We start from the raw sequence: 57,202 nt of genomic DNA, 5'->3' as shown, positions 1-57,202 counted from the left end.
TAGAGCAGGCGCAGCTTGCCCTTGGGCGCATTGGTACCGGACGGGTAGATATAGATGCCGCCTTTAAGCAGGTTGCGGTGAAAATCGGAAACCAATGATCCGATATAGCGGGCGGTGTAGGGCCTGTGGGTCGGCTCATCGAGCTCCTGGCAATATTTCAGGTACTTCTTCACCCCATCCGGGAACTTGATGTAGTTGCCCTCGTTGATGGAGTAGATCTTGCCCTCCTCAGGGATGCGCAGGCTCTCGTGGGAGAGGCAGAAGCAACCGATAGAGGGATCGTAGGTAAAGCCGTTGACCCCGTTGCCGGTGGTGTAGACCAGCATGGTCGAGGAGCCATAGACCACGTAACCCGCCGCCACCTGACGCCGACCCGGTTGCAGGAAATCTTCCAGCACCACAGGGGTGCCGGGCGGGCTGACACGGCGATAGATGGAGAAGATGGTGCCGACGGAGACGTTCACATCGATGTTGGAGGAGCCATCGAGCGGGTCGATGAGCACCACATATTTGGAGTGCTTGGAGAGGGCCGAATCAAAGACGACGAAATCCTCCTCCTCTTCCGAGGCCATGCCACACACCTCGCCGCGCGCTTCGAGCGCCGCCTTGAAGCGCTCGTTGGCATAGACATCGAGCTTTTGCTGCACCTCCCCTTGTACGTTTTCGGCACCGACCGAGCCGATGATATCGGCCAGCCCCGCCTTGTTGATCTCCCGGTTGACTACCTTGGCCGCCAGCCGGATCGAGCTGAGCAGTGAGCTCAGTTCACCAGTAGCCGTCGGGTACTCGGTCTGTTTCTTGACGATAAATTCACCGAGCGTGACCATGTTTTTCATCGTGTTTCCTTAACGTAAACCGTTGGCGTTGAAAACGTTTGCAAGCTTAAGCAAAAAAATCGCTGTTCTTGGTAGACAGCGGATTGTTACCGAATGTAACTTTTTTTTTTGGTTTTTGCAGCGAATTAACTGAGCTTAAACGTGGCGGACTCTGCCATGAAATACGCCATCGCCCCCCAGGCATCGCCGAGAACAGGCTCGTAAACCGCCACTTTATTTTTACCGCAAGTTTTCACTTTGCTTGTCATGCCCTTAGCGTTACCGCACACTGCCGGATGCTAGGAAGCAAACATAACAAGGATATGACGATGCAAAAAGCGCCGATAGCGGCTATCTGTGCCGCCCTGTTCACCTATTCCATCTGCGCCGCCGAGGTACCTGCCGGCACTGCGTTACTCCCCCCAAAAGAGCAGATCTTTGTGCGTAATATCGGCACCGAGCCTGCCTCTATCGATCCGCAGCGGGTTGAAGAGAGCGCCGGCAACGAGGTGGTCAACGATCTGTTCGAGGGATTGTTCACGCTCGATGCCAACGGCAAGCCGAGGTTGGCCGGCGCGTTGAGCTATGACGTTGACCCCAGCGGCACCGTCTACACCTTCAAACTCAGGCCCGAAGCCAGGTGGTCCAACGGCGATCCGGTCACCGCCGCCGATTATGTGTACGGTTGGCAACGCGCCGCCGATCCCAACACCGCCTCCCAGTACGCCTGGTTTATCGCCTTGATGGGGCTCAACCATGCCAATGCCGTGATACAGGGCAAGCGCCCCCCTTCCGATCTGGGGGTCACGGCATTGGATCAACACACCTTGCAGATCACCCTGGCAGCACCGGTGCCCTTCTTTCTCAAGACCCTCACCCACTACACCACCTTCCCAGCCCATAAGGCGACCATAGAGAAATTCGGCTCAGAGTGGGTCAAACCGGGCAATATCGTCTCCAACGGCGCCTACCGGCTCAAAGAGTGGACGCCAAACGAGCGCCTCATCGCCGAGCGCAATCCCCACTACTGGAACAATACCAAGACGGTGGTCAATAAGGTCATCTATCTGGAGGTGGTCTCCGATACCGCCGCCTACAACCGCTACCGTTCCGGCGAGGTGCACTACACCCCCTACCCCCTCGATCAGTACCGCAAGATCAAGAAGACCATGGCTCAGGAGCTGATCAACCTGCCGATCCTGGCCAGCTACTACTACGTCTTCAACACCCAGCGCAAACCGTTCGACGATAGCCGGGTGCGTCGCGCCCTCTCACTTGCGATTGACCGCGAGGTGATCACCGACAAGATCCTAGGTCAGGGGCAGATCCCGGCCTACAGCTTCACCCCGCCCATTGTCGACGGGTTTGAGCTAAAGCCGCCCCAGAGCCAGCTGATGAGCAAGGAAAAACGCATCGAGCAGGCCAAGGCGCTGCTCGCCGAGGCCGGATATGGCCCCGGCAAGCCGCTCAAGGTCGATATCCTCTATAACACCAACGAGAGCCACAAGGTGATCGCCCTCGCTATCGCCTCCATGTGGAAACGAAACCTAGGGGTGAGCACCGAGATTAACAACATGGAGTGGAAGAGCATGGTGTCGGCCCTGAACGAGGGGAACTTCAACATCAGTCGCTATAGCTGGAGCGGCGACTACAACGATGCCTCCACCTTTCTCGATATCATGAGCAGCTCGAGCAGCGCCAACAGCGGAAAATGGGTCAACGCCGAGTATGACGCCCTGCTGGCCAAGGCCCACGACGCCATGGATCCCGCCGAGCGCAACCGCCTCTATCAGCAAGCCGAGACACTGATCGATAAGGAAGCGCCCATCGCCCCTATCTACTTCGCCGTCAAATCCCGCCTGCTCAAGCCCTTCGTCAAGGGATTCCCACTGCACAATCCACAAGACATCGTCTACAGCCGGGACATTTATCTAATCAAACCGTGAAAGATTGGGGAAGCCAGCATCTTCCCCTGTTTTTATCGCCTATTGGCGTCACGTTTGCCGATATTCATTTTAGGTTCACTCGCCGATGTTAGGGTGCACCCTCCACAAACCAACCAAAGGAGTCCTCTTATGGAAGAGACGATCCGCGAAGAAGTGGTACAGATCCGTCAGGAAGCCGAGCAACTCAGTCTCGAGCGCGCCAGAAGCAAATGGGATGAGCGCGTCAGCAAGCTGGAGCAAGATCTCCCGTCCCGTTACGAAGAGCCGGAGCAGAACTAGTCTCAGGCAAGGGAACAAGCCTTGCCTGAGGCCGTAGTTCCAAACGCTATCCAATAAAAAACCACCCCAACCGGGGTGGTTTTTTTACAGTTCAATCTCTTGCCAGGCTTATTCCACTGCGGCTTCTTGCGCAGCAAAATACTCAATCTTGGCCGCTTTGCGCAGGCTGTCGACAAATGCCTTGTAGTCGGCCTGAGCCTTCGACTGACCCATCTGTCCCTTGATGAGCTCGGCCATCTGGGAGGGCTTCTCAGGCTGACTCACCTTATCGAGCGCGACGATCACTTGATCGCCATTACTCTGAGTGAGCAGTTCGACACTCGGCTGCTTGGCCGGATGCGGCATGCGGAAGATCTGGGCTACCAAGCTCTGATCCAGCTCCTGAGCGAAGCGGGTCAACCCCTTATGCTCCTCCAGCTTGAGGTTCAAAGCCGAGAGCTCCTGATTCACCTCAGCGCCGGACTTGAGCTTGCCAAGCAGCTCCTGCCCCTTGCTGCGAGCGACTTCACTCGCCTTGCTGCGCTTGATATCGGTGACGATGAGCTCACGCACCTCATCGAGCACCTTGACGGCCTTCGGCTTGTGATCCATGACGTGCAGCACCAGCGCCTTGCCATCACCAATCTCAATGACATCGGAGTTGGTGTTCTCCTCACGCAGCATCTCAGAGAAGGCGGCAGAGAGTACCTTGGCATCATTGAGCGGTGCCGGAGCGGTTGCTTGGCTGAAGTAGTCGCTGGAGATCACCTTAAGACCAACGGCCTTAGCCGCGGCATCCAGAGAGTCCGGGTTTTCAAAGCTAGCATCGGCCAGTTTCTGCTGGACGGCGAAATAGTGCTCACGCGCCTTGTCCTTTTGCAGACGCTCGCGCGTATCGGCTTGCACCTCGTCGAACGGGCGCACTGCTGCCGGCTCGACCCCGAGCAGTTTGATGATGTGGTAGCCAAACTGGCTCTTCACCACGCCGGAGAGCTCCCCTTCCTTCGCCAGAGCAAAGGCCGCCTTCTCAAAGGCCGGATCCATGACCCCCTTCTCAAACCAATCAAGCTCACCGCCCTTCTTGGCAGAGAAGGTATCGGAAGAGTCGCGCTTGGCCAGCTCGGCAAAGTCAGCGCCACCGTTAAGGGCCGCCAGATCGTCCTCGGCCTTCTTCTCGGCTGCCTTCTCATCCTTACCCAGTGGGATCAGGATGTGAGCCACACGGCGACGCTCATTACGCTGGAACTGCTCCTGATGCTGATCGTAATAGTCGCGCACATCCTGGTCGGTTACCTGAATATCCTTGGCCAGATCGGCGGCATCCAGCAGCAGATAGTCAACCCGGACCTGCTCGTCATTCATAAAACGTGGCTGGTTGGCTGCGTAGAACTGCTTGATCTCCTCGTCACTGACTTGAACCTGATCGAGGTAAGACTCCGCCGGCAGGCGAACCAGACGCACATCACGGCTCTGCTGATAGAGCTTGTCGAGGCTGGAAGCCTCCCCACTCAGCACAAACTCGGTGCCAAGCAGAGCGCCCATCAACTGTTGGCGGATCATGTCCTGACGGATGCTGTCACGGAACATCTCCGGGGTCATACCAGCGCGGCGAATGAGTTGCAGGTAACGATCATTGTCAAACTTGCCGTTTTGCTGAAATTCCGGCATGGAGGTGATGGCTTGCTTGATCTGCTCGTCGCCGATACGCAGCCCGAGATCGTGAGCCTTGGCATCCAGCAGAGCCTGATCGATCAGACGATCGAGCACGCTACGGCGCAGTTGTTTGATGTACTCAGGATTGTCGGCCAGCTGATTGAAGGCATCCCCCATTTGAGCTTCTAGACGGGCACGCTCGTTACGGTAGGCATTTTCCAGAGTTTGGGGTGAAATTTCGTTATCGTTGACGCTAGCCACGGCGTTCTTGGCTGGGCTGTTTACATAGCTGCCCACCCCGGCCAGTGCGAAGGAGAGGATGATCAAGCCCAAGATGCCCTTGGCCACCTTGCCTTGCGCCCCTTCACGGAGTTTATCCATCATCATGTCGGTACAAATGCTCCGGCGGAATAATAAAAAGGCGCACCGGATACGATGCGCCTTGGTCAAATCAGTATGAGAGAAGCCCTCTCACGTGCCTGATCCTGGATCAGGACAGCCGAGGCGGCTTAGTTTACTGCGTCTTTCAGAGCCTTGCCGGCCTTGAAGGCAGGTACCTTACCGGCAGCGATTTCGATGGTGGCACCGGTCTGCGGGTTGCGGCCAGAACGGGCAGCACGCTCACGCACAGCGAAAGTACCGAAACCGACCAGAGCGACCTGATCACCGGCTTTCAGGGACTCGGTGACCGCATCGATGAAGGCATCCAGCGCACGACCGGCAGCGGCCTTGGAGATATCAGCGCCATCGGCAATCTTGTCAATCAGTTGAGATTTATTCACTCTTATTTTCCCCTATTATCGAACATCGCTACGGCGCTGATTTCCCTGGCCGCAACAAGTGGAGGTTTTATAACAAGCCTCCTGATCAGTTGCAAGTGACAATCTGGCGCTAAACCGCGCCACATCACGCCTTGCGACTCATCACGAGTTTCCCGGTCGGGGAACAAGGCTACTGCCCTTATTTGAGCCTTGCAAGCCTTGCCACCCGCCGTAATGCACCAAATTTGCGGTGCATCATGCTTTCTGGTTGGAAACCACCTCAAAACCCTGCGGATTTTCAGCCAGCGCCAGCTCCAATACCTGATCGATCCAGCGAACCGGATGGATTTCCAGGTCGGCCTTGACGTTTTCCGGGATCTCTTCAAGGTCGCGCTCGTTCTCCTTGGGGATGAGCACCCGCTTGATGCCCCCACGGTGAGCGGCCAGCAGCTTCTCCTTGAGGCCACCGATGGGCAGCACCTCGCCACGCAGGGTGATCTCCCCTGTCATGGCTACGTCAGCGCGCACCGGATTACCGGTCAGGCTGGACACCAGCGCGGTGCACATGGCGATACCGGCACTGGGGCCATCTTTCGGGGTCGCCCCTTCCGGCACGTGAACGTGAATGTCGCGTTTCTCATAGAAATCGCCATTGATGCGCAATTTCTCGGCGCGAGAACGCACCACCGTCATGGCCGCCTGGATGGACTCTTGCATCACGTCACCGAGCGAGCCGGTATAGGTCAACTTGCCCTTGCCCGGCATGCTGGTCGCCTCGATGGTCAGCAGATCGCCGCCCACCTCGGTCCAGGCCAGACCACACACCTGACCGACCTGATTGTGATCTTCGGCCTTGCCGTAATCAAAGCGCTGTACCCCGAGGAACTCTTTGAGATTCTCAAGATTTACAGTGACATGCTTGATATTTTTATCGAGCAGGATCTTCTTGACGGCCTTGCGACAGATTTTGGAAATTTCACGCTCAAGCCCCCGTACGCCCGCCTCACGGGTGTAGTAGCGAATGATGCCCATGATGGCCGAGTCTTCGAGGGTGATCTCGGACGCCTTCAGACCATTTCGCTGGATTTGCTTCGCAACCAGGTGCTGCTTGGCGATGTTGAGCTTCTCATCCTCGGTGTAACCGGAAAGACGGATCACCTCCATCCGGTCGAGCAACGGGCCCGGAATGTTCATGGAGTTGGAGGTGGCCACAAACATCACATCGGAGAGATCGTAATCGACCTCCAGATAGTGATCGTTGAAGCTGTTATTTTGCTCCGGATCGAGTACTTCCAGCAGGGCTGAAGCGGGATCACCGCGCATGTCGGAGCTCATCTTGTCGATTTCATCGAGCAGGAACAGCGGGTTCTTCACCCCGACCTTGGCCATCTTCTGGATCAGCTTGCCCGGCATGGAGCCAATGTAAGTACGGCGGTGACCGCGGATCTCCGCCTCATCGCGTACCCCACCGAGCGCCATACGCACGTACTTGCGACCGGTCGCCTTGGCAATCGACTGACCGAGCGAGGTCTTACCCACGCCAGGAGGGCCAACCAGACAGAGGATCGGCCCCTTGAGCTTGTTCACCCGCGCCTGCACGGCGAGATACTCAAGGATGCGCTCCTTGACCTTGTCCAAGCCGTAGTGATCGGCGTCCAGGATGTCCTGGGCCTTGCCAATGTCCTTCTTGACCTTGGAGCGGGCCTTCCAGGGTACCTGCACCATCCAGTCGATGTAACCACGCACCACGGTCGCCTCGGCCGACATGGGGGACATCATCTTGAGCTTGGAGAGCTCGGAGAGGGCCTTCTCGCGCGCCTCTTCCGGCATGCCGACCTCATCAATCTTGTTGCTGAGGGCCTCGAACTCATCGGGATTGTTCTCATCCAGCTCACCGAGCTCTTTCTGGATGGCCTTCATCTGCTCGTTGAGGTAGTACTCGCGCTGGCTCTTCTCCATCTGCTTCTTGACGCGAGAACGGATGCGTTTTTCAACCTGCAGCAGGTCGATCTCCGACTCCATCATCGCCATCAGAAACTCAATGCGCTCGGCGACGGAGGCAAACTCCAGCACTTTCTGCTTGTCTTCCAGCTTGAGCGGCATGTGGGCGGCCATGGTATCTGCCAGGCGCGCCGCATCATCGATAGCCGCAATGGAGGTGAGCACCTCAGGCGGGATCTTCTTGTTGAGCTTGATGTAACCTTCGAACTGACCAATGGCAGAGCGCACCAGCACTTCGGCCTCGCGCTCAGCCAACCCTTCGGAGGTGAGGTAGCTTGCCTCCCCCACGTAGTAGGATTGATCGTCGATCATCCGCTCAAGACGGGCACGCTGCCCCCCCTCCACCAGCACCTTAACGGTGCCGTCGGGCAACTTGAGCATCTGGAGGATGTTGGCCACGGTTCCGACCGAGAACATTTCCTCGACCGTCGGATCGTCTGTAGAGGCATCCTTCTGGGCGATCAGCAGCACCTTCTTATCGTGCTCCATCGCCGCTTCCAGACACCGAATCGATTTTTCCCGCCCCACGAAGAGTGGAATGACCATATGGGGATAAACCACCACGTCACGAAGAGGCAGGACGGGAATCTCTATGCGTTCTGAACGCTCTAGGTTCATAAATGTCCTCTCGGCTTGTTATACCGTTGGCTAGCGCTTGGCTGAGTATATGGGGGCGACTTGAAGCGATTCAATGCGTACTCGGCCAAAAAGGATGAAAGGGGCAATTTGCCCCTTTCATTTGATTAAAAATCAGTCACTTACTCGGAAGCGGCGGCCTGGGTTTCAGGATGCTCGTAGATCATCAAAGGAGGTGTGTCACCCTTGATGACCCCTTCATCGATCACCACCTTGCTCACCCCTTCCAAGGAAGGCAGGTCATACATGGTGTCGAGCAACACGGCCTCCACGATGGATCGCAGGCCACGGGCACCGGTCTTGCGCTCCATCGCCTTCTGGGCGATAGCGACCAGGGCATCGTCACGGAACTCCAGCTCCACCCCTTCCAGGTCGAACAGGGCACCGTACTGCTTGGTCAGCGCGTTCTTCGGCTCCTTGAGGATCTGGATCAGGGCTGCCTCATCGAGCTCGCTCAGGGTTGCCACAACCGGCAAACGACCGATGAACTCGGGAATGAGACCGTACTTGATCAGATCTTCCGGCTCGACCTTGGCAAAGGTCTCACTCAGGGTTGCCTTGGCATCCTTGGATTTCACCTCGGCACCAAAACCAATCCCGGTTCCCTTGACGGCACGCTGCTCGATCACCTTGTCGAGGCCAGCAAAAGCGCCGCCACAGATAAAGAGGATCTTGGAGGTGTCAACCTGCAAGAACTCCTGCTGCGGATGCTTGCGGCCCCCTTGGGGAGGCACAGACGCAATCGTACCCTCAATCAGCTTGAGCAGCGCCTGCTGCACCCCTTCCCCGGAGACATCACGGGTGATGGAGGGGTTGTCCGACTTGCGGGAGATCTTGTCGATCTCGTCGATATAGACGATACCGCGCTGAGCCTTCTCGACGTCGTAGTCGCACTTTTGCAGCAGCTTCTGGATGATGTTCTCCACGTCCTCGCCCACATAACCGGCTTCGGTCAACGTGGTGGCATCGGCCATGGTAAAAGGAACGTCCAGCAAACGAGCCAGGGTCTCGGCCAGTAGGGTCTTACCACTACCGGTCGGGCCGATCAGCAGGATGTTAGACTTGCCGAGCTCCACCCCGTTGGTATCCACATGGCTTGAGCGCAACCGCTTGTAGTGGTTGTAAACCGCCACGGCCAGCACCTTCTTTGCATGCTCTTGGCCAATCACATAATCGTCCAGATGCGTGCGGATCTTGTGCGGGATCGGCAGCTCTCCCCCTTCCTTCTTCGGAGAGATATCGCGGATCTCTTCGCGAATGATGTCGTTACACAGCTCGACACACTCGTCGCAAATATAGACGGAAGGGCCAGCGATAAGCTTGCGCACCTCATGCTGGCTCTTGCCGCAGAAGGAGCAGTAGAGCAGCTTCTCACCCTCACCCTTGCGTTTGTCTGTCATTCAGAAACCTCTATCGTCAATGCGCGGTTACCCGCTTTCTGTCCCCGTTAGTGTACAACAGCCCGGGGACAAGTACCTTAACCGCGCTGGGACAACACGCCATCCACCAGACCATACGCCACGGCCTGCTCGGCAGACATGAAGTTGTCGCGATCGGTGTCGCGCTCTATGGTAGCGATGTCTTGCCCGGTGTGGAATGCCAGACGCTCGTTCAGGGTGTTCTTGATCTTGAGGATCTCCTGAGCGTGGATCTGGATATCGGACGCCTGCCCTTGGAAGCCACCCAGCGGTTGGTGGATCATCACGCGGGCATTGGGCAGACAGAAACGCTTGCCCTTGGCGCCGCCAGCCAGCAGGAAGGCGCCCATGGAGCAGGCCTGCCCCATGCAGACGGTACTGACATCCGGCTTGATGAACTGCATGGTGTCATAGATGGACATACCGGCGGTCACCGACCCACCCGGCGAGTTGATATAGATGCTGATGTCCTTGTCCGGGTTCTCGGACTCGAGGAACAGCAGCTGGGCCACGATCAGGTTGGCCATTTGATCTTCAACCTGACCGGTTAGGAAGATCACCCGCTCCTTGAGCAAGCGGGAGAAGATGTCGTAGGAGCGCTCCCCCTTGGCGGTCTGCTCGACCACGATCGGCACCAGGGCACTGCTAGGAGAGTCGGTTACGTCGTTATAGTTTTTGAACATAAGGCATTGTCCCTAAAATAAAATGGCCCGGGTGGAGTACACACGGGCCATTATAAGTAACACTCTTGACCTTAAGTCAAATGTTCTTAGGCGGCGACGGACTTGTTGATAACGTCGTCGAAGGCGACCGCTTTCTCGGTCACTTGAGCCTTGCTCAGGATGAGGTCGATAGCCTGATCTTCGATAGCCAGGTTACGAACGCCATTGAGGGCCTGCTCGTTGTTCTTGTAGTACTCGATCACTTCCTTCGGATCTTCGTAGGCAGTGGCCATGGACTCGATGATGGTATCCACGCGAGCATCGTCAGCCTTGATCTCGTTGGTGCGGATCACTTCGCCCAGCAGCAGACCAACACGGACACGGCGCTCGGCTTGATCTTGGAACAGCTCGGCCGGCAGCTCCGGCGCGTTGCCACCCTGGAAGCCACCAAAACGCTGCATGGCCTGCTTGCGCATGGAGTCAATCTCCTGAGCAACGGCAGCCTTCGGCAGATCGATGGTGTTGGCATCAACCAGACCGTTCAGCACCTGCTCCTTGACGGCGTTCTTCAGGGCCTGGGCCAGCTCGCGCTCCATGTTCTTGCGCACTTCAGCCTTCAGCTCTTCGACGTTGCCGCTTTCGATACCAAAGCGCTTGACGAACTCTTCAGACAGCTCCGGCAGGATCTGCTCTTCAACCTTGTGCAGCTTGGAGGCAAACTTGGCCGCCTTGCCCTTGAGGTTCTCGGCGTGGTAGTCCTCCGGGAAGGTCACGTCGATGGTGAACTCGTCACCGGCCTTCTTGCCCATGATGGCGTCTTCAAAGCCCGGGATCATGCGACCGGCACCCAGTACCAGAGCGAACCCTTCGGCCTTGCCGCCTTCGAACTCTTCACCGTCGATGGAGCCGACGAAGTCCAGGGTGACACGCATGCCATCGGCAGCGGCGGCATCCACATCAGCCCAAGTGGCGTGCTGCTTACGCAGGGTGTTCAGCATGTTGTCCAGATCGGCGTCAGTCACGCTGGCCACCGGCTTCTCAACCTTGATGGTCTCCAGGCCGGAAACCTGAACTTCCGGGTAGACTTCGAAGGTGGCGGAGAACACGAAGTCCTGGCCTTCCTTGATCTCTTGCGGGTCCATGGTCGGAGCGCCAGCCGGGCTCAGCTTGTTGTCGATGATGGCCTTGATGAAGTTGGTCTGCATCATTTCATCGGCAACGCGGGCGTGGGCCAGGGCACCAAACATCTTCTTGATGATGGACAGGGGAGCCTTACCCGGGCGGAAACCGTCGATACGACGAGTCTTGGCCAGGCCGCTCAGCTCTTTCTTCACGGCGGCATCAACAGTCGCAGCCGGTACGGTGATAGTCAGGCGGCGTTCCAGACCCTGGGTTGTCTCTACAGAAACTTGCATTCTTTTACCTCGTTCAACTCAGCACTCGGTGCTGACCCTTATCTCCCCAAGGGTCTCCCCGGGGTCTTCCTGGTCATACAAAGACGGTCGTCTTTGCGCAAATGAAAATCAGACGCGGCATTATAGCGGCGTGTCGCAGGTGAGTCGAGCCGACCTACCCGCATAATCTGTGCATCAGCGCGCGATTTTGACGCGCGGACGGCACCGAAAATGGTGGCTATGCCCCCCGATTGCAAGGGCTTTATCCTCTTTTATGCATCAACTGCTGAAAAAGAGAACAATCGGGCCATTACCACCAGTGCAGCAGGTTACGCCCGATCAGCGCGCCCCACACCAGCAGATTCAGCATCAGGCAGAGAAAGACTGCCGCCGAGCCAAGATCCTTGGCCCGGCCCGAGAGTTCATGGCGCTCAGCGCCGATGCGATCGACCACCGCCTCAATGGCGGAGTTGACCAATTCGAGGATCACCACCAGCCAACTGATACAGATCAGCAGCAGCGTCTGCTCAAGAGAAGCGCCGACCCAAAAGGCCAACGGCATGAGAAACAAGATCAGCAACAGCTCCTGACGGAACGCGGCCTCGTTCGCCCAGGCGGACTTGAGCCCCTTGATGCTGTATCCGGTGGCGTGAATAATCCGGCTCAAACCGGTCACGGCAGGTTTGCCCACAAATTACCTCTGAACATGGCGCCTGATAAAAAACCGCCCCATCCTACCAGAGCCTCGTGCGGTTTCAATCAAGCCGCTTTTGCTTTATGTTAGCCACTGCTTTTCACGGCGCCCGCCGCCACACAGAACTTCGAGCCTTCTTATGTCCATTCACACTGACGAACTGAGAACCCGGCGGATCAACGATCTCATCACAGCGCGGGAGCTGGCCCGCGACTATCCCGTAGACGATGCCCTCGCCAACCGGCTGATCGATGCCCGTCGCGACATCGAGGCGATCCTCTCGGGCGAAGATCGTCGTCTGCTGGTCATCATCGGCCCCTGCTCCATCCACGATCCGGACGCCGCCCTCGAATACGCCCGGCGCCTGCAACCGCTACGCGAGCGCTTTGCCGCCAGCCTGTGCATCGTGATGCGCACCTACTTCGAAAAGCCGCGCACCATCGTCGGCTGGAAGGGGCTCATCAATGATCCCCATCTGGATGGCAGCTTCGATGTCAACGAGGGGCTGCGCCTGGCGCGCAAGCTGCTGCTTGAGATCAACCGCCTTGGCATGCCGACCGCCACCGAGTTCCTCGATATGGTGACCGGGCAGTATATTGCCGATCTCATCAGTTGGGGCGCCATCGGCGCGCGCACCACCGAATCCCAGGTACACCGCGAGATGGCCTCGGCCCTCTCCTGCCCGGTGGGCTTTAAAAACGGCACCGACGGCAGCACCCGCGTCGCCATCGATGCGGTGCGCGCCGCACGCCACAGCCACATCTTCTACTCCCCGGATAAAGACGGGAAGATGACCATCTACCGCACCGCCGGCAACCCCCACGGCCACGTCATCCTGCGCGGCGGCCACCGTCCCAACTACGACAGCGCCAGCATTGACGAGGCGTGTGAGGCGCTGGCCGAGGTGGGGCTGCCTGAGCGACTGGTGGTGGATTTCAGCCACGGCAACAGCATGAAAGATCACCGCCGTCAGTTACTGGTGGCCGAGGATATCTGCGATCAGCTGCGCCGCGGACGCCGTGGTATTGCCGGCATCATGGCCGAGAGCTTCCTGGAAGAGGGGCGCCAGGAGGTGGTGGGTGGGCGCGCCGCCACGTTTGGTCAGAGCATTACCGACGCCTGCCTCAACTGGCGTGACAGCGAGCGGCTCATCACCCTGCTGGCCGAGGCGAGTCAGGCGCGCCTGAATCACCCCGGCGCCTGAGCGCCTTAAAGCGGCAAGAACCAGTGCCGACCGGCCGCCTCGACGCGGCCGGTCTTGATCTGAAAGACCCGCTCGATGAGCGAGGCCTCCACCGCCTGCGGCGGGCCGGCATAGGCGCACTCACCCCGCTCGAGACAGACCACCCGCTGTGCCCAGTGCAGGGCAGTATTGAGATCATGGAGCGACACCAGCACCAGTACCCCCTGCCCCACCAGTTGTTTGAGCAACTGTAACAGGGCCTGTTGGTGATGCAGATCGAGGCCCGCCAACGGCTCATCGAGCAGCAGCACCTTCCCTTCCCTATCCGGCCACACCTGTAGCAAGGTGCGCCCAATCAACACCCGCTGTAATTCACCGCCAGAGAGGCGGGTCGAGTCGCGCGAGAGCAGCGCTGAGAGCGCCAGCGCCTCCACCACGGCCGCCACCCCCTCGCGCAGCGCCCTCTCGGGCACGCCCAGGGTCAACAGCTCGCTGACCGCCATGCCAAGCCCGGTCGGGATCTTCTGGGTCAGCATGGCGCGCCGGCGAGCCAGCGCCGGCCAATCGAGGGAAGCCATCGGCTCCCCCATCAGGGTAATGGCCCCTTCATCGGGAGCGAGCAGTCCCGCCAGCAGGGAGAGCAAGGTCGACTTGCCGCTGCCATTGGGGCCGATCAGCGCCACCGCCTGCGCGCACTCAAAGCGCAGGCTAAGCGGCGCCAGCCGCCCGTGCAGCGCCACCTTATCGAGCGTCAGCATGATGTCTCACCAGCAGGAAGATAAACAGCGGCGCCCCCAAGGTTGCGGTCACCACCCCGATGGGGAGCTCCCCCACCGCCGTGGCATGGCGGGCCAGCAAGTCAGCCCCCAGCAGCAGGGCCGCCCCGCCCAGGGCCGAGGCCGGCAGCAAAATACGCGGCGCCCCGGCGCCGCACAGCCGCAGCAGATGCGGCACCAGCAGGCCGACAAAGCCGATGACGCCACTGAGCGACACCGCCAGCGCGGTGAGCAGGCAGACCAGCAGGATGAGGCGGGTGCGCTCGCGCGTCACATCGAGCCCCATCAGGCGGGCCTGCGCCTCCCCCAACTGCATCAGCTCGAGCCGTCCTGCGCGCCGGACAAGTAGCAGCAGGGCCAGCAACATCAGCGGCATGGCGCCGGTCAGGGCACCGCTGCCATAGGCCAGGCTGCCCATCATCCAGAACATAAACTCGCGCAAAGAGGCGTCATCGGAGAAGTAGAGCAGCCACGTCATGGCCGCATTGGCAAGCATGCTCACCGCGATGCCGAGCAGCAGCAAGCGGGCCACATCGAGACGCTGGCGCCGCGCCAGATGGGTCAGCAGCAGGGTCACGGCCAGGGCTCCGCCAAAACTGGCCAGCGCCAGCCCCCAGGCGGGCAGCCCCCAGCCGAGCAGGCGCGCCAGGCTCATCGCCAGCATGGCGCACAGACCGGCGCCGCTCGAAATACCGAGCAGCCCCGGCTCGGCCACCGGATTGTGCAACAGGATCTGCAAGGTGGCGCCGCTCATGGCCAGCGCCGCCCCCACCAGCATGGCCAAGAGGGTGCGCGGCAGGCGCAGTTGCAGCAGCACCTGCTGCTGCATGGGATCGAGCGGCCACCATGAGAACGCCCCCAGCAGTAGCGAGAGCAGGGCCAGTAACAGCAAGGCGGCCAGCAGCGCCAACAGCAACCAGCGCTGCCGGCGGCGGTGAGCGTGAGCCAGTTCGGTCAGGGAAGAGAGAGGCAGCGGACGTTCCTCACGCCGGGGGCGATCTGTATCTGAAAAGAGCCCGATAGTGCCATTTTTCCCGCTTTTCTCCAAGATGAGCCCTCTTTCCCCTAGCGCGGATGCGCAGGGGCGTCTCACCTGATGGAAAAATCGGCGATCTCCGTGCGGTGCTTCTGGCAATGTGCCGTTGGCGCAATAAAATAGGCCCCCCTACTTTATCCCGTCGCGTCTGCACGCTATAAACGTCGCCTCACCTCTTCTCGGAGCCCCAACATGAACCCCATCATGTCCAGCATCGGCCTTTTGTTGTGCAGCAACGTCTTCATGACCTTCGCCTGGTATGCCCACTTAAAGAACATGAGCCACAAGCCATGGATCATCGCGGCACTGGTGAGCTGGGGCATCGCGCTGTTTGAATATCTGCTTCAGGTGCCGGCCAACCGCATCGGCCACCAGGTACTCACGGTGGGCCAGCTCAAAATTTTGCAGGAGGTGATCACCCTGACGGTCTTTGTGCCCTTCTCGGTTTTCTATCTCAAAGAGGAGATCAAGCTCGACTACCTGTGGGCAGCGCTATGCATGCTGGGGGCCGTCTTCTTCGTCTTTCGTGAGAAGCTCTTCGCATGATCCGGGAGTGCCATCGATTTTATACTCTGTTCTAACATCGCCAATTTGAGGACATCACATGGAATTGCAACCCCTGTTGCGCATCCTGGCTCTACAGGATGGTTCGGATCTTTATCTCACCACCGGCGCGCCACCGAGCGCCAAATTCCAAGGCGTGCTCAAGCAGCTCGGCAATGAACCACTGGCCCCCGGCGAGGTCGCCGAGGTTGCCGACAGCATCATGGATGAAGAGCAGAAACTGGCCTTTGCCAAGGAGCTGGAGATGAACCTAGCCCTCTCCATCCCCAAGGTGGGACGCTTTCGGATCAACATCTTCAAGCAGCGCAACGAGGTCTCGCTGGTCGCGCGCAACATCAAGACCGAGATCCCCCGTTTTGCCGATCTCAAGCTGCCCCCCGTGCTGCTCGATGTCATCGTCGAGAAGCGCGGGCTGGTGCTGTTTATCGGCGGCACCGGCTCGGGCAAGTCGACTTCACTGGCGGCCCTTATCGATCATCGCAATGAAAACAGCGGTGGCCACATCATCACCATCGAAGATCCGGTTGAATACGTGCACCAGCACAAGAAGTGCATCATCAACCAGCGCGAAGTCGGGGTCGACACCCGCAGCTTCCACGCTGCGCTGAAAAACACCCTGCGCCAAGCACCGGACGTGATCCTCATCGGCGAGATCCGCGATCGCGAAACCATGGAGCACGCCCTCACCTTCGCCGAGACCGGCCACCTTGCCATCTCCACCCTGCACGCCAACAACGCCAACCAGGCGCTCGATCGCATCATCAACTTCTTCCCCGAAGAGCGCCGCCCACAGCTGCTGCAAGACCTTGGCAACAACCTCAAGGGCTTCATCTCCCAGCGCCTGGTCAAGACCAAGGAGGGGGGACGGCGCGCCGCCGTCGAGGTGATGCTCGGCACCCACACCATCCGCGACATGATCAAGCGCGGCGAATTTGGCAGCCTCAAGGAAGTGATGGAGAAATCCCGCGCCCTTGGCATGATCACCTTCGACGAGGCGCTGTTTGAGTTGGTGGTCGAGGGGGCCATCGAAGAGGAAGAGGCCATCAAGAACGCCGACTCGGCCAACAACCTGCGCCTCAAGGTCAAGTTGTGGCGCGAGAAGGGGCAGATAGGCAACGCCCTCGACTCCACCTCCTGGTCGCTCGACATCGGCGACCACTGACCACAAGGCCCGCAGTTGCGGGCCTTGTTCGTTTCAGGGCCGTTGCACCAGCCCTATCTGTCCGTGTGGCAGCCACTCGAACTGCACCTCTTCGCGCATGCCGCAGCAACGGCCGCTGCAACCGCCGCTGTGGCACTTGCGTACCCGCCCTTTGCGCATCCACACCCCGAGCATCGCCTCGATGGCATCTTCCGAGGTGTTGAAATGGCGGGCCAGATCGCGGCGGCTAGCGCGCCCCTGGCTTGCCAGGTAATCCCCCAGCTCACGCAGGATCACAGCAGCACCGCCTTGCGCGCCACGATATCGCCGTGACGGCGCATCGCCGCCCACAGCAGCACGCTGATAAAGAGGTAGAAGAGGAACCAAAGCAGGCTCTGCTGCGGGTGCCGGACAAAGGTCATTCCCTGATAGAAGAGGGTCGAGCACATGAAGGCGGTGTAGTTACACCACAGGGCGGTGAAGATGGCCCAGCCACGGCCAGTCTCACGCACCAAGGCCCCCATGGCGGCGGCGCAGGGCATGTAGAGCAGCACGAAGATGAGGTAGGCCAGGGCGCCGGCGGCGCCGTCGAAGTGAGCCTGCATGTTGCGGTAGGTGGAGACATCCACGGCCTGGGCCTCGGCGGCGGCCGCCTGATCTTCCACCTCCCCGACGGCAATCCCCATCGGATCGCGCGGATCGATGGCGGCCAGATTGGCCGGAATGGTGGCCAGCGCCTCCTTGGCGCTCTCCCACAGGTTGTATTCGCCCGCCGCCTCCTCTTCGCCCTTGCCGGCATAGAGGCTGTTGAGGGTGCCCACCACCGCCTCCTTGGCGAAGATGCCGGTGACGATGCCGACCGTGGCCTGCCAGTTGTCATCGCGGATGCCGAGCGGGTGCAACACCGGGGTCACCGCCTTGCTCACGGTAGCGAGGATCGAGCGCTCGCCACCGGCATGGTCGAAGCGACCATCTGTGCCGAGGTTGTTAAAGATGCTGAGCACCGCCACCACCAGCACTATGGTCTTGCCGGCCCCAAACACGAAGCTCTTGAGCTTCTGCCAGGTCTTGAGCAGCACGTTAGAAAGTTGCGGCAGCTCATAATCCGGCATCTCCATCAACAGGCTCTCGCTCTTGCCCGGCAGCAGGGTGCTGCGCAGCCAGAGGCCGGTGAGCACTGCCACTACGACCCCGAGCAGGTAGAGGGCAAACACCAGATCCTGGCCGCTGTGGGGGAAGAAGGCGACGGCAAACAGGGCATAGACCGGCAGGCGAGCCCCGCACGACATGAAGGGGGCCATGGCCGAGGTCATCAGGCGCTCCCGTTCGGCCCCCAGAGTGCGGGCGGCCATCACCGCCGGCACCGAACAGCCAAAGCCCATCAGCATGGGTACGAAGGCCTTGCCGGGGAGCCCGAGACGGCGCATCAGCGCATCCACCACGAAGGCGGCGCGGGCCAAGTAACCCGAGCTTTCAAGCACCGCCAGAAACAGGTAGAGACAGGCGATGACCGGGATGAAGGTGGCCACCGTCTGCAAGCCGGCGCCAAAGCCGTCGGCCAAGATAGCCCCCATCCAGTCGGGGGCGGCCACCCTCTCCAGCAGATGACGGGTTCCCTCGACAAACAGGGCGCCCCCCAGCACGTCGAAAAAGTCGATGAAGGCGCTGCCCACCTTGATGGCGAACATGAACATCAAGTACATCACCAGCAAGAAGAAGGGGATGCCGACCCAGCGGTTGAGCAGCACCCGGTCGATGCGCTCGCTGCCGGCCGCCGAGAGTTTGCCTCTCTGGTGGCGATGCTGCTGGCACCAGGCGTGGATGTGGCCGTAGCGCACGTCCGCCAGTTGCAGATCGATGTCATGGCCGCGCTGCATCCGCTCGGCGAGCGCCAGCGCCAGCCCCTGTCCCTCCGGGGTCAATGCCCCCAGCAGCGAGCTGTCCCCTTCCAGCAGGCGCAGGGCTCGGCCACGGCGGGTGGCGTGGTGATCGTCTGGCAACAGGGCGGCCAGCTCGGCGATGGCGGCCTCCAGCTCAGGGCCGTAGTCAAGGGCCAGCGGCGCCTGCTCGGGGGTGAAGGTGAGCAAGGCATCCTTAAGCGCCGTCACTTGGCGGCGGCTGCGGGTCGAGAGCGCCACCACGGGGCAGCCGAGGGCGGCCGAGAGGGCCCGGGTGTCGAGATCGATGCGCCGCTTTTCCAGCAGATCCATCTTGTTGAGCACCACCAGCACCGGCAGCCCCAGCTCGCGCAGTTGCAGGGTCAGGTAAAGGGAGCGCTCGAGACTGGCTGCGTCGATGACGTTGAGGAACAGATCCGGCTGCTGGCTCTGGATATAGCGGGTGGCGATCTGCTCGTCGATGGAGTCATCCTGATTGCCAAGGCCATAGATGCCGGGCAAGTCCATCAGCTCCACCTCGAAGCCGCGATGCTCGAAGCGGCCGGTCTTTTTCTCAACCGTGACCCCGGACCAGTTGCCCACCTGCTGGCGGGCACCGGTCAGGGCGTTGAACAGGGAGGTCTTGCCGCTGTTGGGATTGCCGACGGTGACGATGTTGAGTTTCATACCCGCTCTACCTCTATCTGGCGCGCCAGGCTCTTTTGGATGGAGAGACAGATCCCCTGGCACTGGATCTGGAGCGGATCGCCAAGCGGCGCGGCACGCAGGAACTGCACCTCGCTGTGGGGCAGCAGCCCCATGACCATCAGCTTGCGGCGCACCTGACGGGTGAGTCGGTTCATATCGAGAATGCGGGCACATTGTCCCGGCGCCAGGTCGGTAAGATCCATGGCCGCCTCCTGAAGTTTAAACAAGAATAATTCGCTTTTACTGACCGGCATTATAAGCGGTACTTGGCGCGCGGATTTGCGTAAAATCAAACTTCGCTTAGCAAATACCAGAGTAAAACGATGTCACACGATGCCAACAGCAGACTGGTCTACTCCACCGATCGGGGTGCCATTACCGAGCCCACCCAGGCCAAGCAGGCCTCTGCCTTTGCTGAAGACGGGATAGTGCGCATCCGGCGCGAGACCAAGGGGCGCAAGGGCGCCGGCGTCATCACCATCCACGGGGTGCCGGCCGAGCAGCAAAAGGCCGTCGCCACCACCTTGAAGAAAAAGTGCGGCACCGGTGGCTCGCTCAAGGAGGGGGTCATCGAAATCCAGGGGGACAAGCGCGATCTCATCCGCGCCGAGCTGGAGAAGGCGGGCTTTACCGTCAAGCTGGTGGGCGGCTGACCGCGCTTGCCTATGCTGGCGCTTTTCCCTAGAATGCCCGCTCCCATCGAGGGGGAGTAGTCGCGCCGCCTGACGCCATGCAGGCGACGGCCCTGATCAACATACTTGGTGCCAAATCACCATGGTCAGGGCGCGCAGCCAGCGGGCAGCGTTGACAAGACCTTTGACGGGCGAGTGTCGCAACCGGGGACGGACGACGCTTGCCGGTCTTTGGTTGATAACAACTCCGTCCCCCGGTCATTTTATGGAAGCCCTGCTCACCTCCACGCTCAGCGTGGCCATCGCCGAGATCGGCGACAAAACCCAGTTGCTCGCCCTGCTGCTCATCTGCCGCTTTAAAAAGCCCTGGCCCATCATCGCCGGCATGCTGGCCGCGACCGTGCTCAATCACGCCTGCGCCGCTTGGCTTGGCGAGATGATCAGCCGCTGGCTTGACCCTAAGCTGCTCACCTATCTGGTGGCCGGTGCCTTCATCGCCATGGCGATTTGGATCTTGGTGCCGGACAAGATGGACGACGAGGAGAGCCCGCTCGATCGCTTCGGTCCTTTTGTCGCCACCTTTATTCTCTTCTTCATCGCTGAAATCGGCGACAAGACCCAGATTGCCACCGTGCTGCTGGCCGCCAAGTACGACGCCTTCTTTCAGGTGATTGCCGGTACCACCCTTGGCATGATGCTGGCTAACGTGCCTGTGGTGCTGCTTGGCAAGCTCGGCGCCGATCGACTGCCGATGCGCCTCATCCGTGCCAGCTGCGCCCTGTTGTTCACCTTGCTCGGTGTCTCGACCCTGCTGCTCTCCTGACGTCTCCCCCCTTTCGTGGGATACTCCGCCCATCAGATAAGGAGATCCCATGTTTCCACCCTCTCGCGCCCCCCTCTTTGAGTGGGTTCGCCGCGGCCACCTAGCGCCGCAACATCTGGCGCAGGCCGAGCGACTGCTCGGTCTGCCCCCCTCAAAAACCCAGTGGCAACAGCTGCTCGATCGCCTGCTATTGCTGCTTGGCACCCTGTGTCTGGCCGCCGGCCTTATCTTCTTCATCGCCTTCAACTGGCACCAGCTCGGTCGCCTGAGCCGGCTGCTGCTGGTGACCGCCCCGCTGCTGGCCGTGCTGCTACTGGGGCTGCGCCCCCTTACTCCCCCACAGCGTCAGGCGCAGCTGCTGTTTGCCGGCCTCAACCTCGGCGGTCTGCTCGCCCTCATTGGTCAGACCTACCAGACCGGCGCCGATCCGTGGCAGCTATTTGCCCTGTGGGCCGCCCTGCTGCTGCCGTGGGCCCTGCTCGGGCGCAGCGCTGTGCTCTGGGGACTGGCCTGGATGCTGGGCCAGCTAGCGCTGGTGCTCTATTGGCCGCTCAGTATCGAGAGCCTGTTTGCCTTTGATGAAGAGACGCTCGCCTGGTGCTTAACCCTTGGCAACGCCCTGCTGTGGGGCGTGCTGCTCGCCCTGCCCGCGCACCGGCGCCCGCCCCTGCCCACCTATCTGCCGGCGCTGGCAGCCGGCCTTGGCGCCACCTTGCTGGTACTGCTGAACCTGTTCGAGCTGACCTCCCCCCTGGCCTGGGCAGCCTGGCTTGGCTGGCTCGGCGCCGGCTATCGCCTTTGGCATGGCCGCTTTCTCACCGGGCTGGCGCTCGGCGCCCTCTCGGTTATCTGCGTCATCCTGGTGGCGGTCGGCAAGTGGGTCGACATCGACATGAACGGCTTTTTGCTGCTCGCCCTGCTCGCCATCACCCTCTCGGTGCTGGCGGTGCGCTGGCTCAAACTCGGTGGAGGGGCCCATGAGTGAACTCTGGCAACGTCTGCGTGACGCCGATCTAGTGAGCGGCGAGCCCCCCGTCAGCGATCCCCCCCACTGGAGCAGCCGGTTGCTGCTCGGGGTCTCGGGCTGGTTGGCCGCCCTGTTTTTGCTGTTTTTCCTGTTTCTTACCTTCATGAGCCTCATTCGCTCCAGCAGTGGCGCCCTGCTGCTCGGCGCGGGTCTGCTGGCACTGGCACGCGCCATGATGCTGGCCAAGGTGCAGCGCGATCTGCTCGCGCAGTGCGTGCTGGCCCTGGTGCTGGCCGGCGATGGCTGGCTACTCTATGGCCTGCTCGATAGCATCGATACCGACTCGCCCTGGCAGTGGGTAGGGCTGGCGGCGCTCTCCTTGACGATCGCCCTGCTCTTTGCGCACTGGTTGCTGCGCCTTTTTCACGGCTTTGCCGCCGGCCTGCTACTGGCCATTGCGCTCGATATCCTCGGCCTGCATGGATTGTGCGAGCCGCTGCTGCTGCTCGCCGTGCTGAGTCTCTCCTTCGCCATGGTGCGCTGGCCGCGCCACAGTGCGCTGCACGAAAGCCTGCAACTGGGTCTGGCACTGGCGCTGCTGGCCTTGGCGCTGCTCCCCTCCCAGGTCTGGGAGAGCGCGCCCTGGCAGAGCCTGGCCCCGGCCTATCTGCCGCACTGGCCCACCGCCCCGCTTTCGCTGCTGATTTTGCTCGCCTTTACCTTCCGTTGCCGCCTGCCCTGGTTGCCGGCCCTGCCGCTGCTGGCGGCCTCGGCCCTGCTGCCCGGCTTTGCCGCCGGCTGCCTGTTGCTACTGCTCGGCTTTCGCGACGGCCAGCGTGGGCTCTGGACGCTCGGCCTGCTACTGCTGCTCAGTGCCGGCGCCCTCTATTACTACGATCTGCGCCTGACCCTGATGATCAAGGCCGCCCTGCTGGCCCTGTGTGGCGCGCTACTGCTGCTGGTGCGCCAGCTCACTCTGATAAGGAGTTCTGCATGAGAGCCCATCGGCAACATCTCATCGCCCTTTATGGCGCCTTGCTTGTGCTGCTGCTGGGCGCCGACGTGGCGCGCCGCGAACTGGCCCTGGCCAGTGGCGAGACCATCCTACTGGCGCTGGCGCCGGTCGATCCGCGCTCCTTGATGCAGGGGGACTACATGCGCCTTGATTACGCCATCAACCGTGAGCTGCGCACCCTCCCCACCCCACCGACCTCGCTGGTGGTGCGCATCGACCCGCAGAGGGTCGCCCACTGGCTGCCCGGCGCCGATCCACAAACACTGGCGGCCGACGAGCGGCGGCTGCAACCGATACGCCAGACGCAGATCGGGCCCGATGCCTACTTTTTCGAGGAGGGAGAGGCCAAGCTGCTGGAGCAGGCCCGTTATGGGGAGTTTCGCCTTAGCAAAGAGGGCAGGATGCAGTTGATTGGGCTGGCTGACGCGGACGGAAAACCACTCGGTATGCGCAGAGCGCGTTGGTAACCTCTTGAATTAATGGCTACTTATGGCAACACTCAGACAATGGAGATGCACGACAAAGGGAAAGGTCGATGAAACGCTGGCTTGCCATCACCCTCTGGGGCCTCACCGCTTCGGCCATGGCCGAGCTAGAGCACCTCGAATACTTCACCGAGGAGTATCCCCCCTACAGCTACACCACGGCGCAAGGTGAAGTGACCGGTCTGGCGGTCGAGACCCTCAAGGAGGTGTGGCAGCGCACCGGCACCCCGCCCCAACCGATCCGGGTACTGCCCTGGGCGCGCGGCTATTACCTGCTCACCCAAAAGCCCAACGTGGTGCTCTTCTCGACCGCCCGCACTGCGGTGCGCTATCCCCTGTTCAAATGGGCCTGCCCCATCGGTTACTCGGAATATGTGCTGCTCGGCCTGAGCAAACGGGCGCTCACGCTCACCACGGATGCCGAGCTGGGCCGTTATTCGATAGCGGCGGTGCGCGCCGATGCCTCGGAGCAACTGCTGCTCAACAAGGGGATGGACGATACCCGCATCGTGCCGGCCAACCGCCTCGGCCAGGCGCTGCGCATGCTGCTCTCCGGGCGGGTCGATCTGGTGGCCACCGGCACGCTCGCCGCCAACGACACCATTAAAGAGATGGGGATCGATCCTGCCAGCATCAGCAAGGCCTATACCCTGAGCGCCGAGGAGCTGTGCTACGCCTTCAGCCGGGCCGTCAGTGACGAGACGGTGCAACGCTTCCAATTGGGGCTGACCGGCACCCTCGCCAGCCCCCACTATGGCGCGCTACAGCGGCGTTTCATGCCCTGAGCCTCCTCCCATCCATATGCCAAAAGGGCGCCGACGGGCGCCCTGCTTTTTCCCGTGATCGCCTGCAAAAAACCACGCGTTTCTGATAGTTACGTCAAAAATGCGCTGGTCAGCCAGCGCCCACCTCCTTAAGATGGCAAAAGGAGCCTGATGGCCCCCATGGACGGTCAAGGGCGCACGGTGGCAGCGATAAGCCAGGGGCGGTAGCATCTTTGTCGAAATGGAGCCGAGACGGGCGCCAGAGCGGCATAGCACGCCTCGGCGAGGGGCGAGGACGCTCTCTTCAAGGGGGTTTTGGTTTGCTCCCCTTGCCTCTTGGAGGAGAGGGTCAGGATGAGGAGTCGCCAACAGCTTTGGGTATGGCTCCGCCATGCAGGACACAAGGGCGCTGCCCTCAACGGGGTTTCGCCCGCCCTTCGGGTTGGGGCGAGTGACTTTGGAAAGACCCGCCCTCTCTGGCAAATAACACCAAAGGTCTTCTCCCCCGGTTGTTAGCCTTCCCGCATCGGGTTCCCTCGGCTCATCCGTTTGTCCGACTGCTCGCGCCGATGGGCCATCCCTGGCCTCGCGTCTTGGACAAACGGGTTCACCTCAGCGAACAACAGGGAGTGACACCCAACTAGCTGCACCGAGGCTAATTAACAGAGAAGAGCCCCCTATGCCCTATCGTGATCTGAAGAGTAGTTATCGCTGATCCGGCCCCTCGCCTATCGTATGGCAAGACCAAATTGTCACACCTATGCAACAGGTATCATCGACATGGTTGCATAGGTGAAAAAATCATTGTGAGCAGAGCAGCAAGCGGGACACATCCCTATCGGGGAATAGCTGTATATTTGAGGCCAGACAATAACTATTTAGCTGTTATAAAAAGTTATTTCTTCTAACATCTGATTATACTTCGCAAATCGAAAACATATCTTAATTAAATTTCAACATAGGAGATATTGTGATAACGGATGATAAAGAATGGGGATGCAAACATAACAAGCTCCCGGAAAATGGAAATATAAAATCATGTTTGATTACTGTAAACGATCTAAGATGCATAGCCCAAAAACTCACTGAATCTGTTCTAGATACTTCATGGATGCTTTCCATGGACAAGGGAACAAAAAAATCTTATCGCTATACAGCCAATGAGACTGCAGAAGCACTTGTCGCTATATTTAAAAAATTTCAAGACAGCAATGAAATCGGCTCTGAATTTGGTGAAATAATGATATCGATAGGTTCATCACGGGCCTTGGAAATAATTTTCGAACACAGGGCATTACCTATAGCTGAAATTTGGAAGCCACAAAAAAAACAAAATGAAGGTTTCGACTTTCATACAGAATGTCCAGCAAACCTGATTAACTTCGGAGAGGCAAAATATTCTAGTTCAATCAACTCTCATATAAAAGCGATCCCACAAATAGAAAAATTCATAAACGAAGAAAAACATTTCAGAGATAGGGCTCACCTAAAAAATATTGCTGACACCAAATCAATAAATAATTTGGATGATGATAATTTCGGCGTGATAGCTGCATTTTCAATAAATTCTGCAAACCATCAGGCCATAATGGATAATGCTCTTAAACGCATCTACCGCTCAAGTTTAGTCAAAGGTGCCACTGCAATCTATTTAGTAGGTGTGATATGTTCAGCATAAAAAGTATCAAAGAGTCTAATAGTCCAGAGGATGGTCTTTGTAAATTAATTACAAAGTTACACGCTGATGGCCCCATAGATAATATATTAATAGAAAACCTAACATATTATAAAGTTTTTCACCCAGAAACATTCACACTTTATGAAGAGAAGATAATCTCTTCTCTCGGTCTATTTTATAAAAACACAGAACCTAAAAATTTATATTCCTTCATTCTTTCAAACATTGGTCATAGCCACAAAGTAAGATTTGGAGAATACCTTACCCCCGTTCAAGCTAGCGTTAGAACAGCAGTAGAAAGAAAACAGTTCGTTTCTATATCTGCACCAACCAGTGTAGGAAAATCATTCTCTATTCGAGATTATATCTTTGATCTTCAAGGTGACTGCGTCATTATAGTCCCATCTCGAGCATTAATTGCAGAATACATAAAAACAATGCGTGATAAGTTTAAAGATGATAAGAAGATTATGATTTCATCTTTTGTTGATTATGTATTTACAAAAAGAAAGTTAAGGCGGATTTTCATTCTAACTCCTGAAAGAGCCAGAGAGCTATTTACATCAAAAATACATTTAAATATTGTGTTATTCTTTTTTGATGAAGCTCAAGTTTCAGAGGAAAAAGAAAGAGGCGTTATATTTGATGTATTAGTACGGCGGGTACGAAAACATTATCCAGAAGCAAAACTAATATTTGCACACCCATTTGTTGAGAATCCAGAAGCGCAATTCAAAAAACATTCAATAGATGAAGTTAATTCATATTCAAGGTCTTACCCTCACAACACTGTTGGAAAGGTTTTTGTTTTTGGCCATAAAAACAGCAAAGACTACTATTTTTCACCTTATATAGAAAATGGACATAATTTAAAAAACTGCATTGAGCTAGATTGCGATTTTGAAAAATTTGCTTTTGATGGAAAGAAATCAGTTCTAGTCTTTGTCTCCAAAGCATCTCTTTATCGTGGAGATTTCCTTGATAACTTTAAAAAATTTGTTGACAATTTCGACAAAATAAAAAGCAAAAGAGCATTAGAAATAATTAGAGAGGTAGAGGATGTCCTAGGTGCAAATGACAACAATCATAAATCCAAACTGGTTGAATTATTAAAGATTGGGGTTGTCATTCATCATGGTTCAGTTCCCCTGAATGTAAGATTCTTGATTGAGGACTTTATTAGGGAGGGCTTTGCTAAAATTTGTTTTGCAACTAGTACTTTAGCTCAAGGTATCAATATGCCTTTTGATATTGTCTGGCTAGATAATATGAGAATGCAAGGTTCATCTGAAGAAGATAAATCTTTAGCATTCAAGAACCTGATTGGCAGAAGTGGACGACTGTCAATAAATCCTACTTTTGATTTTGGCTTTGTCTATACAAATAATGCCCGACTATTATCCTCGAGAGTTAACAACTCTTACCGTCTTTCAGAGAGCTCTCTATTGGAATCAGATGCAGACAAATTTACAGATGAAAAAGAACTAATTACCTCAATTATAGATGGCACTTTCAATGAGGAAATTAATTTTCCTCAAACAAAGATAGAGCGACTATCCAATCAACATATTTTCGATTTAATTAAAGAAACTCTTGATTTAATCTATGGTGATGAATTTGGTAAACACTTATTTGGTCGTGAGAATAGAGAAAATCGAGACGTCGTCAAGGACAACCTACGTATCATATATGAAGCCTCACTTGGGAGAGAGTTACTAGACGGTGAGTTAAATGTATTTAATACTGCTGTAGTGATTTTCTTTCATGTTATTAGAGGTCGACCGTTCAAGGAGATAGTGGGGATTCGGTATAATAATATATCTAACCGCAATGGAGATAGAAATGCACTGGCAAAATTCACACAACCGGCCAATAAGTTACCTGACAGCACATTAAGACATGCATATTCTTTATTTCCAGAAACCAAGGCTAAGGATGTAAGTTATGACGCGATAGTTTTCGATACCTACGACTATCTAGACATGGTCATTGCATTTTCTCTATCGGATGTGCTAATGGGTGCGTTCTATATATATCATAGTGCAACAAAAGATAGTAACGCATTGAAAATGGTAGAGTTACTAAAATATGGAACAAACAATACTATTCACACACTATTGATAAGGTATGGTTTTCCACCCGATGATCTAAAAGAAATATCAGAGTACATAGATGAAATATCCGAAGAAAATATATTATTCAAGCCAGATGTAACTTTTAGCCACCCATATATAAAAGAGTTAATTGAGTGGTATTTACCTTGATTATCTAACCAGCCCACTTCAATCCTAACATCGAACATTTTATATATCTCCCTGTCGAAAAACCGCAGCCTTGAGCTACGGTTTTTTATTCTATTCCCCAGACACGCATCTATCTCAACTAAAAAACGGCGTTGTTTCCCAAATCAGCCAGCAAGTCATGACTGCCCCAGCCCCTGGTGACCGTTACACTCGGGGCAGTCTGACAGGTAAGCCCAGGATATTGAGTTTGTTGATAGCGCTGACATACGCCATCACTTCTCCCACTTGGCCGTTGTAATTACGCAGACTGATTTTGCCCGTCAGCAACTGCTTGAACCGGTACATCGCCGTCTCTACCAGCGAGCGACGGTGATACCCCGATATCTTCTTCCAGTGCGCCAATCCTTCCTTGCGCATCACCAGCACAGCGTCATTTCTTGGATGCCCCTTTTTCCAGAGCCCCGCACTCTTGCGAGGCGGGATACAGGCTGTCGCCCCTTTGCGCGAGATAAGCTGATAGCTGGCTTTGCTGTCATAGGCGCCATCTGCATAAATACACCCCAGCTTCCGCCGCCACGATATCGTGGCTCACCGGGTCTACCGCCAGATGCAACTTGCGCCAGACTCGCCGCTTCTCAGCGCCGTGTTTTCTGACCTTCCATTCGCCTTCGCCAAACACCTTCAGACCCGTCGAATCAATAACCAGGTCGGTGATGCGCCCCTTGCTGGGCTGCCGATAGGCCACGGTCACCGTGCGGGCCCGCTTGCTGACACAACTGTAATCGGGGGCACAAAGCGGTACGTTCATCAACTGGAACAGGGAGTCGAGTAGTCCCTGAGTGGCTCGCAGAGTGAGGTTGAATATCCCCTTGAGCATCAGGAAGGTACAGATGGTCTGGTCAGTGTAAAGCGGGCTGCGGCCCCGCCGTCCGTGATGGTCGTGGTAGAGCCCGTTGTTCATGACGGCGGCATCAACCCAGAAGGTGAGTGAACCACGGTTAATCAAAGACTTGTTGTATTGAGGCCCGTTGGTGATGGGATGAAGCGATGTGCCCATGATGCAGACTTGAAGAGGATGGTGGTGATCAGATCACCGAGTTCTCAGTTAGTTCCATTCAAGCTGCATCAATATAGGAAACAACACCGCGGAAAAGGCGATCAATATGAACGCTAAAGCCACGGGCGGGCACAGTATTGGGTCCCCTCACCCTAGCACCCTCCCGTAAGGAGAGAGGGGCTCAGAGCGCAGGCCACCGAGACTTAAGAGGTGTCGAGGGAAAAGACGCAAACAAAAACCGCAGCCCTCGGGCTGCGGTTTTTTTATAGGGTCAACTGGTTGGCGCGAGCAGGGCCACCGGCCTTAGGCGCGGCGCCAGGTGGTCTGGCCGGCGCTGTCTTCCAGCACGATCCCCATTTCGGTCAGGCGGTTGCGCGCCGCATCGGCAGCGGCCCAGTTCTTGTCGGCACGAGCCTGGTTGCGCTCACTGATCAGGCGCTCAATCTCGGCAACCTCGTCGTCGCTCTCGCTCCCCTTGAGGAAGGCGTCGGCGTCTTGCTGCAAGATACCGAGCACGCCGCCCAGCTCACGCAGGCGGGCGGCCAGACCTGCCGCTGCGACGTCATCCTGCCCCTTGAGGCGGTTGATGTCGCGCACCAGATCAAACAGCACCGAGTAGGCTTCCGGGGTGTTGAAGTCATCGTCCATGGCGGCTTTAAAGCGGGCCACGGCCTCTTCACCACCGGCCGGGGCCACCGCCGGCAGGCCGCGCAGGGCGGTGTAGATGCGCTCGAGCGCCGCGCGCGATTGCTTGAGGTTCTCTTCCGAGTAGTTGAGCTGGCTGCGATAGTGGCCCGACATCAGGAAGTAGCGCACCGTCTCGGCATCGTAGTGAGCCAGCACGTCGCGAATGGTGAAGAAGTTGCCGAGGGACTTGGACATCTTCTCTTTATCCACCATCACCATGCCGCTGTGCATCCAGGTGTTGACGTATTCGCCGTCGTGGGCGCAGCAAGACTGGGCAATCTCGTTCTCGTGGTGCGGGAATTGCAGATCCGAGCCGCCACCGTGGATGTCGAAGTGGTTACCCAAATGCTTGGAGTTCATGGCCGAGCACTCGATGTGCCAGCCGGGGCGGCCCGGCCCCCAGGGGCTCTCCCAGGTCGGCTCACCGGGCTTGGACATCTTCCACAGCACGAAATCGAGTGGGTTGCGCTTGGCATCGACCACGTCGACCCGGGCACCGGCCTGCAACTGCTCGAGATCCTGGCCCGAGAGGCGGCCATATGCCGGGAAGGAGTCAACGATGAACATCACGTCGCCGTTGTCGGCCACATAGGCATGACCGCGATCGAGCAGCAGCTGCACCATGGCGATGATCTCGCCGATGTGAGCGGTGGCGCGCGGCTCGATGTCGGGGCGCTGCATGGCCAGCGCATCAAAGTCGGCGTGCATGTCGCCGATCAGGCGCTCGGTCAGATCATCGCAGCTGACGCAAGTCTCGGCGGCGCGCTTGATGATCTTGTCATCGACGTCGGTGATGTTGCGCGCATAAGTGAGGTCATAGCCGAGATAACGCAGGTAACGGGCCACCACGTCGAAGGCGACGAAGGTGCGGCCGTGGCCAATGTGACAGTGATCGTAGATGGTGACGCCACACACATACATGCCCACCTTTCCCGGGTGGATGGGTTTGAATTCTTCTTTTTGACGAGTGAGTGTGTTGTAAATCTTCAGCATCGCGATCGCTGTCCTTCCAGTGAAATGGGCTGCCATTCTAACCCCATCGGGGGGATAAAACGAGCCGTGTCGCCGCCCCTTTCGCCGCACAAAGCCTGTCCGCTCGCGCCTTTGCCCCCTGCCCTACCCTTTGCCGACAGCCCACCTTGGGCTAGAATTGCCCGCACTTGCACACCCACCCACTAAAAGGACGCCGTAATGGTCACTTTGCACACCAATTTCGGGGACATCACCCTGACCCTGTTCGCCGACAAGGCCCCGGAGACCGTCGCCAACTTCCTGCAATACTGCCGTGACGGCCACTACGATGGCACCGTGTTCCACCGCGTCATCGACGGCTTCATGATCCAAGGCGGCGGCTATGCGCCCGGCTTTGAAGAGAAAGAGACCCGCGATCCGGTACAAAACGAAGCCGGCAACGGGCTTTCCAACAAGATCGGCACCGTCGCCATGGCCCGCACCATGGACCCGCACTCGGCCACCGCCCAGTTCTTTATCAACGTCAACCACAACGATTTCCTCGACTTCAAGTCGGCCACCACCCAGGGCTATGGCTACTGCGTGTTTGGCGAAGTGAGCGAAGGGATGGACGTGGTCAACAAGATCAAGGGCGTCAAGACCGGCAACTACGGCCGCATCCACCAGGACGTACCGCTTGAAGATGTGATCATCACCAAGGTCACCGTCGCCTGATCCCGGTGAACGACCTTGCCACCGCGGCCCCGGCCGCGGTGTTTCCCTTTGATGCCCACGGGCGTTGCATCGATTCCCTCGCCGCCTTTGATGCCCGCCGGCCTCTTTATCACCTCCTGAGCCACGGCGGCCTGTGAACCCCATGACGACCCTCTTTATCAGCGATCTGCACCTTTCTCTGGAGCGGCCCGACATGACGGCGGCCCTGCTCAGTTTTCTGCAAGGTGAGGCGCGCCGCGCCGACGCCCTCTATGTGCTCGGCGATCTGTTCGAGTTCTGGATTGGCGATGACGACCCCAACCCGCTGCACGATCAGGTGGCCGACGCCTTCGCCGCCTTGGCCAGCGCCGGCGTGCCGCTCTATTTCGTGCACGGCAACCGCGATTTTCTGCTGGGGTCGGCGTTTGCCCGCCGCGCCGGCATGACCCTGCTCGGCGATCCCAGCGTGATCGAGCTCTACGGCCAGCGCACCTTGCTGATGCACGGGGATCTGCTCTGCACCCTAGACGTGGACTATCAGCGCTTTCGCCGCGTCACCGGCTGGCGCTGGCTACGCTGGCTGTTTTTGCGCCTGCCGCTGGCGCGCCGCCAGCGCATTGCCCGGCACCTGCGTGGCAACAGCCAAAAAGAGAACGCCGGCAAGGCGCAATCGATCATGGACGTGACCGAGGCGGCGGTGCACCAGGCCATGCGCCAGCACCACTGCACTTTGCTCATTCACGGCCACACCCACAGGCCCGCCATCCACGATTTTTCCCTCGACGGTCAGTCGGCCCGCCGCATCGTGCTGGGCGACTGGTTCGAGCAGGGCTCGGTGCTGGTGTGCCGCCCCGGTGAGCAGACGCTGGAGCAGCGCCCCCTACCGCCGCGCTGATGAGCAGGCTCACCTGAGGCGAAACTAGCATATGACACGATTATCCCTGCCAAAATGGGGGATAATCTGCTATAGTTCGCCCCCTCTCGTTATAACTGAAACATGGCCTACCAGTGGTGGGCCCGAACCTTGGGGAATATCACCATGTCGATCGATCAATCTCTGCTGGCCCGGGCCGGTGGCAAATGCGAACTGTGCGGAGCCGAGCAGGAGCTGAGCCAGTACGCCATCCCCCACTCCCCGGCCGCTGACGCCGACCACAGCGTCGCCCTGTGTGCCACCTGCCACGGCCAGATCAGCGCCCCCGAGACCCTCGAGGTCAACCACTGGCGCTGCCTCGGCGACACCATGTGGAGCCAGGTGCCGGCCGTACAGGTCATGGCGTGGCGTCAGCTCAAGACCCTGGCCGATCAGGGTGAAGTGTGGGCCCGTGACAACCTCGACATGCTCTACCTCGAAGACGACACCCGCGCCTGGGCCGAAGCCGGCCAGCAGCAGGCCGATGACGATCACACCCCGACCCTCGACTCTAACGGCGCCGTGCTGCAAGAGGGTGACTCGGTGACCCTGATCAAGGATCTCGACGTCAAGGGCGCTGGCTTCACCGCCAAGCGTGGCACCCTGGTCAAGAACATCCGCCTGACCAACAACCCGCTGCACATCGAAGGCAAGGTCAACGGCGTGCAACTGGTGCTGGTCGCCGCCTACATGAAGAAGGCATAACGCCGCGCGCGATAACGCGGTAAAAAGGCGGCCCTCGGGCCGCCTTTTTCGTTCTTGCTCCAATCTAGGCAATCAGGAGGCGTTACCTCACTCTTTGCGGGGTTCATATTGCTGCGCAAATGAGATAAGTTCCCATTATCATTTGCCTGACAGGAGAGCCCTATGTCGACCCGTTTCTGGAAACACCAGACCCGGCTTGGCAACCGCCGTTTCGCCCTCGGTAATCACGCCGGCGCACTAGCGTGCTATCAGCAAGCCCTGTGGAGCGCCCGCCAGCACCTGCCCCTGTGGCGCGAACCCGAGGAAGCCGTCGCCGCCCTGGTGGTCTCTTACCACAACCTGGCCGATCTGCTGCTGGCCATGGCGCTGCCCGAGCGCGCGGCCCACTACCTGTGCGAGGCGCAGCAAAGCCTGCTCAATCTGCTGCAAGACGGCGCCCAGCCGTGTCGGCTGCGCGAAGCGGCCCATACCCATCTCTCCTGCTGCCGCGTTGAGCTGCTGCGGTTTTTGCGCCGAAGTGGCCCCCATCCCGAGGTGGAGCAGGCGCTGCGCCGCTGTGGCTGCGCCCACCCCACCCTGCACTAGTCCAGCATGCCCAGGAGCTAACGCCCCCCAGCGATGGCCGAACCTCGATGGTCATGGGCGCCCCTTGGCGGCGCAGGCGCGATGAAGGGGTTACCCAACGCGCACCGCTCACCCCGCCACGTCCGGCGCGCGGCTCACGGCCGCGCCCCCTGCTTCATGTTGGATCAGTGAGGAGCCGGGCAATTTTCCCCCGTTTGGATACCCTCAAAGGGAACCACCATCAGGGAGAGAGCCATGATCCGAATTGTTGTGTCCCTTCTGCTGGTTGTCGCCTGCGGCCAACTGGTTGCCTGCAACACGGTGCGCGGTGTCGGCCAGGATATCGAAAGCGCGGGCGATGCCATCCAGCGCTCCACCCACTAACCCTCGACCATAAAAAAGGGGCCCTCAGGCCCCTTCTTTTATGGGTGGTCGGCTCAGTTGACCGGGTGCTGCTCGGCCAGATAGAGCCAGGTGTTGACCACGGTATCGGGGTTGAGCGACACCGAGTCAATCCCCTGCTCCAGCAACCAGGCGGCAAAGTCCGGGTGATCGGACGGCCCCTGGCCGCAGATCCCCACGTACTTACCCGCCTTGCGCGCCGCCTGGATAGCCATGGCCAGCAGGGCCTTGACCGCGTCGTTGCGCTCGTCAAACAGGTGGGCGATCAGCCCCGAGTCCCGATCCAGCCCCAGGGTGAGCTGGGTCATGTCGTTGGAGCCGATGGAGAAGCCATCCACGTGCTCGAGGAACTGCTCGGCCAGCAGGGCGTTGCTCGGGATCTCGCACATCATGATCACCTTGAGCCCCTGCTCGCCGCGGCGCAGACCGTTCTCGGCCAGGATCTCGATCACCTCGCGGATCTCGCCGACGGTGCGCACGAAGGGCACCATCACCTCGACGTTGGTCAGCCCCATCTGCTCACGCACCCGCTTGATCGCCTCGCACTCGAGGGCAAAACAGGCACGGAAACTGTCGGCGATGTAGCGCGAGGCGCCACGAAAACCGATCATGGGGTTCTCTTCGTGGGGTTCATACTCGCGCCCGCCCACCAGGTTGGCGTACTCGTTGGACTTGAAATCCGACATCCGCACTATGACCCGCTCCGGCCAGAAGGCCGCAGCCAAGGTGGCGATCCCCTCGGTGAGCTTGGCCACATAGAACTCACGCGGGCTCTCATAGCCGGCCATCATCTTGGTGATGGTGGCTTGCAGCTCGGGGCTCTGGCGGTCGAACTCCAGCAGCGCCTTGGGGTGCACACCAATCATGCGGTTGATGATGAACTCAAGGCGCGCCAGGCCTACCCCGGCATGGGGCAGCTGGGCAAAGTCGAAGGCCCGATCCGGGTTGCCCACGTTCATCATGATTTTGACCGGCAGGCGCGGCATGTTGCCCACCTCGGTCACCGCCACGTCAAAATCCAGGGCCCCATCATAGATAAAGCCGGTGTCCCCCTCGGCGCAGGAAACGGTCACCTGCTGGCCGGGCTGAATGTGGTCGGTGGCGTCACCACAGCCCACCACCGCCGGGATCCCCAGCTCGCGGGCAATGATGGCGGCGTGGCAGGTGCGCCCGCCCCGATTGGTGACGATGGCCGAGGCCCGCTTCATGATGGGCTCCCAGTCCGGGTCGGTCATGTCGGTAACCAGCACGTCGCCGGGTTGCACCTCGTCCATCTGGCTGATGGAATTCACCACCTTGGCCGGGCCGTGGCCAATCTTGTGGCCGATGGCGCGCCCCTCGGCGATGACGCTACCCGCCTGCTTGAGGGCGAAACGCTCTAAGGTGTTGCCCTCCTGGCGGCTGCGCACGGTTTCTGGGCGCGCCTGGACGATATAAAGCTGACCATCCTGCCCGTCCTTGGCCCACTCGATGTCCATCGGGCGGCCGTAGTGCTGCTCGATGATGAGCGCCTGCTTGGCCAGCGCCATCACCTCTTCATTGGTGATGCAAAAGTGGTTGCGCTCGGCCTCAAGGGTATCGACGGTCTGCACCTGGCGGCCATGACCGGCATCGCCCGAGTAGATCATCTTGATGAGCTTGGAGCCGAGGGTCTTGCGCACCACGGCAGGACGACCCGCCTTGAGGGTCGGCTTGTGCACGTAGAACTCGTCCGGGTTGACGGCCCCCTGCACCACCATCTCACCCAATCCCTGGGAGCCGGTGATAAAGACCACGTCGTTAAACCCTGACTCGGTGTCGAGGGTGAACATGACGCCGGAGGCGGCCAGATCCGAGCGCACCATGCGCTGCACCCCGGCCGAGAGGGCCACGCCACGGTGATCGTAACCCTGATGAACCCGGTAAGAGATGGCTCTATCGTTAAACAGCGAGGCAAAGACATGCTTGATGGCAGTGAGCACGGCGTCGATGCCGCGCACGTTGAGGAAGGTCTCTTGCTGCCCGGCAAACGAGGCGTCGGGCATGTCTTCGGCGGTGGCCGAGGAGCGCACCGCAAACGAGGCATCGAGCCCGGCAGAGAGCTTGTCATAAGAGGCGTGGATCGCCTGCTCCAGCGCCGGTTGTAGCGGCGCGGCGACGACCCATTCACGGATCTGCTGGCCGGCACGGGCCAAGGCATTGACGTCATCCACATCCAGCTCGTCGAGCAGGGTATGGATCCGCTCGTTGAGACCACTCACCTCGAGAAACTCGTTGAAAGCAAACGCCGTGGTGGCAAACCCACCCGGAACCGAAACACCGGCTCCCGAGAGATTGCTGATCATCTCGCCGAGGGAGGCATTCTTGCCACCGACGCGATCCACATCCTGCATTCCGAGTTGCTCGTACCAGAGTACGTACTGTTGCACTTGCATGTCTCCAGGTTGGTGAACACGGGATCGGGCCCGTGTTTCTGTTATGGTGTAGGGCACCGCAAAGAAAACGTTTTCTTGCCAGAGCCAATAAAATCCCCTGTAAAAAAGGGGATGGTTCAGTGGCGAGGCCATTTTACAATGAATCACAAAAAATTAACGAACCAGGTTTGCAACCTGTATCACAAGTTCACAACAGCTGGATAGTTGACATTCCGCGTTGGTATCCAGAGAAACTTTATTTGTAGAGCTGAAAAAGGAGCATTCTCGTGCACACCGTCTTCTACGTTTCCGATGGCACCGCCATCACTGCCGAAGTGTTTGGCCACGCCGTGCTGAGCCAGTTTCCCCTCGCCTTCGAACAGGTGACCATCCCCTTCGTCGAAACCCTGGAGAAGGCGCGCCTAGTGCGCCAGCGCATCGATGAGTGCTTCGCCCAGACCGGCATCAAGCCCCTGCTGTTTCACACCATCGTCGACCCCGTGCTGCGCGAGGAAGTGCTGCGCGCCCAAGTCAATGCCCACGATTTTCTCAACACCTTCGTCACCCCGCTCGAGCAGGAGCTGGGCGTAAAGGCCACGCCACGCCTGCACCGCACCCACGGCATGGAGAACCGCAAGCTCTATGACGATCGCATCGACGCAGTCAACTTCGCCCTGGCCAACGATGACGGCATCACCACCAAGGAGTATGAGGAGGCAGACATCATCCTCATCGGGGTGTCGCGCTGCGGCAAGACCCCCACCAGCCTCTATCTCGCCCTGCAATTTGGCATTCGCGCCGCCAACTACCCCTTCATCGATCAAGACATGAGCGCCCTGGATCTGCCCCCCGCCCTCAAGGCCAACCGTCACAAGCTGTTCGGCCTGACCATAGCGCCGCAGCGGCTGCACGAGATCCGCAACCAACGCCGGGCCAACAGCCGCTACTCGTCACTGGAGCAGTGCGAGCAGGAGCTGGCACGGGTCGAGCGACTGTTTCGTCAGGAGGCGATCCATTTTCTCAACACCACCTCCCACTCGGTGGAAGAGATCAGCGCCAAAATCCTGGAGACCACCGGGCTGCGCCGGCAACTCTATTGAAGGGTTAACAGTAAAACGCGAAGTCAATAGAGACCTGATGAATTGAACAAAATTCACTCTTTTCTTGGTTTTTCGCCCGTTGCCGCAGCCACAGCGTGATTAAGGCGCCATTTCCTCCGTTTTCTCGGTGAAAAAGAGGTGCAAAACCATGTACCTAGCATTATTCTCGGCCTATTGGTAGTGACACGATATGGTTAAGCAGGCGCGCGCGTAACGAAGCGCATGCAATATTGTAAACATATCGGTACACAACCAAGTTAACTGACCGACACAGAGGATTGAGGAATGGATCTGACACAGCAGGGAAATGAGCTCAAGCGTGGCTTGAAGAACCGCCACATCCAGCTGATCGCCCTGGGCGGTGCCATCGGTACCGGCCTGTTTCTGGGGATTGCACAAACCATCAAGATGGCGGGCCCGGCCGTGCTGCTCGGCTACGCCATCGGCGGCTTCATCGCGTTTCTTATCATGCGCCAGCTCGGCGAGATGGTGGTTGAAGAGCCGGTAGCCGGCTCGTTTAGCCATTTTGCCTACAAGTACTGGGGCGACTTCGCCGGTTTTGCCTCCGGCTGGAACTACTGGGTGCTCTATGTGCTGGTGAGCATGGCCGAACTGACTGCGGTCGGCATCTATGTGCAGTACTGGTGGCCCGAGATCCCGACCTGGATGTCGGCGGCCTTCTTCTTCGTGCTCATCAACGCCATCAACCTGACCAACGTCAAGGCGTTCGGCGAGATGGAGTTCTGGTTTGCCATCATCAAGGTGCTGGCCATCGTCGGCATGATTGGCTTTGGCGGCTGGATGCTCTTCTCCGGCTCCGGCGGCCCGGATGCCTCGGTCACCAACCTGTGGGCCCAAGGCGGCTTCTTCCCCAACGGGGTGAGCGGCCTGGTGATGGCCATGGCGGTGATCATGTTCTCCTTCGGCGGGCTTGAGCTGGTCGGCATCACCGCCGCCGAAGCCGACAACCCCGAAAAGAGCATTCCCAAGGCCACCAATCAGGTGATCTACCGCATCCTCATCTTCTACATCGGCGCCCTGGCCGTGCTGCTCTCCCTCTATCCCTGGGGCAAGGTGGTAGAAGGCGGCAGCCCGTTCGTGATGATCTTCCACGCCCTCGACAGCAATTTGGTGGCTAACGTACTCAACATCGTGGTGCTGACCGCCGCCCTGTCGGTCTACAACAGCTGTGTCTACTGCAACAGCCGCATGCTCTTTGGTCTGGCCAAGCAGGGCAACGGCCCCAAGGCGCTGCTCAAGACCAACCAGAGCGGGGTGCCTGTGGTGGCCATCTCCATCTCGGCCGCCGCCACCTTGCTGTGCGTGCTCATCAACTACCTGATCCCGGGTAAGGCGTTCGAGCTGCTGATGGCCTTGGTGGTCTCGGCCCTGGTGATCAACTGGGCCATGATCAGCCTGGCCCACCTCAAGTTCCGCAAGGCCAAGGCCGCCGAAGGGGTCACCCCCAAGTTCAAGGCGCTGTGGAGCCCGTTTGGCAACTACCTCTGCCTCGTCTTCATGGCCGGTATTCTGGTGATCATGTACCTGACCCCCGGCATCCAGATCTCGGTGCTGCTGATCCCGGTCTGGCTGGTCATTCTTGCCGTTGGCTACCAGTTCAAACAGCGGCGCAGCCGCGCCAGTCTGGCCACCAACCCCTGATCCTCATCGCTAGCAACAACCGGCCTTCGGGCCGGTTTTTTTATGGCCATCGACAGGAGCGTTTGCCCCAATAGGTTTGGCCGCATGGACAAGCGCCGCTGCCACAGGCTCTAATACCTTGGTTTTCCTCTGCCCACTGCCTTCATCTGGAGCCGTCATGACCGATCACACCCTCTCCTCCCCGCCCCAACCCTGGCAGCAGCTGCTGCGCCTGCACATTCAGGCGCACCCCAAGGTGGCCATGGCGCTGGCCATCGCCCTCGCCGGCGTATTGCTGCTGCTGTTGCAAAGCCTGATTGCCATCGCCGCCGGCGATCTGACCCCGGGGGCCCACTACGGCATCATTGGTGGTCTGGCGGGCTTTGCCGCCACCGCCCTTGGCGCCCTGCCGGCGCTGGTGCTGCGCTCCATCCCGCAGCGGGTGGAGGACACCATGCTCGGCTTTGCCGCCGGCATGATGCTGGCGGCCAGCGCCTTCTCGCTGCTGCTGCCGGGGTTGGAGGCCGCCGAGGGGCTCACCGGCAACCCCTTCCTCGCCGCCGCCGTGGTGGTGCTTGGCATGGGGCTCGGCGTGCTGCTGATGCTGGGGCTCGATCAGTTCACCCCCCACGAGCATGACAAGAGCGGCCCCTGTGGCCCCGGCCACCAGAACTGCTCGCGGGTCTGGCTGTTTGTCTTTGCCATCGCCCTGCACAACCTGCCAGAAGGCATGGCCATCGGCGTGAGCTTCTCCCAAGGTGACATGAAGGTAGGGCTGCCGCTCACCACCGCCATCGCGCTGCAAGACATCCCCGAGGGGCTCGCGGTGGCGCTTGCCATCATCGCCGCCGGCTACAAGCCGCTGCCGGCCGTGCTCATCGCCATCTTAAGCGGCCTACTCGAGCCGGTTGGCGCCTTGGTCGGCATCGGCCTCTCCAGCGGCATGGCCATCGCCTACCCTATCGGTCTTGGCCTTGCGGCCGGCGCCATGCTGTTCGTGGTCTCCCACGAGGTGATCCCCGAAACCCACCGCAACGGTCATCAGACTTTCGCCACCCTAGGGCTGATGGGAGGCTTTGCCCTGATGATGACCCTCGACACTGCGCTCGGTTAAGCGCAAAGACCCAGGCCAAGGCCTGGGTCTTTTTTTAGCGGGCGCAGCCTGATCAGTGGGCGCGCAACAAGAGCCGGTGGGGCTTGAAGAAGAGGAGATAACGCAGCGCCACGTAGGTCACGATGACGAAGGCCACCCCCAGCTCCAGCGTGGCCAGCCCGTGCACCTGGGCCACATAAGGAGCGGCCACCCCCAGATCGCCCAGCAGCGACGCCAGCTTGAACAGGGCGGTGGCGCCGATCACCATGGGGAAGGTAAAGGCGGCATAGCCGGCACTGAATGGCAGGCGCAGTAGACGGAAGAAGGCGAGCCAGATGATGAGGGTCATCAGCACGGCGATACCGAACAGCAGGGCCACCAGCACCGGCGAAGGGGTGTCGCTAACGGTCAGGTAACCGGCCAGCGACAGACTGGCGGGGGCCGCCAGAATGGCGATGGTCGGCTTGGCGGCATCCGGCACCTCATGGCCGAAGATGAGGCGGTAGATCATCAGCGGCAGCATGACGCCATAGCAGATCATGCCGAACCACATCAGCCACTGGGCCAGCGGCAGCATGCGCCCCTGCGGGCAGGCGACGGCGGCCACTATGATGCCAACCGGCGGCACGAACCAGCTCGGCACCATGTGGTGCAGCTCAAAGCCGCGCAGGCGGTGCCAGCAGAAGGCGGCCAGGAACACCAGATGCAGCCCCACGGCGGCCAGCCAGAGCGCCTCGCCGGCAGAGGGGGCATAACGCTCGAGCGCCTTGGAAACCACCATCACCGCCATGGCATAGGTGGGCACCACGCTGCCCACCACGGGGTGGGCCAGATCCTGCCACAGCAGGCGCGGGTGGCTGAGAAACTTGCCGGTGAGGATCAGCAGCAGCGCGGCCGCGATGGCAGCGCCCAGTTGCTGGCCCCAGCCATCAAGGCCCCCTAAGTTCTCGCAGCACCAGCCCAGGCTGGCAATGCCGAGCGCCAGCCCCGCCATCGGGGTCGGGGCACCAGCCAGCGTCTGTCGGGTTCTTTTCATCATGCCATTTACCTCTGCGCTTACCGCGTCACCACGGCGTCATCACGATGGATGGGGCTAGGATAATGAGTCGGTGTCATTTACGATATCTAAATGATTTAAAGGCAGCGTTTAGAAAAACAATATGAATATCACCCTCAAGCAGCTGCGTGTCTTCAGCGCCATCGCCCGCCACGGCAACCTCGGTAAGGCCGCCGATGAGCTGTGCCTCAGCCGTGGCGCCATATCCCAGTCACTGCAAGAGCTAGAACGCCAGCTCGCCGCCCCCCTGTTCGATCGCATCCACCCCAGGCTGCAACTCAACAGCGAAGGGCGTCAGCTACAGCCCATGGCCGAGGAGTTGCTGGCGCGGGTGGCCGACATCGAGACCCTCTTCACCCCCCACTCGGGCGAGGCGGGGCTGCTGCGCCTAGGAGCCAGCCAGACCATCGGCAACTACCTGCTGCCGCCCCTGCTGGCGGCCATGCAGCAGGCGGGAGTCCGCCTTGAGGTCAACATCGCCAATACCCACAGATTGTGCGAGCAGCTGGCCCACTTCGAGCTGGACTTGGCGCTGATCGAGGGGGAAACCCGGATGAACGAGCTGGTCACCGAGCCCTGGCTCAGCGACGAGATGGTCGTGGTGGCCCCCTGGGAGCATCCCCTCGGCGGCCTGCCCGATCTGCGCCTGGCGGCGCTGGCCGGTGAGCCGTGGGTGCTGCGCGAGCCGGATTCCGGCAGCCGCGAGCAGTTCGATCAGCGCCTGCGTCCCCTGATTGGCCGCATCGGCCCCCTGCTCGAGCTCAACACCCTGGAGGCGGTGATGCAGTCGGTCGAGCAGGGGCTCGGCCTCTCGCTCATCTCCGAGCTGGCGGCGCGCGATCGCATCGCGGCGCGCCGCTTACGCCGCCTCAACTTGGCCGAGCCGATGCGCCGCCGGCTGCAACTGGTGTGGCACCGTCAAAAATACCTGTCGGCGCCGATGCGCCACTGCATCGCGTTTTGTCAGGCGCAGGCCGCAGCCGCCAGCCAGCCTATCACCTGACGGCTCACCGCCTGGGGCAGCCAGGGCGAGTCGAGCGCCCCGGCCGCCCGCAGCTCGGCAAGGTGATCCGCCTCGAACTGCAATCCCCCCTCGACCGGCATGAGGATCTCGGTTCCGTCATCCCAGCGGATCTGCTGCGGATTCCACCACTTGCCGACGATCTCAAGCCCCCATCCCTCCCCCTCTAGCCGGGCGTGGCGCGGCAGATCTTCGTCGATGGCGGCGCCGATCCGCGCCGAGAAGGCCCCCTCGAAGCGATACCAGCTCTGCAAATCGACCCCGCTCGGCCCCATCTTGCGCATCACCACAGGAGGGCAGGCCGGCAGTGAGAAGCGCCGGCACAAGGCGGCATAGAGCCACAGGCCATAGACCCCCACATCCCAGTTGGCACCACCGGCCAGGGCGGCATCGAACAGCTTGCCATCCCCTGTAACCTGCGAGCCAAAGGCTGCCTCGAGATGATGGGGTTGTCCGCGCTCGGGGAGCTGTGCCCACAGGGCCCGCCAGGCGGGAAAGCACATCACCTTCATCGCTTCGAGCAGCAACACACCCCGCGCGTGCGCCAGCGTCGTCAGCTCGTCCCATTCGGCCACGCTCAGCACCGCCGGTTTTTCCACCAGCACATGCTTGCCATGTTCGAGCATCAGCCGCACCACGGCGCCGTGCTGGGGGTGGATCACCGCCACATAGACGGCATCGACCTCCCCATCCTCGGCCAAGGCCCGGTAGCTACCATGGGCGCGCGCCACGCCGTGGTCGGCGGCGAAAGTGTCGGCCCGCGCCGACTCGCGGGCCGCGATGGCCACCACCTTGCTCTGCCTGGCAAAACGGGTGATGTCATGACAAAAACGGCGGGCAATGGCACCGGCGCCGGCAATGCCCCAGCGGCACAGACGAGATTCCATGGTGAACTCCGAATGAGGGTAAGCGTCCATTATGCCCGATCGGGGCGAAGGGGGGATCGCTCAAAGATAGTAATGAAAATAGTTATCACTCCTTGTCGCATCTAACTCCCTTTGTTAGCATAACGTCTCATTTGGTGACCGGCCCCCGCCGCCTCTTCACCCGTTCAAAGGAGTCCCTGTGTCACGCCCCCAGAGCCTGTTGCTGCTGTCGGGAACCCTGCTGCTGCTGTGCCTGTTTGCCCTCTCGCTGGCCACCGGTGCCGGCGAATATGGCCCCCGTGCCCTGCTCGGTTACCTCTTCGGCGATCCTGCCCTGCGTCAGGATCCCCAGTTCACCATGATCCTGCACACCCTGCGCCTGCCACGCACCCTGTGCGCCTTATTGGTTGGCGTGTGCGTCGCCCTTAGCGCCACCTTGCTGCAAAGTGCCACCCGCAACCCGCTGGCCGAGCCGGGGCTGCTCGGGGTCAACGCCGGCGCCGTGCTGGCGCTGGTGGTGGGGATCACCTGGTTCGGGGTCGAGTCTGCGTATGGTTACCTGCTGTGGTCCGGCCTCGGCGCCCTGCTGGCCAACCTCATCGTGCTCGCTCTGGGACTGATGCTCGGCGGCGCCACGCCGCTCAAGCTCATCTTGGTCGGGGTGGCGCTCTCCGCCACCTTCGGCGGGCTCGCCAATTATCTGCTGCTCTCCAATTTGGTGGTGCTCGAGCAGTTTCGTTTCTGGAATTTAGGCTCCCTCGCCGCCAGCTCGCTTGATGCCATCGGCCATGTCACCCCCTTCGTCGTGCTGGCCCTGATCCTGAGTCTGCTGCTGTGTCGCCCGCTGACCCTGTTGCAGATGGGGGATCTGCAGGCCAGGGCGCTTGGCATCCACCCGGCCCTGATCCGGGTCGGGGTGCTGCTCGCCTCGACCCTCTTCATCGCCTGCGCCATCGCCATCGCCGGCCCCATCGCCTTCGTCGGCTTTCTCGCGGCGTACTGCGCACGACTGGTCGAGCCGGTCAGGCTGGCAGTGCAGATCCGTTTCAGCGCCCTGTTTGGCGTCCTGTTTCTGCTGCTGGCCGATCTGCTGGCCCGGGTGCTGATCCGCCCCTTTGAGATGCCAAGCGGCATCCTGCTGGCGCTGATCGGTGCCCCGACCCTGATCGTCGTGGTGCAACGCGGCGGTTTTCGTTCCCTGCTGGCGGTGAAATAAGATGTCCTACCCCCTTCCCAGCGGCCACTGGTCGCTCTCCTTTGGCCCGGCCCGCCTGCTGCTTTCTCGCCGCGCCGTGCTGCTGGCACTGCTCTTGCTCGCCCTGCTGCTGCTGTTGATGTTGCTGGCTCTGACCCTCGGCAGTGGCCAGATCACCGCCCCCAGGGTGTTACAGACCCTGCTCGGCCACGGTAGCCGCCTCGATGAGGTGATGGTGTTCAAGGTTCGCCTGCCGCGCATTCTGGCGGTGGTGCTGGCCGGCGCCGCCATGGGGCTCTCGGGCTGCCTCATCCAGACCCTGGTCGGCAACCGCCTCGCCACCCCCGACATGATCGGGGTCAACGAGGGGGCCTCTCTTGCCATCATCATCTTCTCCCTCTATCTCACCGTCGGTAGCTGGCCCTGGTGGGCCGCCCCCTTCGGCGCCATTCTCTCGGCCTGCGCCCTCTACGCCCTGTGCCGCAAACCCGGCGAGCAAGGCTACCTGTTTGTGGTGATCGGCATCGGGGTCTCCGAGCTGTTCGAATCGCTCGGCCAGTTTGTAATGTCGACCCAGGCGCTGGCTCATCTCTCCGATCTCTACCTATGGAACATGGGCAGCTTTATCGGTCAGGGGGTCGACAAGCTGCAACCCATCGCCCTGCTCCTGCTGCTGCTCTGCCCCTGGGTCATCTACAGCGCCCGCTCACTGGCCCTGCTGCGCCTCGGCCAAGAGGGGGCGCGTAGCCTCGGCATCCGGGTCGAGCGGCTGCAACTGACGGTGTTGGCCCAGGCGGTGCTCATCGCCTCGCTCGGCACCGCCATCGGCGGCCCCGTGGTCTTCATCGCCATGACCGCCCCAGTGTTTGCCTCGTTTTTGGTGCGTGGCCGCATCCTGCCCCTGTGGCTGGCGGCCTTGTGCGGCGCCCTGCTGCTGCTTGCCAGCGATCTGCTGGTACGCCTGCTGGCCAGCCCGCACGAGGTCGCCACCGGCACCATGACCCGCATCCTCGGCGGCGTGGTGCTGCTGTTTCTCATCCTTCAAGACCGGCGGAGAACCGACTGATGACCTTAAGTGTCCAGCAACTTGCCTTCGGCTACGGGGAGCAACCGCTGCTCACCGGCCTCGATTTCATCCTGCCCGAAGGGCGGCTCATCGGTATCGTCGGCCCCAACGGCTGCGGCAAGTCGACCCTGCTACGCCTGCTGGCGGGCCAGCTTGCCCCCCGTCACGGCCGTGTGCTGCTCGATGGGCGCCCCCTTGCCGACTATGGGGGCAAGCGGTTGGCGCGGCGCCTTGCCTACCTGCCACAGCGGCCCCTGGTACCCCCCGGCATCTTGGTTGAGCAACTGGTTCAATATGGTCGCCACCCCCATCAAGGGTGGCTATCTCAGTGGAGCGCTGAGGACGCCCGCCAGGTGCAGCGGGCCCGGGATCGGATGCAACTTGATGCCATCTGGAGCCAAGAGGTCGGCTCCCTCTCCGGCGGTCAGGCCCAGCGCGCCTGGCTCGGCATGATCCTGGCGCAAGATACCAAGCTGGTACTGCTCGATGAGCCCACCAGCGCCCTCGACATCGGCCACCAGGCCGAGGTGATGGAGGCCATCCACCAGATCGCCGCCCAAGGGCACACCGTGCTGCTGGTGATCCACGATCTGGCCGCCGCCGCCCGCTACTGCGACACCCTGATCGCCCTCGGCGAAGGGCGCATCCAGGCCATGGGGCCGGCCCGCGAGGTGATCACCAAGTCATTGGTCGATCGCCTCTATCACACCGATGTCGATATTGTGCCCGCTCCCGGAGACGGCGCCCCGCTTATCGTGCCGCGCCGCCACCTCCCGGCTCTGCGTTGTGCCTGCTGACCTATCCACTACCCCTACAAGGAGCCCTTCATGTCCGCAATGATCCGCATTCCCCTGCTGCTACTGCTGCTGGCCAGCAGCGCGCTACAGGCCGCCACCCGGGAGATCACCGATGCCATCGGCCGGGTGATCACGGTGCCGGCCCGCCCCGAGCGGGTGGTCACCTTGGGTGAGCTCGAACTTGACTCGGTATTGACCCTCGGCGTGCAGCCGGTTGGCACCCTCAACGGCCGTGGCCAGAGTACGCTGCCGCACTACCTGCTGCCGCTGGCAGATGAGACAGTCCGCATCGTGGGCGATCTCGGCGCCCCCAATCTGGAGGCCCTCATCGATCTCGAGCCGGATCTCATCTTGACCGGTCAGGTCAAACCTGAGCTGCTCGCCCTGCTACAGGCGATAGCCCCGACCGTCGTCACCAGCCAGTTCAACGACGCCTGGAAGCCGGTCTTCACCCGCATCGCCACAGTGTTGGGCAAGCCAGCGCAGGCCAGCGCCTTCATGGCAAACTACCAACAGCGCCTCGATGCCGCCCGCCAGGCCATCGCCCCCCACCAGGGCGAGACCATCAGCATTGTGCGCTGGAATCCCAAGGGGCCGAGCTTTATGTACAGCGGCACCTTTGCCAGCACGGTCGTGGCCGAGCTCGGCCTGCGCCGCCCTGCCAACCAGATGGGGGAGCGCCAGCCCCACTCCCCGGCCTTGAGCCTGGAGTCCCTCGGCCAGCTCGACGCCAACTGGCTGGTGATCGGCACCCTGAGTCCGAGCGGCGAGGCGGTCGACGCCATGCGCCAAGCCGAGCAGAGCCCCGCCTTCGCCCAGTTGCCAGTGATCAAGGCCGGGCGTTACCGCGCGGTAGATGGCAGCCTGTGGACCTCAACCGGCGGCCCCCAGGCGGCGCTGCGCGTCATCGATGACGTCGTCGTTCTGCTGCAAGGCAAACCGGAGTAAGGCTGTCACTCGCGCCCACTCTCCCGTAACATGGCGACCATCGACACTCTCAATGGACTCGCCATGTTCAAATCTCTGCTGCTGCTTCCCCTCACCCTGCTCCTCTCGGCCTGCTCGCTGACCCAGTACAGCGTCACCGAACAACAGATCAACGACTACCTGGCCAGCCGGGCTGGCTTTGAGAAGCGCCTCGGCATCCCCGGCATCATGTCGAGCCAGATCCGCCTTGGCGAGATGAAGAGCCACATCGGCCGCTCCGCGCCCGACAAGGTCGATCTCGATACCGCCGGCGATCTGGTGGTCGCGAGCCGCATGGGCCAGCAATCCCTCAAGATCCGGCTCACCCTGCGGGCCCGCCCCGACTATGTGCCGGCGCAGGGGGCCATCTACCTCAAAGATCTCGAGCTGCTCTCGGTCAAGACCGAGCCAGCCGACGTGGGCGCCGCCCTCACCCCGCTGCTGCCGATGTTCAGCCTCTCCCTCGGCCAGTTTCTCGATGAAACGCCGGTCTATCGCCTCAACGAGCAGCGCAGCAAGAACGAGGCGCTGGCGCGCGACAAGGTGGATGGGCTGAAGGTTGAGCCGGGCAAGCTGGTGATCCCCTTCAAGCTGCTGTGATCCCCGCAGTGTTTCCTGCATCAAAAAGGCCGGTCGGATGACCGGCTTTTTGCTTCTCAACGACCAGAGAGTGGAGCATAATGCGCCCTATTCTCATTTGCGTTAGCAATGAGATATCCACAATAACAAGAGTGTGAGAACAACGGATGAAGAAGACACTGCTGGTCAACGCTATCGCATGGGCACTGCTGAGTCAGGCCACCCACGCCGCCGTCAAGGTCGAGGACAAGACCTTCCATACCGCCGCCGCTATGCTGGCCTACACCGAATTCGAGCTCTCCGGCGAGCCGCTGGCCGAAGCGCTGGGGCTGGATCTGGACGTGCTCGACGCCAACCGCGCCGACGAGCCGACCCCGTTTGACTTTGCCGCCGGCATCGAGTCCTACGAGTACTCCGAAGAGGCCATGTACGCCCTCAACTATCAGTCCGGCATGGGCCCGCACCTGGTCAACGGGCCGCAAAACCAGGCCCGTGGCGGCACGATGGCCTCCCTCGGTCAGCGGGTGCTGAGCCTGGCCGAAGCGGTCGGCTTCCCGGCCGATGAGGTGCCGCAAGGCATGTACCCGCTCTCTTTCCCCTACGCCTCGGCCAATCCGGAATTCGCCCAGGCCGTCAACGTGACCCCGGTCAACGGCGATCAGATCACCATCAAGACCGCCAAGGGCACCGAGAAGCGCGTCAAGACCCAGGTGCCGGCCTATTTTCGTGACTACAGCACCCTGCGCTGGAGCGGCAGCGACCAACTGCTGGTGCCGGCCGCCGTGGGCGGCATCCTGCTCAAAGAGGTGATGTGGTCGCAAGATTTCCTCGGCGGCATGCACGTGGCCGACACCGATGAAGAGGTCGAGGCCAGCTCCGCCAAGATGGATCAGGACGGCAAGCACAAGCTCGGGGTCTCGGCCGCCGACGGCTTCAACGGCATGATCCTGACCGAGCAGTCCCTCGACAAGCTGACCCTCTTGCAATCGCGCTTCGGTTACGATGGCAAGCAGTTGGGCGTGGCCATCACCCCGCAATACGATCCGGCCAAGGGAGTGGTCTACTTCCCGCATCAGGTGAAAGTGACCGAAACCCGGGCCAATGAGGCCGGCGCCATCGATAAGCTCGAGGTGGTCGACGGCTCGGCCCAGCTGCGCGATGCCTGGATGCTGCTGTGGCCGCTCTCTGAGTTCTACGCCTTTACCGATCAGCGCAGCGCCAATACCAACCAGAACCCGGCCTTCCACGCCGTGTTCGATGGGGAGCCGTTTGCCGCCACGCCAGCCGCCAACCGGGCCGGCGATCTGGACAAGGCGGTGGCAGGCAGCGACGCCTTCTCCCTGGCGCTGAACCTCTCCAACCTCACCTTCAAGAACCTGATGGCCCTGCACTTCGAGCCCAAGGCCGGCACCCTGGTCGACAGCTGGCAAGCGGGCACGCAGGGCAAGCACGTCACCGCCTTCGACGCCGCCTATGCCCTGGTGGCCTTGCAAATCTTCCAGCGGGCGCAGGATGCCCTGCCGGTCGGCTACGCCGCCGGTGACAACGGCGAGCTGAACCTCAATACCGCCCAAGGCAAGCAGGCGCTAAAGCTCATCACCCAGCAAGCCGACTTCATCTTGAGCCAGCTTAAGGGCAGCAACGGCCTCATCCACGACGGCATCACCCTGGGTGGTAAGCGTGACGCCGGCCAGTCGGTCGAGACCCAGTTTGCCGCCGTGCGCGGCCTGACCGCCGCCTTCCTGGCCACCCAGGATGAGAAGTACCGCAGCGCCGCTCGCGAGCTGTTTATCGCCACCGACAAGGCCTATTTCAATGCCAAAGCAGGCACCTGGCTGGCAGGTAAACAGGGTGAATACACCCCTTGGACCCAGGCCGCCATCTCCGGCGCCCTTCGCGCGGCCATGCTGAACCTGCGCAACGAAGGGGCCGAGAAGGCGCCCGAGCTGGAGCTGGCTAAGCTGACTCAGCAGTACGTGAGCTGGTTCCGTGGCACCAATCATGGCGGCATGCAGATGGCCGAGTGGATCGGCGACTCCGGCGAGAACGTCGTCGAGGGCGCCGGTCATGACAGCGACGAAGATGGGGTGCCCCAGGTGACCGCCGCTGGCGGCCAGCACGGCACCGCCATGGTGATGGCCGGCAAGGCCGTGATCGGCGAGTAACACGCTGCGCGATCAAAAAAGGGGAGCCACTGGCTCCCCTTTCTCATGGCGACGGATCACAGCCGCTCAAGCATATCCCGAGTGACCAGTACGATCCCCTGCTCGGAGCGGTAGAAGCGGCGGGCATCCTCGTCCGCGTTCTCTCCCACCACCAGCCCATCGGGCAGGACACACCCCTTATCGACCACCACCCGGCGCAGCCGGCACCCTGCCCCCACCTCGACGCCAGGGAAGATCACCGTCTGATCCAGAGTGCAGAAGGAATGCACCCGCACATTGGTAAACAGCACCGAACTGGTGATAAACGAGCCGCTGACGATGGTGCCACCGGAGAACAGGGAGTTGATGGTCATGCCGTGCTGGCCGTTTCTGTCCTGCACGAACTTGGCTGGCGGCATCATGCTGCGACTGGTCCAGATCGGCCAGTGCTGGTCGTACACGTCCAGCTCGGGCACCACGGAGGCGAGATCCATGTTGGCCTCCCAGAACGAATCAACCGTCCCCACGTCACGCCAGTAGGGGCGCCGGCCCTCGCTGCAACCGACGCAGGAGAGACCGAACGGGTGGGCATAGGCCACCCCCTGCTGCACCACCTTGGGAATGACGTTCATGCCAAAGTCGTGGTGGGAGCATTCGTCCTGAATATCCTCCTCAAGCAGTTGATAAAGGTATTCGGCGTCAAAGACATAGATCCCCATGGAGGCCAGCGACATCTCCGGCTTATCGGGCATGGTGGGGGGATCGGCGGGCTTCTCGACGAAGGCGTTGATCTTGCGATCCCCATCGACCCCCATCACGCCAAAGGCGGAGGCTTCGCTGCACGGCACCTCGATACAGCCGACCGTCACCTTGCCGCCGAGGCGCATGTGATCGAGCAGCAGGCTGGCGTAGTCCATCTTGTAGATGTGATCCCCGGCCAGCACCAGAATGTATCTGGGTTTGTGCTCGCGAATGATGTCTAGATTCTGGTAGACCGCATCGGCGGTGCCGCGATACCAGTGCACCTCATCCACCCGCTGCTGAGCCGGCAGCAGATCGATAAACTCGTTCATCTGGTTACGCATGAATGACCACCCGCTTTGCAGATGGCGAAGCAGGCTGTGTGATTTGTACTGGGTGACGACACCGATACGGCGGATGCCGGAGTTGACACAGTTGGAGAGCACGAAATCGATAATACGGAACTTGCCACCGAAATGGACTGCCGGCTTGGCCCGGCTGTCGGTGAGCTGCTTCAGGCGGCTTCCCCTGCCCCCTGCCAGCACCAGCGCCATGGTTTCATTCAGGAGCTGTCTCGCTTTGCCCGTATTGCTTGGCTCTAATAACATCTTCCTTCCCTCTTTAAGATCAGGCCTTAAGATCCATCTTGCCCGTTCCACCATACCAAGAAAATGTTTTCAGTCACATTATGTGAACACGTCAGGTGTCAGATGAGAGATGTGTGCGCCGGCGCAACAAGGTGAGGATCACCTCATTGAGTAACCGGTAGCGTTCCAGCTCCTCCTTGTCGTAACGGGTGGCCAGCATGGCTGGATTTCCCCTGTGCTTGAGATAGCGGTTGATCTGCAACCGGTTGAAACCAGCCACCTTGTAGAGGGTGGTCAGCAGGCCGGCAAACTGCTCGTCATCGAGCCCGGCCAGCGCCAGGTAGCCGGCGTTATCCGGGGTGGGGTGGCTCAATGTCACGCTCTCGAGTTTGCCCGACTCCTTGAGGTACTCGAGCCACTGCTCCACATAGAGCGGCTTGCTGCCCGCCAGCAGATTGAAGTAGCCCACCGCATCGCAGCGGCACTCACTTAGCAGCAAGACGGCCAGAGCGTCGTCATCACACTCGAAACGCACCGGCCCGCTTTGCCCCCAGTCGAGCGCCTGGATCTGAATGCGCGCCTTTGCCCCGCTCGGGGCGATCGCTTCAAACTGGAACATGGCATTGATCCACAAAGAAAATATCCATCATGGTCCAGTCGTCATCATGTGTAAAGGGTCAGCGTGCCCTGCCACGGCTTCGCAACCCATCATCAAAAGCAAAGAGGGGGGAGACTCAGCCTCCCCCCTCTCTCATCCAGACACGCCCACCGGCACTCAGACCTGCTCGGCGACCACGGCCAACTCTTGGCGCAGCGCCTTGGTGGCCGCCACCATCACGTGAAGGGCGGCTTCGGTCTCTTCCCAGCCACGGGTTTTCAGCCCGCAATCTGGGTTGACCCACAGCCGCTCGACCGGGATCTGCTCGGCGGCGCGGCGCAGCAGCCCCTCGATCCAGCGCTGGCTCGGCACATTGGGCGAGTGAATGTCGTACACGCCCGGTCCAATCTCGTTGGGGTAGTTAAAGCGCTCAAACGCCCCCAGCAACTGCATCTGACTGCGACTGGTCTCGATGGTGATGACGTCCGCATCGAGCGCCGCCACCGCCTCAATGATGAGGTTGAAGTCGCTGTAGCACATGTGGGTGTGGATCTGGGTGCGGTCGGCCACCGGGCTGGCGCTCAGGCGAAAAGCGCGCACCGCCCAGTCCAAATAAGCCTGGTGATCCCCGGCGCGCAGGGGCAACCCCTCGCGGATGGCCGGCTCGTCGATCTGGATGATCTTGACCCCGGCCGCCTCCAAGTCCGCCACTTCATCGCGAATGGCCAGGGCAATCTGCAATGCCGACTGCTCGCGGCTCACGTCTTCGCGTGGGAACGACCAGCAGAGGATGGTCACAGGCCCGGTCAGCATCCCTTTGACCGGCTTGTCGGTCAGGCTCTGGGCATAGTTGATCCACGCTAAGGTCATGGGGGCCGGCCGGTCGATGTCCCCGGTGATCACCGGCGGCTTGACGCAGCGCGAGCCGTAACTTTGCACCCAGCCAAAGCGGGTGATGGCAAAACCACCTAGCTGCTCGCCAAAATACTCCACCATGTCGTTGCGCTCGGCCTCGCCGTGCACCAGCACGTCCAGTCCGATCGCCTCCTGGCGGGCGATGGCCTCTTCAATCTGCGCGCGGATCCCCGCCTCGTAGGTCGCCTCATCCACCCGGCCGGCCCGCCAATCCTGGCGCAGGGCGCGAATTTCGCGGGTCTGCGGGAACGAGCCGATGGTGGTGGTCGGCAGCAGCGGCAGGCGCAATGACTGGCGCTGCTGCTGGGCACGCTGGGGATAGGCGCTGAGACGGTGGAAATCCGGCTCGCTCAGGGCGGCCAGCCGCGCCTGCACCGCAGGCTTGTGTACCTGGCCATCCGATGCCCGCTCGATGATGGGCTGGCTATAGGCCGCCACGCGATCCACCGCCCCTCCGTTCAGATGCTCGGCCAGCAGCCCCAGCTCGTAGCACTTTTGCAGCGCAAAGGCGAACCAGCTCTTCACCCTGGGGGGCAGCTCCTGCTCCAAGGAGAGATCCACCGGGCTGTGCAGGAGCGAGCAGGAGGTGGCAATCCACAGGCGCTCGCCAAGGCGTGCCTTGAGCGGCGCCAGACGCTCGGCCTGGGCCAGCAGATTGGCGCGCCAGACGTTGCGACCGTTGATCACCCCGGCCGACACCACCCAATGGGCCGGCAGCTTGGGCAGCAGGCTGTCGAGCTGCTCAGGCGCGGCCACCAGATCCAGGTGCAGGCCGTCGACTTTCAGGCTGGTGATGAGCTCACGCTGGTGCGCCACCGAGCCGAAATAGGGGGTGAGCAGCAGCTTGCAAGGGCCGGCGAGGCGCTCATAGGCTCGCAGGTAGGCAAGGCGCCACTCATCGGGCAGATCCAGGGTCAGCGCCGGCTCGTCTATCTGCACCCACTCCACCCCCTGGGCCGCCAGCTTGGCCAGGATTTCCTGATAGACGATGAGCAGCCGGTCAAGCAGCTCAAGGCGTGAAAAGCCGCTCTCTTTCTCCTTACCAAGCCAGAGATAGGTGACGGGGCCGAGAAGAACCGCCTTGATTGGAAGGCCCAATGCCTTGGCCTCCTCGACCTCGTCAAACAGTTGCGACCAGCCCAGACGAAAGCGCTGCTCCCGATGAAACTCGGGCACCAGGTAGTGGTAGTTGGTGTTGAACCACTTGGTCATTTCGGCAGCGGCGGCGGGCTGGCCGGTCGGGGCGCGGCCACGCGCCACCCGAAACAGGGTATCGAGTGTGGTATCACCGTCGCGGTGACGCTCGGGGATGGCATCCACCAACAGGCTGGTGCCGAGCACCTGATCGTACCAGGCAAAATCGCCGACCGGCAGCAAGGTGACACCGGCCTCACGCTGGGCCTGCCAGTGGCGCTGGCGCAGGTTTTTCCCCACCGCCAACAGTTCAGCTTGCGGGATCTCACCTCGCCAGTAGGCCTCGAGGGCAAATTTCAGTTCGCGCTTGGCGCCGATGCGGGGGAACCCCAGGGTATGTGCTTGCGTCATCGCCTTCTCTCCGATTCTGGTTGACTTGACCCTGGCACCGGCTCATTTAGCCGTCCAGATGTTTACACATCCAGAATGACGAGATAAGGTGGCTCTGGCTATTGAATCCTCTTCAAGTGGCTCTCAAGGATCGTTCAAGCAGGAGCAAGGATGGAGATCAAACACTTAAAAACCGTGGCAGCCCTGGCCGATCAGGGATCACTCGCCGCCGCCGCGCTGACCCTGAGCCTGACCCAGTCTGCCCTCTCCCATCAGATCAAGGAGCTGGAGGGGCGCCTCGGCTGCGAGCTCTATCTGCGAAAGAGTCGGCCGCTCACCTTCACCGCTGCCGGCGAGCTGGTGTTGCACCTGGCGCGCAGCGTGCTGCCCCAGCTTGCCAGCACCGAGAAACAGCTAGCCGCACTGCAAGCCGGCCACAGCGGCAAGCTGCACCTGGCGCTCGACTGCCACAGCTGCATCCACTGGCTGCTGCCGCTGCTGCCCGCCTTTCGCCAGCGCTGGCCCGGCATCGAGCTGGAGGTCGAGTCCGTACCCGGTTTCGACACTGTGGCGGCCCTGCTCGGCGGCCAGCTCGATCTGCTGCTCACCTCCGACGTGCAGGCCCGCGGCGATCTTCACTTCGAGCCCCTGTTCGACTTCCCGCTGGAGCTGGTGATGGCGCCAGATCACCCGCTGGCTCGTCAGGAGTGCATTGCCCCGAGGGATCTCGCTGGCGAAGTGCTGCTCACCTACCCGGTGGAGCGTGCCCGCATGGACGTGTTCAGCCGCTTCTTGCAACCGGCCGGAGCCGAGCCGGGTCGCTGCAAGGTGGTCGACAACACCTCAGTGATGTTGCAGATGGCCGCCGCCGGCCTCGGGGTGGCCGCCCTGCCCGCCTGGGCCAGCAGCGAATTCGTCCGCCAAGGGTTGCTGGCCGCCCGTCCGCTCGGCAGTGGGATCACCCGCCACATGTACGCTGCGGTGCGGGCTGCCGATCGCCAACAGGGGGCATTGCAGGGGTTGTTTGCCCTGATCCGGGATAGCCATGGCACACCACCAATTTTTCATCCAACATGAAAATAAAAGATGGATTTAAAAACCAGCAAAAACACACAAAATAGAAACATTAACCATTTTTAATTAACACCATTGAATATCATGTTGCCGCTGATTATGGTGAAGCCCTCATTCGTCGGAGGCAAACTATATGGATATTGTGGTGCTCGGTGGAGGTGTGATCGGGGTAACATCAGCCTGGTATCTGGCCAGGGCCGGGCACAGGGTGACCCTGCTCGAGCGGCAGGCCGATGTGGCACTGGAGACCAGTCATGCCAACGCAGGTCAAATCTCCCCCGGCTACGCGGCTCCCTGGGCGGCGCCTGGCATCCCCTTCAAGGCCGCTAAGTGGATGTTCGAGCGCCATGCGCCGCTCGCCATCCGTCCCACCTCGGACCCCTTCCAGCTACGCTGGATGCTCAAGATGCTGGCCAACTGCAACGAGACCTCTTATGCCCGCAACAAGGGGCGCATGGTGCGTCTGGCCGAATACAGCCGCGACTGCATGATGGCCCTGCGCAGCGAGCTGCCCATCGACTATGAAGGGCGCCAGCTCGGCACCCTGCAACTGTTTCGCTCCGATGCCCAGATTGAGGCAAGCAAGCGCGACATGGAGGTGCTGGCGCTGGCTGGCGTGCCGTTCGAGTCGCTTGATGCTGCCGGTTGCGAAGGCGCCGAGCCGGCACTGGCCCGGGTGCGCGGCGTCATCAAGGGGGGGCTGCGCCTGCCCGGTGACGAGACCGGCGACTGCCTGCGGTTCACTCGCGCCCTGGCCGCCGAGGCGAAAAAGCTCGGGGTCGAGTTTGTCTTCAACTGCGCGGTGGATAGCCTTATCCGCCGCGGCGAGGCGGTGGTGGGCGTGCGCGCCGGCGAGCAGCACTGGCAGGCCGATGCGGTGGTGTGCGCCTTTGGCAGCTACAGCACCGGGTTCCTGCGCCCGCTGGGGCTCGATCTGCCGGTCTACCCGGTCAAGGGCTACTCCCTCACCCTGCCCATCACCGATGGGGAGGGGGCCCCGCGCAGCACGGTACTCGACGAGACCTACAAGGTGGCACTGACCCGTTTCAACGAGCGGATCCGGGTCGGCGGCATGGCCGAGCTATCGGGCTTCAATCTGGCCCTCAATCCGCGCCGGCGCGAAACCCTCTCCATGGTGGTGAACGATCTCTTCCCCCATGGCGGCGATCTGGCCCGTGCCGAGTTCTGGACTGGGCTGCGCCCCATGACCCCAGACGGCACCCCGCTGGTGGGGCCAAGTCCGATCCCGGGGCTGTGGCTCAACACCGGCCACGGTACCCTGGGCTGGACCATGGCCGCCGGCTCGGGCCAACTGCTCGCCGATTGGATGGGGGGCCAGCACAGGGCCATCGACACCGAGGGGTTCACCTTGGATCGCTACGCGGCCTGAAAGGCCCAATAAAAAAACGCGCCCGAGGGCGCGTTTTTTTATGTTCGCAGCTTAAGCCCGGCTGCTGGCGAGCTTGGCCCGGATCCCGCCAATGACCATCGGCAACAGGGAGATCACGATGATGCCGAAGATGAGCAGGGTAAAGTTTTTGCGCACCACCGGCAGGTTGCCAAAGAAGTGGCCGGCGTAGACGAAGCTCATCACCCACAGGAAGCCCCCGACCAGGTTAAAAGCCAGGAAGCGCTTGTAGGTCATGGCCCCCATCCCCGCCACGAAGGGGGCGAAGGTGCGCACGATCGGCAAGAAGCGGGTGATGATGATGGTCTTGCCAC

At 60.4% G+C, this 57,202-nt stretch carries 51 protein-coding genes and 1 pseudogene (2 of these 52 only partly in view); 30 read left to right on the top strand and 22 right to left on the bottom strand.

Annotation, left to right across the window (positions count from 1 at the left end):
- A protein-coding gene (gene fbp, locus FE240_RS07535; protein WP_193004010.1) for a class 1 fructose-bisphosphatase crosses the window boundary here: on the bottom strand, positions 1-836 show its 5' portion. Its footprint begins 193 nt before the window's first position; the window shows 836 of its 1,029 coding nt (coding positions 1-836); it begins with the start codon at positions 834-836; the stop codon falls past the left edge of the window.
- Positions 837-1,144: 308 nt separating this feature from the next.
- On the opposite strand from fbp, the gene FE240_RS07530 reads away from it, so the two are divergent.
- Together FE240_RS07530 and FE240_RS07525 are read left to right on the top strand one after the other, a co-directional pair.
- Positions 1,145-2,761, top strand: coding sequence for a peptide ABC transporter substrate-binding protein (locus FE240_RS07530; protein WP_193004009.1), 1,617 nt, complete (start codon positions 1,145-1,147; stop codon positions 2,759-2,761).
- A 129-nt stretch (positions 2,762-2,890) separates the two neighbouring features.
- Positions 2,891-3,040 (top strand): hypothetical protein, encoded by a 150-nt coding sequence (locus FE240_RS07525; protein WP_193004008.1) that lies wholly within the window; start codon positions 2,891-2,893, stop codon positions 3,038-3,040.
- 108 nt (positions 3,041-3,148) lie between these two features.
- Here the strand turns inward: FE240_RS07525 and ppiD are convergent, their stop codons facing one another.
- The 7 genes from ppiD to FE240_RS07490 form a co-directional block, all read right to left on the bottom strand.
- Positions 3,149-5,059 (bottom strand): peptidylprolyl isomerase, encoded by a 1,911-nt coding sequence (ppiD, locus tag FE240_RS07520; protein ID WP_193004007.1) that lies wholly within the window; start codon positions 5,057-5,059, stop codon positions 3,149-3,151.
- Between the two features lie 122 nt (positions 5,060-5,181).
- Complete coding sequence (hupB, locus tag FE240_RS07515; protein ID WP_042047387.1) at positions 5,182-5,454, bottom strand: nucleoid-associated protein HU-beta; 273 nt, start codon at positions 5,452-5,454, stop codon at positions 5,182-5,184.
- A 234-nt stretch (positions 5,455-5,688) separates the two neighbouring features.
- The gene (gene lon, locus FE240_RS07510; RefSeq protein ID WP_193004006.1) at positions 5,689-8,052 is read right to left on the bottom strand and encodes an endopeptidase La; all 2,364 of its coding nucleotides are present in this window, start codon (positions 8,050-8,052) and stop codon (positions 5,689-5,691) included.
- A gap of 140 nt (positions 8,053-8,192) precedes the next feature.
- Positions 8,193-9,470: an ATP-dependent protease ATP-binding subunit ClpX gene (gene clpX, locus FE240_RS07505; protein ID WP_042047389.1), complete on the bottom strand. Its 1,278-nt coding sequence runs from the start codon at positions 9,468-9,470 to the stop codon at positions 8,193-8,195.
- Between the two features lie 77 nt (positions 9,471-9,547).
- The gene (gene clpP / locus FE240_RS07500) at positions 9,548-10,171 is read right to left on the bottom strand and encodes an ATP-dependent Clp endopeptidase proteolytic subunit ClpP (RefSeq protein WP_042047390.1); all 624 of its coding nucleotides are present in this window, start codon (positions 10,169-10,171) and stop codon (positions 9,548-9,550) included.
- An 86-nt stretch (positions 10,172-10,257) separates the two neighbouring features.
- Positions 10,258-11,565 carry a trigger factor gene (gene tig / locus FE240_RS07495; protein WP_042047391.1) on the bottom strand — a complete coding sequence of 436 codons (1,308 nt, stop codon included), beginning with the start codon at positions 11,563-11,565 and terminating at the stop codon, positions 10,258-10,260.
- Positions 11,566-11,854: 289 nt separating this feature from the next.
- Positions 11,855-12,235 carry a diacylglycerol kinase gene (locus tag FE240_RS07490; RefSeq protein WP_193004005.1) on the bottom strand — a complete coding sequence of 127 codons (381 nt, stop codon included), beginning with the start codon at positions 12,233-12,235 and terminating at the stop codon, positions 11,855-11,857.
- Between the two features lie 142 nt (positions 12,236-12,377).
- Between FE240_RS07490 and FE240_RS07485 the strand changes: the two genes are divergently transcribed.
- Positions 12,378-13,442 carry a 3-deoxy-7-phosphoheptulonate synthase gene (locus FE240_RS07485; RefSeq protein ID WP_193004004.1) on the top strand — a complete coding sequence of 355 codons (1,065 nt, stop codon included), beginning with the start codon at positions 12,378-12,380 and terminating at the stop codon, positions 13,440-13,442.
- Between the two features lie 5 nt (positions 13,443-13,447).
- Here the strand turns inward: FE240_RS07485 and FE240_RS07480 are convergent, their stop codons facing one another.
- On the bottom strand, positions 13,448-14,179 hold the full coding sequence (locus FE240_RS07480; RefSeq protein ID WP_193004003.1) for an ATP-binding cassette domain-containing protein: 732 nt from the start codon (positions 14,177-14,179) through the stop codon (positions 13,448-13,450).
- Positions 14,163-15,155, bottom strand: coding sequence for a vitamin B12 ABC transporter permease BtuC (gene btuC / locus FE240_RS07475; RefSeq protein ID WP_193004488.1), 993 nt, complete (start codon positions 15,153-15,155; stop codon positions 14,163-14,165). Before btuC ends, FE240_RS07480 begins: the two co-directional genes overlap by 17 nt.
- A 270-nt stretch (positions 15,156-15,425) precedes the next feature.
- On the opposite strand from btuC, the gene FE240_RS07470 reads away from it, so the two are divergent.
- Both FE240_RS07470 and FE240_RS07465 read left to right on the top strand, forming a co-directional pair.
- Complete coding sequence (locus FE240_RS07470) at positions 15,426-15,779, top strand: DMT family protein (protein ID WP_193004002.1); 354 nt, start codon at positions 15,426-15,428, stop codon at positions 15,777-15,779.
- A 58-nt stretch (positions 15,780-15,837) separates the two neighbouring features.
- On the top strand, positions 15,838-16,959 hold the full coding sequence (locus tag FE240_RS07465) for a PilT/PilU family type 4a pilus ATPase (protein ID WP_193004001.1): 1,122 nt from the start codon (positions 15,838-15,840) through the stop codon (positions 16,957-16,959).
- A 33-nt stretch (positions 16,960-16,992) separates the two neighbouring features.
- Here FE240_RS07465 and FE240_RS07460 read toward each other — a convergent pair whose 3' ends face one another.
- Genes FE240_RS07460 through FE240_RS07450 form a run of 3 tightly spaced genes read right to left on the bottom strand, consistent with a single transcriptional unit; the run spans position 16,993 to position 19,726 of the window.
- A complete protein-coding gene (locus tag FE240_RS07460; protein ID WP_193004000.1) occupies positions 16,993-17,235 on the bottom strand; it encodes a FeoC-like transcriptional regulator in 243 nt (80 codons plus the stop codon).
- Positions 17,232-19,502 carry a Fe(2+) transporter permease subunit FeoB gene (gene feoB, locus FE240_RS07455; protein ID WP_193003999.1) on the bottom strand — a complete coding sequence of 757 codons (2,271 nt, stop codon included), beginning with the start codon at positions 19,500-19,502 and terminating at the stop codon, positions 17,232-17,234. Before feoB ends, FE240_RS07460 begins: the two co-directional genes overlap by 4 nt.
- Entirely contained in the window at positions 19,499-19,726 is a 228-nt protein-coding gene (locus FE240_RS07450; RefSeq protein ID WP_042047401.1) for a FeoA family protein, read from the bottom strand. Before FE240_RS07450 ends, feoB begins: the two co-directional genes overlap by 4 nt.
- Positions 19,727-19,846: 120 nt before the next feature.
- Between FE240_RS07450 and FE240_RS07445 the strand changes: the two genes are divergently transcribed.
- The 8 genes from FE240_RS07445 (at position 19,847) to FE240_RS07410 (ending at position 28,151) form a co-directional block, all read left to right on the top strand.
- Entirely contained in the window at positions 19,847-20,176 is a 330-nt protein-coding gene (locus FE240_RS07445; protein ID WP_193003998.1) for a translation initiation factor, read from the top strand.
- A gap of 244 nt (positions 20,177-20,420) precedes the next feature.
- The gene (locus tag FE240_RS07440; RefSeq protein ID WP_193003997.1) at positions 20,421-20,978 is read left to right on the top strand and encodes a TMEM165/GDT1 family protein; all 558 of its coding nucleotides are present in this window, start codon (positions 20,421-20,423) and stop codon (positions 20,976-20,978) included.
- A 49-nt stretch (positions 20,979-21,027) separates the two neighbouring features.
- Positions 21,028-21,963, top strand: coding sequence for a DUF2157 domain-containing protein (locus FE240_RS07435; protein WP_193003996.1), 936 nt, complete (start codon positions 21,028-21,030; stop codon positions 21,961-21,963).
- The gene (locus FE240_RS07430) at positions 21,956-22,942 is read left to right on the top strand and encodes a DUF4401 domain-containing protein (RefSeq protein ID WP_193003995.1); all 987 of its coding nucleotides are present in this window, start codon (positions 21,956-21,958) and stop codon (positions 22,940-22,942) included. Before FE240_RS07435 ends, FE240_RS07430 begins: the two co-directional genes overlap by 8 nt.
- On the top strand, positions 22,939-23,427 hold the full coding sequence (locus FE240_RS07425) for a GDYXXLXY domain-containing protein (RefSeq protein ID WP_193003994.1): 489 nt from the start codon (positions 22,939-22,941) through the stop codon (positions 23,425-23,427). The genes FE240_RS07430 and FE240_RS07425 overlap by 4 nt, the downstream gene beginning before the upstream one ends.
- A 68-nt stretch (positions 23,428-23,495) precedes the next feature.
- Positions 23,496-24,230 carry a substrate-binding periplasmic protein gene (locus FE240_RS07420; protein ID WP_193003993.1) on the top strand — a complete coding sequence of 245 codons (735 nt, stop codon included), beginning with the start codon at positions 23,496-23,498 and terminating at the stop codon, positions 24,228-24,230.
- A gap of 949 nt (positions 24,231-25,179) precedes the next feature.
- Complete coding sequence (locus FE240_RS07415) at positions 25,180-25,887, top strand: hypothetical protein (protein WP_226799052.1); 708 nt, start codon at positions 25,180-25,182, stop codon at positions 25,885-25,887.
- Positions 25,875-28,151, top strand: a complete 2,277-nt coding sequence (locus FE240_RS07410; protein ID WP_193003992.1) for a DEAD/DEAH box helicase — start codon at positions 25,875-25,877, stop codon at positions 28,149-28,151. Before FE240_RS07415 ends, FE240_RS07410 begins: the two co-directional genes overlap by 13 nt.
- A 183-nt stretch (positions 28,152-28,334) precedes the next feature.
- Here FE240_RS07410 and FE240_RS07405 read toward each other — a convergent pair.
- A pseudogene (locus FE240_RS07405) lies at positions 28,335-29,187 on the bottom strand (IS5 family transposase).
- A gap of 303 nt (positions 29,188-29,490) precedes the next feature.
- Entirely contained in the window at positions 29,491-30,867 is a 1,377-nt protein-coding gene (gene cysS, locus FE240_RS07400) for a cysteine--tRNA ligase (RefSeq protein WP_193003991.1), read from the bottom strand.
- 198 nt (positions 30,868-31,065) lie between these two features.
- Between cysS and FE240_RS07395 the strand changes: the two genes are divergently transcribed.
- The 5 genes from FE240_RS07395 (at position 31,066) to FE240_RS07375 (ending at position 34,105) form a co-directional block, all read left to right on the top strand.
- The gene (locus tag FE240_RS07395) at positions 31,066-31,560 is read left to right on the top strand and encodes a peptidylprolyl isomerase (protein ID WP_042047412.1); all 495 of its coding nucleotides are present in this window, start codon (positions 31,066-31,068) and stop codon (positions 31,558-31,560) included.
- Between the two features lie 142 nt (positions 31,561-31,702).
- Entirely contained in the window at positions 31,703-32,434 is a 732-nt protein-coding gene (lpxH, locus tag FE240_RS07390) for a UDP-2,3-diacylglucosamine diphosphatase (RefSeq protein ID WP_193003990.1), read from the top strand.
- Positions 32,435-32,578: 144 nt separating this feature from the next.
- Positions 32,579-33,157, top strand: coding sequence for a PhnA domain-containing protein (locus FE240_RS07385; protein ID WP_042047451.1), 579 nt, complete (start codon positions 32,579-32,581; stop codon positions 33,155-33,157).
- A gap of 162 nt (positions 33,158-33,319) precedes the next feature.
- A complete protein-coding gene (locus tag FE240_RS07380) occupies positions 33,320-33,742 on the top strand; it encodes a DUF2753 family protein (RefSeq protein ID WP_193003989.1) in 423 nt (140 codons plus the stop codon).
- Between the two features lie 234 nt (positions 33,743-33,976).
- Positions 33,977-34,105: an entericidin A/B family lipoprotein gene (locus FE240_RS07375; protein ID WP_084214791.1), complete on the top strand. Its 129-nt coding sequence runs from the start codon at positions 33,977-33,979 to the stop codon at positions 34,103-34,105.
- A 53-nt stretch (positions 34,106-34,158) separates the two neighbouring features.
- Here FE240_RS07375 and ppsA read toward each other — a convergent pair whose 3' ends face one another.
- A complete protein-coding gene (gene ppsA / locus FE240_RS07370; RefSeq protein WP_193003988.1) occupies positions 34,159-36,537 on the bottom strand; it encodes a phosphoenolpyruvate synthase in 2,379 nt (792 codons plus the stop codon).
- A gap of 266 nt (positions 36,538-36,803) precedes the next feature.
- On the opposite strand from ppsA, the gene ppsR reads away from it, so the two are divergent.
- From ppsR to FE240_RS07355, 3 genes are all read left to right on the top strand, one after another.
- Positions 36,804-37,616 (top strand): posphoenolpyruvate synthetase regulatory kinase/phosphorylase PpsR, encoded by an 813-nt coding sequence (ppsR, locus tag FE240_RS07365; RefSeq protein WP_193003987.1) that lies wholly within the window; start codon positions 36,804-36,806, stop codon positions 37,614-37,616.
- 285 nt (positions 37,617-37,901) lie between these two features.
- Complete coding sequence (locus FE240_RS07360) at positions 37,902-39,278, top strand: amino acid permease (protein ID WP_193003986.1); 1,377 nt, start codon at positions 37,902-37,904, stop codon at positions 39,276-39,278.
- Positions 39,279-39,519: 241 nt separating this feature from the next.
- Positions 39,520-40,371, top strand: coding sequence for a ZIP family metal transporter (locus FE240_RS07355; RefSeq protein ID WP_404800079.1), 852 nt, complete (start codon positions 39,520-39,522; stop codon positions 40,369-40,371).
- Positions 40,372-40,423: 52 nt separating this feature from the next.
- Here FE240_RS07355 and FE240_RS07350 read toward each other — a convergent pair whose 3' ends face one another.
- Entirely contained in the window at positions 40,424-41,389 is a 966-nt protein-coding gene (locus tag FE240_RS07350; RefSeq protein ID WP_193003985.1) for a TDT family transporter, read from the bottom strand.
- Positions 41,390-41,510: 121 nt separating this feature from the next.
- Between FE240_RS07350 and FE240_RS07345 the strand changes: the two genes are divergently transcribed.
- Entirely contained in the window at positions 41,511-42,410 is a 900-nt protein-coding gene (locus FE240_RS07345) for a LysR substrate-binding domain-containing protein (RefSeq protein WP_193003984.1), read from the top strand.
- On the opposite strand, the gene FE240_RS07340 is transcribed toward FE240_RS07345, so the two are convergent.
- A complete protein-coding gene (locus FE240_RS07340) occupies positions 42,371-43,315 on the bottom strand; it encodes a Gfo/Idh/MocA family protein (RefSeq protein ID WP_193003983.1) in 945 nt (314 codons plus the stop codon). The two genes, FE240_RS07345 and FE240_RS07340, sit on opposite strands and share 40 nt — an antisense overlap.
- A 178-nt stretch (positions 43,316-43,493) precedes the next feature.
- On the opposite strand from FE240_RS07340, the gene FE240_RS07335 reads away from it, so the two are divergent.
- The 6 genes from FE240_RS07335 (at position 43,494) to FE240_RS07310 (ending at position 50,062) form a co-directional block, all read left to right on the top strand.
- Positions 43,494-44,510 carry a FecCD family ABC transporter permease gene (locus FE240_RS07335; protein WP_193003982.1) on the top strand — a complete coding sequence of 339 codons (1,017 nt, stop codon included), beginning with the start codon at positions 43,494-43,496 and terminating at the stop codon, positions 44,508-44,510.
- Position 44,511: 1 nt separating this feature from the next.
- The gene (locus FE240_RS07330) at positions 44,512-45,555 is read left to right on the top strand and encodes a FecCD family ABC transporter permease (protein WP_193003981.1); all 1,044 of its coding nucleotides are present in this window, start codon (positions 44,512-44,514) and stop codon (positions 45,553-45,555) included.
- A complete protein-coding gene (locus FE240_RS07325; RefSeq protein WP_193003980.1) occupies positions 45,555-46,352 on the top strand; it encodes an ABC transporter ATP-binding protein in 798 nt (265 codons plus the stop codon). The genes FE240_RS07330 and FE240_RS07325 overlap by 1 nt, the downstream gene beginning before the upstream one ends.
- 30 nt (positions 46,353-46,382) lie before the next feature.
- The gene (locus FE240_RS07320) at positions 46,383-47,300 is read left to right on the top strand and encodes an ABC transporter substrate-binding protein (protein WP_193003979.1); all 918 of its coding nucleotides are present in this window, start codon (positions 46,383-46,385) and stop codon (positions 47,298-47,300) included.
- Positions 47,301-47,363: 63 nt separating this feature from the next.
- Complete coding sequence (locus FE240_RS07315; RefSeq protein ID WP_193003978.1) at positions 47,364-47,918, top strand: lipoprotein; 555 nt, start codon at positions 47,364-47,366, stop codon at positions 47,916-47,918.
- A 146-nt stretch (positions 47,919-48,064) separates the two neighbouring features.
- Positions 48,065-50,062, top strand: coding sequence for a hypothetical protein (locus tag FE240_RS07310; RefSeq protein ID WP_193003977.1), 1,998 nt, complete (start codon positions 48,065-48,067; stop codon positions 50,060-50,062).
- 56 nt (positions 50,063-50,118) lie between these two features.
- Here FE240_RS07310 and glgC read toward each other — a convergent pair whose 3' ends face one another.
- The 3 genes from glgC to metE form a co-directional block, all read right to left on the bottom strand.
- Positions 50,119-51,390 carry a glucose-1-phosphate adenylyltransferase gene (gene glgC, locus FE240_RS07305; RefSeq protein ID WP_193003976.1) on the bottom strand — a complete coding sequence of 424 codons (1,272 nt, stop codon included), beginning with the start codon at positions 51,388-51,390 and terminating at the stop codon, positions 50,119-50,121.
- A 91-nt stretch (positions 51,391-51,481) separates the two neighbouring features.
- Positions 51,482-51,988 (bottom strand): hypothetical protein, encoded by a 507-nt coding sequence (locus tag FE240_RS07300; RefSeq protein WP_193003975.1) that lies wholly within the window; start codon positions 51,986-51,988, stop codon positions 51,482-51,484.
- 156 nt (positions 51,989-52,144) lie between these two features.
- Positions 52,145-54,427 (bottom strand): 5-methyltetrahydropteroyltriglutamate--homocysteine S-methyltransferase, encoded by a 2,283-nt coding sequence (gene metE / locus FE240_RS07295; protein WP_193003974.1) that lies wholly within the window; start codon positions 54,425-54,427, stop codon positions 52,145-52,147.
- Between the two features lie 150 nt (positions 54,428-54,577).
- Here metE and FE240_RS07290 point away from each other — a divergent pair, with 150 nt between their 5' ends.
- Together FE240_RS07290 and FE240_RS07285 are read left to right on the top strand one after the other, a co-directional pair.
- Positions 54,578-55,483, top strand: coding sequence for a LysR substrate-binding domain-containing protein (locus FE240_RS07290; RefSeq protein WP_193003973.1), 906 nt, complete (start codon positions 54,578-54,580; stop codon positions 55,481-55,483).
- 130 nt (positions 55,484-55,613) lie between these two features.
- Complete coding sequence (locus FE240_RS07285) at positions 55,614-56,870, top strand: D-amino acid dehydrogenase (protein WP_193003972.1); 1,257 nt, start codon at positions 55,614-55,616, stop codon at positions 56,868-56,870.
- A 51-nt stretch (positions 56,871-56,921) separates the two neighbouring features.
- On the opposite strand, the gene FE240_RS07280 is transcribed toward FE240_RS07285, so the two are convergent.
- On the bottom strand, positions 56,922-57,202 hold the 3' end of the coding sequence (locus FE240_RS07280) for a DedA family protein (RefSeq protein WP_193003971.1). It continues 367 nt past the right edge of the window; the window shows 281 of its 648 coding nt (coding positions 368-648); its start codon lies beyond the right edge, outside the window — the gene reads right to left on this strand; it ends in the stop codon at positions 56,922-56,924.

This window comes from Aeromonas simiae, assembly GCF_014892695.1.
Lineage (GTDB): Bacteria > Pseudomonadota > Gammaproteobacteria > Enterobacterales > Aeromonadaceae > Aeromonas > Aeromonas simiae.
This window is presented reverse-complemented; position numbering and strand designations above follow the sequence as displayed.

What these genes read in the sequence shown, in the direction of transcription:
- FE240_RS07530 (WP_193004009.1), top strand. Translation starts at nt 1,145, where the DNA reads ATGCAAAAAGCGCCGATAGCGGCTATCTGTGCCGCCCTGTTCACCTAT.
- FE240_RS07525 (WP_193004008.1), top strand. Translation starts at nt 2,891, where the DNA reads ATGGAAGAGACGATCCGCGAAGAAGTGGTACAGATCCGTCAGGAAGCC.
- ppiD (WP_193004007.1), bottom strand. Translation starts at nt 5,059, where the DNA reads ATGATGATGGATAAACTCCGTGAAGGGGCGCAAGGCAAGGTGGCCAAG.
- lon (WP_193004006.1), bottom strand. Translation starts at nt 8,052, where the DNA reads ATGAACCTAGAGCGTTCAGAACGCATAGAGATTCCCGTCCTGCCTCTT.
- clpX (WP_042047389.1), bottom strand. Translation starts at nt 9,470, where the DNA reads ATGACAGACAAACGCAAGGGTGAGGGTGAGAAGCTGCTCTACTGCTCC.
- clpP (WP_042047390.1), bottom strand. Translation starts at nt 10,171, where the DNA reads ATGTTCAAAAACTATAACGACGTAACCGACTCTCCTAGCAGTGCCCTG.
- tig (WP_042047391.1), bottom strand. Translation starts at nt 11,565, where the DNA reads ATGCAAGTTTCTGTAGAGACAACCCAGGGTCTGGAACGCCGCCTGACT.
- FE240_RS07485 (WP_193004004.1), top strand. Translation starts at nt 12,378, where the DNA reads ATGTCCATTCACACTGACGAACTGAGAACCCGGCGGATCAACGATCTC.
- FE240_RS07480 (WP_193004003.1), bottom strand. Translation starts at nt 14,179, where the DNA reads ATGCTGACGCTCGATAAGGTGGCGCTGCACGGGCGGCTGGCGCCGCTT.
- FE240_RS07470 (WP_193004002.1), top strand. Translation starts at nt 15,426, where the DNA reads ATGAACCCCATCATGTCCAGCATCGGCCTTTTGTTGTGCAGCAACGTC.
- FE240_RS07465 (WP_193004001.1), top strand. Translation starts at nt 15,838, where the DNA reads ATGGAATTGCAACCCCTGTTGCGCATCCTGGCTCTACAGGATGGTTCG.
- feoB (WP_193003999.1), bottom strand. Translation starts at nt 19,502, where the DNA reads ATGAAACTCAACATCGTCACCGTCGGCAATCCCAACAGCGGCAAGACC.
- FE240_RS07450 (WP_042047401.1), bottom strand. Translation starts at nt 19,726, where the DNA reads ATGGATCTTACCGACCTGGCGCCGGGACAATGTGCCCGCATTCTCGAT.
- FE240_RS07445 (WP_193003998.1), top strand. Translation starts at nt 19,847, where the DNA reads ATGTCACACGATGCCAACAGCAGACTGGTCTACTCCACCGATCGGGGT.
- FE240_RS07440 (WP_193003997.1), top strand. Translation starts at nt 20,421, where the DNA reads ATGGAAGCCCTGCTCACCTCCACGCTCAGCGTGGCCATCGCCGAGATC.
- FE240_RS07435 (WP_193003996.1), top strand. Translation starts at nt 21,028, where the DNA reads ATGTTTCCACCCTCTCGCGCCCCCCTCTTTGAGTGGGTTCGCCGCGGC.
- FE240_RS07430 (WP_193003995.1), top strand. Translation starts at nt 21,956, where the DNA reads ATGAGTGAACTCTGGCAACGTCTGCGTGACGCCGATCTAGTGAGCGGC.
- FE240_RS07425 (WP_193003994.1), top strand. Translation starts at nt 22,939, where the DNA reads ATGAGAGCCCATCGGCAACATCTCATCGCCCTTTATGGCGCCTTGCTT.
- FE240_RS07420 (WP_193003993.1), top strand. Translation starts at nt 23,496, where the DNA reads ATGAAACGCTGGCTTGCCATCACCCTCTGGGGCCTCACCGCTTCGGCC.
- FE240_RS07410 (WP_193003992.1), top strand. Translation starts at nt 25,875, where the DNA reads ATGTTCAGCATAAAAAGTATCAAAGAGTCTAATAGTCCAGAGGATGGT.
- cysS (WP_193003991.1), bottom strand. Translation starts at nt 30,867, where the DNA reads ATGCTGAAGATTTACAACACACTCACTCGTCAAAAAGAAGAATTCAAA.
- FE240_RS07395 (WP_042047412.1), top strand. Translation starts at nt 31,066, where the DNA reads ATGGTCACTTTGCACACCAATTTCGGGGACATCACCCTGACCCTGTTC.
- lpxH (WP_193003990.1), top strand. Translation starts at nt 31,703, where the DNA reads ATGACGACCCTCTTTATCAGCGATCTGCACCTTTCTCTGGAGCGGCCC.
- FE240_RS07385 (WP_042047451.1), top strand. Translation starts at nt 32,579, where the DNA reads ATGTCGATCGATCAATCTCTGCTGGCCCGGGCCGGTGGCAAATGCGAA.
- FE240_RS07380 (WP_193003989.1), top strand. Translation starts at nt 33,320, where the DNA reads ATGTCGACCCGTTTCTGGAAACACCAGACCCGGCTTGGCAACCGCCGT.
- FE240_RS07375 (WP_084214791.1), top strand. Translation starts at nt 33,977, where the DNA reads ATGATCCGAATTGTTGTGTCCCTTCTGCTGGTTGTCGCCTGCGGCCAA.
- ppsA (WP_193003988.1), bottom strand. Translation starts at nt 36,537, where the DNA reads ATGCAAGTGCAACAGTACGTACTCTGGTACGAGCAACTCGGAATGCAG.
- FE240_RS07360 (WP_193003986.1), top strand. Translation starts at nt 37,902, where the DNA reads ATGGATCTGACACAGCAGGGAAATGAGCTCAAGCGTGGCTTGAAGAAC.
- FE240_RS07355 (WP_404800079.1), top strand. Translation starts at nt 39,520, where the DNA reads ATGGCGCTGGCCATCGCCCTCGCCGGCGTATTGCTGCTGCTGTTGCAA.
- FE240_RS07350 (WP_193003985.1), bottom strand. Translation starts at nt 41,389, where the DNA reads ATGATGAAAAGAACCCGACAGACGCTGGCTGGTGCCCCGACCCCGATG.
- FE240_RS07345 (WP_193003984.1), top strand. Translation starts at nt 41,511, where the DNA reads ATGAATATCACCCTCAAGCAGCTGCGTGTCTTCAGCGCCATCGCCCGC.
- FE240_RS07340 (WP_193003983.1), bottom strand. Translation starts at nt 43,315, where the DNA reads ATGGAATCTCGTCTGTGCCGCTGGGGCATTGCCGGCGCCGGTGCCATT.
- FE240_RS07330 (WP_193003981.1), top strand. Translation starts at nt 44,512, where the DNA reads ATGTCCTACCCCCTTCCCAGCGGCCACTGGTCGCTCTCCTTTGGCCCG.
- FE240_RS07325 (WP_193003980.1), top strand. Translation starts at nt 45,555, where the DNA reads ATGACCTTAAGTGTCCAGCAACTTGCCTTCGGCTACGGGGAGCAACCG.
- FE240_RS07320 (WP_193003979.1), top strand. Translation starts at nt 46,383, where the DNA reads ATGTCCGCAATGATCCGCATTCCCCTGCTGCTACTGCTGCTGGCCAGC.
- FE240_RS07315 (WP_193003978.1), top strand. Translation starts at nt 47,364, where the DNA reads ATGTTCAAATCTCTGCTGCTGCTTCCCCTCACCCTGCTCCTCTCGGCC.
- FE240_RS07310 (WP_193003977.1), top strand. Translation starts at nt 48,065, where the DNA reads ATGAAGAAGACACTGCTGGTCAACGCTATCGCATGGGCACTGCTGAGT.
- glgC (WP_193003976.1), bottom strand. Translation starts at nt 51,390, where the DNA reads ATGTTATTAGAGCCAAGCAATACGGGCAAAGCGAGACAGCTCCTGAAT.
- FE240_RS07300 (WP_193003975.1), bottom strand. Translation starts at nt 51,988, where the DNA reads ATGTTCCAGTTTGAAGCGATCGCCCCGAGCGGGGCAAAGGCGCGCATT.
- metE (WP_193003974.1), bottom strand. Translation starts at nt 54,427, where the DNA reads ATGACGCAAGCACATACCCTGGGGTTCCCCCGCATCGGCGCCAAGCGC.
- FE240_RS07290 (WP_193003973.1), top strand. Translation starts at nt 54,578, where the DNA reads ATGGAGATCAAACACTTAAAAACCGTGGCAGCCCTGGCCGATCAGGGA.
- FE240_RS07285 (WP_193003972.1), top strand. Translation starts at nt 55,614, where the DNA reads ATGGATATTGTGGTGCTCGGTGGAGGTGTGATCGGGGTAACATCAGCC.